Annotated in this window: 52 protein-coding genes and 1 pseudogene (1 of these 53 running past the window's edge); 29 read left to right on the top strand and 24 right to left on the bottom strand. The window is 72.9% G+C overall.

Annotated features, from left to right (window positions below):
* Nucleotides 1-1,274: the 3' portion of a vanadium-dependent haloperoxidase gene (locus ACFY32_RS26690; protein WP_390675444.1), read on the top strand. Its footprint begins 4 nt before the window's first position; only the last 1,274 of its 1,278 coding nucleotides appear in the window; the start codon falls outside the window, past its left edge; the stop codon is at nucleotides 1,272-1,274.
* 129 nt (nucleotides 1,275-1,403) lie between these two features.
* Here ACFY32_RS26690 and ACFY32_RS26685 read toward each other — a convergent pair whose 3' ends face one another.
* The 3 genes from ACFY32_RS26685 to ilvA form a co-directional block, all read right to left on the bottom strand.
* A complete protein-coding gene (locus tag ACFY32_RS26685) occupies nucleotides 1,404-2,210 on the bottom strand; it encodes an ABC transporter permease (RefSeq protein WP_359199923.1) in 807 nt (268 codons plus the stop codon).
* Nucleotides 2,207-3,250 carry an ATP-binding cassette domain-containing protein gene (locus ACFY32_RS26680; protein ID WP_390675443.1) on the bottom strand — a complete coding sequence of 348 codons (1,044 nt, stop codon included), beginning with the start codon at nucleotides 3,248-3,250 and terminating at the stop codon, nucleotides 2,207-2,209. Before ACFY32_RS26680 ends, ACFY32_RS26685 begins: the two co-directional genes overlap by 4 nt.
* Nucleotides 3,251-3,481: 231 nt before the next feature.
* A complete protein-coding gene (gene ilvA / locus ACFY32_RS26675; RefSeq protein ID WP_359199917.1) occupies nucleotides 3,482-4,711 on the bottom strand; it encodes a threonine ammonia-lyase in 1,230 nt (409 codons plus the stop codon).
* Nucleotides 4,712-4,873: 162 nt separating this feature from the next.
* Here ilvA and ACFY32_RS26670 point away from each other — a divergent pair, with 162 nt between their 5' ends.
* The 3 genes from ACFY32_RS26670 to ACFY32_RS26660 all read left to right on the top strand — a co-directional run bounded on the left by ACFY32_RS26670 (nucleotide 4,874) and on the right by ACFY32_RS26660 (nucleotide 6,340).
* Nucleotides 4,874-5,377 carry a MarR family transcriptional regulator gene (locus ACFY32_RS26670; protein ID WP_359200065.1) on the top strand — a complete coding sequence of 168 codons (504 nt, stop codon included), beginning with the start codon at nucleotides 4,874-4,876 and terminating at the stop codon, nucleotides 5,375-5,377.
* Between the two features lie 180 nt (nucleotides 5,378-5,557).
* Complete coding sequence (locus ACFY32_RS26665) at nucleotides 5,558-6,067, top strand: RNA polymerase subunit sigma-70 (RefSeq protein ID WP_359199914.1); 510 nt, start codon at nucleotides 5,558-5,560, stop codon at nucleotides 6,065-6,067.
* 24 nt (nucleotides 6,068-6,091) lie between these two features.
* On the top strand, nucleotides 6,092-6,340 hold the full coding sequence (locus ACFY32_RS26660) for a hypothetical protein (RefSeq protein WP_359199911.1): 249 nt from the start codon (nucleotides 6,092-6,094) through the stop codon (nucleotides 6,338-6,340).
* 163 nt (nucleotides 6,341-6,503) lie between these two features.
* Here the strand turns inward: ACFY32_RS26660 and ACFY32_RS26655 are convergent, their stop codons facing one another.
* On the bottom strand, nucleotides 6,504-7,658 hold the full coding sequence (locus ACFY32_RS26655; protein WP_359199909.1) for a cystathionine gamma-synthase: 1,155 nt from the start codon (nucleotides 7,656-7,658) through the stop codon (nucleotides 6,504-6,506).
* Nucleotides 7,659-7,808: 150 nt separating this feature from the next.
* Here ACFY32_RS26655 and ACFY32_RS26650 point away from each other — a divergent pair, with 150 nt between their 5' ends.
* Nucleotides 7,809-8,927: a hypothetical protein gene (locus tag ACFY32_RS26650; RefSeq protein WP_390675442.1), complete on the top strand. Its 1,119-nt coding sequence runs from the start codon at nucleotides 7,809-7,811 to the stop codon at nucleotides 8,925-8,927.
* A 64-nt stretch (nucleotides 8,928-8,991) separates the two neighbouring features.
* On the top strand, nucleotides 8,992-9,672 hold the full coding sequence (gene msrA, locus ACFY32_RS26645; protein ID WP_359199904.1) for a peptide-methionine (S)-S-oxide reductase MsrA: 681 nt from the start codon (nucleotides 8,992-8,994) through the stop codon (nucleotides 9,670-9,672).
* A gap of 185 nt (nucleotides 9,673-9,857) precedes the next feature.
* Here msrA and ACFY32_RS26640 read toward each other — a convergent pair whose 3' ends face one another.
* Nucleotides 9,858-10,721: an alpha/beta hydrolase gene (locus tag ACFY32_RS26640; protein ID WP_390675441.1), complete on the bottom strand. Its 864-nt coding sequence runs from the start codon at nucleotides 10,719-10,721 to the stop codon at nucleotides 9,858-9,860.
* Nucleotides 10,722-10,872: 151 nt separating this feature from the next.
* Here ACFY32_RS26640 and ACFY32_RS26635 point away from each other — a divergent pair, with 151 nt between their 5' ends.
* A complete protein-coding gene (locus tag ACFY32_RS26635) occupies nucleotides 10,873-11,772 on the top strand; it encodes a LysR family transcriptional regulator (protein ID WP_390675440.1) in 900 nt (299 codons plus the stop codon).
* A gap of 227 nt (nucleotides 11,773-11,999) precedes the next feature.
* On the opposite strand, the gene ACFY32_RS26630 is transcribed toward ACFY32_RS26635, so the two are convergent.
* A complete protein-coding gene (locus ACFY32_RS26630; protein WP_390675439.1) occupies nucleotides 12,000-13,043 on the bottom strand; it encodes an NAD(P)-dependent alcohol dehydrogenase in 1,044 nt (347 codons plus the stop codon).
* A gap of 117 nt (nucleotides 13,044-13,160) precedes the next feature.
* Here ACFY32_RS26630 and ACFY32_RS26625 point away from each other — a divergent pair, with 117 nt between their 5' ends.
* Together ACFY32_RS26625 and ACFY32_RS26620 are read left to right on the top strand one after the other, a co-directional pair.
* Nucleotides 13,161-14,132 carry a helix-turn-helix domain-containing protein gene (locus tag ACFY32_RS26625; RefSeq protein WP_390675438.1) on the top strand — a complete coding sequence of 324 codons (972 nt, stop codon included), beginning with the start codon at nucleotides 13,161-13,163 and terminating at the stop codon, nucleotides 14,130-14,132.
* Nucleotides 14,133-14,292: 160 nt separating this feature from the next.
* Nucleotides 14,293-15,165, top strand: coding sequence for an alpha/beta hydrolase (locus ACFY32_RS26620; RefSeq protein WP_359199889.1), 873 nt, complete (start codon nucleotides 14,293-14,295; stop codon nucleotides 15,163-15,165).
* 75 nt (nucleotides 15,166-15,240) lie between these two features.
* Here the strand turns inward: ACFY32_RS26620 and ACFY32_RS26615 are convergent, their stop codons facing one another.
* The 5 genes from ACFY32_RS26615 to ACFY32_RS26595 all read right to left on the bottom strand — a co-directional run bounded on the left by ACFY32_RS26615 (nucleotide 15,241) and on the right by ACFY32_RS26595 (nucleotide 22,857).
* Entirely contained in the window at nucleotides 15,241-18,528 is a 3,288-nt protein-coding gene (locus tag ACFY32_RS26615; RefSeq protein ID WP_359199886.1) for a S8 family peptidase, read from the bottom strand.
* A gap of 229 nt (nucleotides 18,529-18,757) precedes the next feature.
* Complete coding sequence (locus ACFY32_RS26610) at nucleotides 18,758-19,441, bottom strand: ABC transporter ATP-binding protein (RefSeq protein WP_359199883.1); 684 nt, start codon at nucleotides 19,439-19,441, stop codon at nucleotides 18,758-18,760.
* Between the two features lie 53 nt (nucleotides 19,442-19,494).
* Nucleotides 19,495-20,943: an ABC transporter permease gene (locus ACFY32_RS26605; RefSeq protein WP_390675437.1), complete on the bottom strand. Its 1,449-nt coding sequence runs from the start codon at nucleotides 20,941-20,943 to the stop codon at nucleotides 19,495-19,497.
* Nucleotides 20,944-21,082: 139 nt separating this feature from the next.
* Nucleotides 21,083-22,330: an Ig-like domain-containing protein gene (locus tag ACFY32_RS26600; RefSeq protein ID WP_359199877.1), complete on the bottom strand. Its 1,248-nt coding sequence runs from the start codon at nucleotides 22,328-22,330 to the stop codon at nucleotides 21,083-21,085.
* 221 nt (nucleotides 22,331-22,551) lie between these two features.
* Nucleotides 22,552-22,857, bottom strand: coding sequence for a hypothetical protein (locus ACFY32_RS26595; protein WP_390675436.1), 306 nt, complete (start codon nucleotides 22,855-22,857; stop codon nucleotides 22,552-22,554).
* 157 nt (nucleotides 22,858-23,014) lie between these two features.
* On the opposite strand from ACFY32_RS26595, the gene ACFY32_RS26590 reads away from it, so the two are divergent.
* On the top strand, nucleotides 23,015-23,329 hold the full coding sequence (locus tag ACFY32_RS26590) for an LPXTG cell wall anchor domain-containing protein (RefSeq protein ID WP_359199871.1): 315 nt from the start codon (nucleotides 23,015-23,017) through the stop codon (nucleotides 23,327-23,329).
* Between the two features lie 93 nt (nucleotides 23,330-23,422).
* Here ACFY32_RS26590 and ACFY32_RS26585 read toward each other — a convergent pair whose 3' ends face one another.
* The 4 genes from ACFY32_RS26585 to ACFY32_RS26570 all read right to left on the bottom strand — a co-directional run bounded on the left by ACFY32_RS26585 (nucleotide 23,423) and on the right by ACFY32_RS26570 (nucleotide 27,702).
* Nucleotides 23,423-24,571: a sensor domain-containing diguanylate cyclase gene (locus tag ACFY32_RS26585; RefSeq protein WP_359199868.1), complete on the bottom strand. Its 1,149-nt coding sequence runs from the start codon at nucleotides 24,569-24,571 to the stop codon at nucleotides 23,423-23,425.
* A 102-nt stretch (nucleotides 24,572-24,673) separates the two neighbouring features.
* Nucleotides 24,674-25,474 (bottom strand): enoyl-CoA hydratase/isomerase family protein, encoded by an 801-nt coding sequence (locus ACFY32_RS26580; RefSeq protein WP_390675435.1) that lies wholly within the window; start codon nucleotides 25,472-25,474, stop codon nucleotides 24,674-24,676.
* An 85-nt stretch (nucleotides 25,475-25,559) separates the two neighbouring features.
* Entirely contained in the window at nucleotides 25,560-26,681 is a 1,122-nt protein-coding gene (locus ACFY32_RS26575; RefSeq protein WP_390675434.1) for an adenylate/guanylate cyclase domain-containing protein, read from the bottom strand.
* A gap of 154 nt (nucleotides 26,682-26,835) precedes the next feature.
* Entirely contained in the window at nucleotides 26,836-27,702 is an 867-nt protein-coding gene (locus ACFY32_RS26570) for a biotin--[acetyl-CoA-carboxylase] ligase (protein WP_390675433.1), read from the bottom strand.
* Between the two features lie 110 nt (nucleotides 27,703-27,812).
* Here ACFY32_RS26570 and ACFY32_RS26565 point away from each other — a divergent pair, with 110 nt between their 5' ends.
* The 4 genes from ACFY32_RS26565 (at nucleotide 27,813) to ACFY32_RS26550 (ending at nucleotide 30,546) form a co-directional block, all read left to right on the top strand.
* The gene (locus ACFY32_RS26565; RefSeq protein ID WP_359199857.1) at nucleotides 27,813-29,402 is read left to right on the top strand and encodes an acyl-CoA carboxylase subunit beta; all 1,590 of its coding nucleotides are present in this window, start codon (nucleotides 27,813-27,815) and stop codon (nucleotides 29,400-29,402) included.
* A 9-nt stretch (nucleotides 29,403-29,411) separates the two neighbouring features.
* Nucleotides 29,412-29,621: an acyl-CoA carboxylase epsilon subunit gene (locus tag ACFY32_RS26560; protein WP_359199854.1), complete on the top strand. Its 210-nt coding sequence runs from the start codon at nucleotides 29,412-29,414 to the stop codon at nucleotides 29,619-29,621.
* A 130-nt stretch (nucleotides 29,622-29,751) separates the two neighbouring features.
* Nucleotides 29,752-29,880 carry a morphogenic membrane protein MmpB gene (mmpB, locus tag ACFY32_RS26555; RefSeq protein WP_359199852.1) on the top strand — a complete coding sequence of 43 codons (129 nt, stop codon included), beginning with the start codon at nucleotides 29,752-29,754 and terminating at the stop codon, nucleotides 29,878-29,880.
* 45 nt (nucleotides 29,881-29,925) lie between these two features.
* A complete protein-coding gene (locus ACFY32_RS26550; protein WP_359199849.1) occupies nucleotides 29,926-30,546 on the top strand; it encodes a nucleoside triphosphate pyrophosphatase in 621 nt (206 codons plus the stop codon).
* Here ACFY32_RS26550 and ACFY32_RS26545 read toward each other — a convergent pair.
* A pseudogene (locus ACFY32_RS26545) lies at nucleotides 30,515-30,978 on the bottom strand (hypothetical protein). The gene ACFY32_RS26550 and the pseudogene ACFY32_RS26545 sit on opposite strands and share 32 nt — an antisense overlap.
* A gap of 363 nt (nucleotides 30,979-31,341) precedes the next feature.
* On the opposite strand from ACFY32_RS26545, the gene ACFY32_RS26540 reads away from it, so the two are divergent.
* Complete coding sequence (locus tag ACFY32_RS26540; RefSeq protein WP_359199843.1) at nucleotides 31,342-33,114, top strand: biotin carboxylase N-terminal domain-containing protein; 1,773 nt, start codon at nucleotides 31,342-31,344, stop codon at nucleotides 33,112-33,114.
* Nucleotides 33,115-33,185: 71 nt separating this feature from the next.
* Here ACFY32_RS26540 and ACFY32_RS26535 read toward each other — a convergent pair whose 3' ends face one another.
* Nucleotides 33,186-34,163, bottom strand: coding sequence for a DeoR/GlpR family DNA-binding transcription regulator (locus ACFY32_RS26535; RefSeq protein ID WP_359199840.1), 978 nt, complete (start codon nucleotides 34,161-34,163; stop codon nucleotides 33,186-33,188).
* A 166-nt stretch (nucleotides 34,164-34,329) separates the two neighbouring features.
* Entirely contained in the window at nucleotides 34,330-35,778 is a 1,449-nt protein-coding gene (locus ACFY32_RS26530) for an NAD(P)H-quinone dehydrogenase (protein WP_359199837.1), read from the bottom strand.
* Nucleotides 35,779-35,874: 96 nt separating this feature from the next.
* Between ACFY32_RS26530 and ACFY32_RS26525 the strand changes: the two genes are divergently transcribed.
* From ACFY32_RS26525 to ACFY32_RS26515, 3 genes are all read left to right on the top strand, one after another.
* Complete coding sequence (locus ACFY32_RS26525) at nucleotides 35,875-36,312, top strand: gamma-glutamylcyclotransferase (protein WP_359199834.1); 438 nt, start codon at nucleotides 35,875-35,877, stop codon at nucleotides 36,310-36,312.
* Between the two features lie 112 nt (nucleotides 36,313-36,424).
* Entirely contained in the window at nucleotides 36,425-37,249 is an 825-nt protein-coding gene (locus ACFY32_RS26520) for a purine-nucleoside phosphorylase (protein ID WP_359199831.1), read from the top strand.
* Between the two features lie 117 nt (nucleotides 37,250-37,366).
* Entirely contained in the window at nucleotides 37,367-38,998 is a 1,632-nt protein-coding gene (locus ACFY32_RS26515; RefSeq protein ID WP_359199828.1) for a phospho-sugar mutase, read from the top strand.
* 95 nt (nucleotides 38,999-39,093) lie between these two features.
* On the opposite strand, the gene ACFY32_RS26510 is transcribed toward ACFY32_RS26515, so the two are convergent.
* Nucleotides 39,094-39,789, bottom strand: coding sequence for a PH domain-containing protein (locus ACFY32_RS26510; RefSeq protein ID WP_359199825.1), 696 nt, complete (start codon nucleotides 39,787-39,789; stop codon nucleotides 39,094-39,096).
* Between the two features lie 91 nt (nucleotides 39,790-39,880).
* Here ACFY32_RS26510 and deoC point away from each other — a divergent pair, with 91 nt between their 5' ends.
* The 3 genes from deoC to ACFY32_RS26495 are packed head-to-tail and all read left to right on the top strand — an operon-like array spanning nucleotide 39,881 to nucleotide 43,189.
* Nucleotides 39,881-40,840, top strand: coding sequence for a deoxyribose-phosphate aldolase (gene deoC / locus ACFY32_RS26505; RefSeq protein WP_390675535.1), 960 nt, complete (start codon nucleotides 39,881-39,883; stop codon nucleotides 40,838-40,840).
* 5 nt (nucleotides 40,841-40,845) lie between these two features.
* Nucleotides 40,846-42,309 (top strand): aldehyde dehydrogenase family protein, encoded by a 1,464-nt coding sequence (locus ACFY32_RS26500; RefSeq protein WP_390675432.1) that lies wholly within the window; start codon nucleotides 40,846-40,848, stop codon nucleotides 42,307-42,309.
* Nucleotides 42,302-43,189: an aldehyde dehydrogenase family protein gene (locus ACFY32_RS26495; RefSeq protein ID WP_359199819.1), complete on the top strand. Its 888-nt coding sequence runs from the start codon at nucleotides 42,302-42,304 to the stop codon at nucleotides 43,187-43,189. Before ACFY32_RS26500 ends, ACFY32_RS26495 begins: the two co-directional genes overlap by 8 nt.
* Before the next feature lie 50 nt (nucleotides 43,190-43,239).
* On the opposite strand, the gene ACFY32_RS26490 is transcribed toward ACFY32_RS26495, so the two are convergent.
* Nucleotides 43,240-43,692 carry a hypothetical protein gene (locus tag ACFY32_RS26490; RefSeq protein WP_390675431.1) on the bottom strand — a complete coding sequence of 151 codons (453 nt, stop codon included), beginning with the start codon at nucleotides 43,690-43,692 and terminating at the stop codon, nucleotides 43,240-43,242.
* Between the two features lie 83 nt (nucleotides 43,693-43,775).
* On the opposite strand from ACFY32_RS26490, the gene ACFY32_RS26485 reads away from it, so the two are divergent.
* On the top strand, nucleotides 43,776-44,480 hold the full coding sequence (locus ACFY32_RS26485) for a uridine kinase (protein ID WP_390675430.1): 705 nt from the start codon (nucleotides 43,776-43,778) through the stop codon (nucleotides 44,478-44,480).
* A gap of 299 nt (nucleotides 44,481-44,779) precedes the next feature.
* Here the strand turns inward: ACFY32_RS26485 and ACFY32_RS26480 are convergent, their stop codons facing one another.
* Nucleotides 44,780-45,556, bottom strand: coding sequence for a SigE family RNA polymerase sigma factor (locus ACFY32_RS26480; protein ID WP_359200061.1), 777 nt, complete (start codon nucleotides 45,554-45,556; stop codon nucleotides 44,780-44,782).
* Nucleotides 45,557-45,788: 232 nt separating this feature from the next.
* Between ACFY32_RS26480 and afsQ1 the strand changes: the two genes are divergently transcribed.
* The 5 genes from afsQ1 (at nucleotide 45,789) to ACFY32_RS26455 (ending at nucleotide 49,631) form a co-directional block, all read left to right on the top strand.
* Nucleotides 45,789-46,466 carry a two-component system response regulator AfsQ1 gene (gene afsQ1, locus ACFY32_RS26475; protein ID WP_359199810.1) on the top strand — a complete coding sequence of 226 codons (678 nt, stop codon included), beginning with the start codon at nucleotides 45,789-45,791 and terminating at the stop codon, nucleotides 46,464-46,466.
* Nucleotides 46,463-48,091, top strand: a complete 1,629-nt coding sequence (locus tag ACFY32_RS26470) for an ATP-binding protein (RefSeq protein ID WP_390675429.1) — start codon at nucleotides 46,463-46,465, stop codon at nucleotides 48,089-48,091. The genes afsQ1 and ACFY32_RS26470 overlap by 4 nt, the downstream gene beginning before the upstream one ends.
* Nucleotides 48,091-48,693, top strand: coding sequence for a hypothetical protein (locus ACFY32_RS26465; protein WP_359199804.1), 603 nt, complete (start codon nucleotides 48,091-48,093; stop codon nucleotides 48,691-48,693). Before ACFY32_RS26470 ends, ACFY32_RS26465 begins: the two co-directional genes overlap by 1 nt.
* Nucleotides 48,694-48,783: 90 nt before the next feature.
* On the top strand, nucleotides 48,784-49,335 hold the full coding sequence (locus ACFY32_RS26460; protein ID WP_359199801.1) for a VanZ family protein: 552 nt from the start codon (nucleotides 48,784-48,786) through the stop codon (nucleotides 49,333-49,335).
* Between the two features lie 92 nt (nucleotides 49,336-49,427).
* Nucleotides 49,428-49,631 carry a PspC domain-containing protein gene (locus tag ACFY32_RS26455; RefSeq protein ID WP_359199797.1) on the top strand — a complete coding sequence of 68 codons (204 nt, stop codon included), beginning with the start codon at nucleotides 49,428-49,430 and terminating at the stop codon, nucleotides 49,629-49,631.
* Between the two features lie 86 nt (nucleotides 49,632-49,717).
* On the opposite strand, the gene ACFY32_RS26450 is transcribed toward ACFY32_RS26455, so the two are convergent.
* Nucleotides 49,718-50,026 carry an ATP-binding protein gene (locus tag ACFY32_RS26450; protein WP_359199794.1) on the bottom strand — a complete coding sequence of 103 codons (309 nt, stop codon included), beginning with the start codon at nucleotides 50,024-50,026 and terminating at the stop codon, nucleotides 49,718-49,720.
* 176 nt (nucleotides 50,027-50,202) lie between these two features.
* Nucleotides 50,203-51,321: an adenosine deaminase gene (locus tag ACFY32_RS26445; protein ID WP_359199791.1), complete on the bottom strand. Its 1,119-nt coding sequence runs from the start codon at nucleotides 51,319-51,321 to the stop codon at nucleotides 50,203-50,205.
* 102 nt (nucleotides 51,322-51,423) lie between these two features.
* Between ACFY32_RS26445 and ACFY32_RS26440 the strand changes: the two genes are divergently transcribed.
* Nucleotides 51,424-52,185 carry an alpha/beta hydrolase gene (locus ACFY32_RS26440; RefSeq protein ID WP_359199788.1) on the top strand — a complete coding sequence of 254 codons (762 nt, stop codon included), beginning with the start codon at nucleotides 51,424-51,426 and terminating at the stop codon, nucleotides 52,183-52,185.
* 62 nt (nucleotides 52,186-52,247) lie between these two features.
* Here the strand turns inward: ACFY32_RS26440 and ACFY32_RS26435 are convergent, their stop codons facing one another.
* Entirely contained in the window at nucleotides 52,248-53,198 is a 951-nt protein-coding gene (locus ACFY32_RS26435) for a LysR family transcriptional regulator (protein WP_359199786.1), read from the bottom strand.
* Between the two features lie 63 nt (nucleotides 53,199-53,261).
* On the opposite strand from ACFY32_RS26435, the gene ACFY32_RS26430 reads away from it, so the two are divergent.
* On the top strand, nucleotides 53,262-54,566 hold the full coding sequence (locus ACFY32_RS26430; protein ID WP_390675428.1) for an MFS transporter: 1,305 nt from the start codon (nucleotides 53,262-53,264) through the stop codon (nucleotides 54,564-54,566).
* The last annotated feature ends 138 nt before the right edge of the window (nucleotides 54,567-54,704 follow it).

The raw sequence follows: 54,704 nt of genomic DNA, 5'->3' as shown, positions 1-54,704 counted from the left end.
ACAGACGGGAAGCGGCGGGCAGACGTGGAGCGGCGGTCCTGGTGGCGTTGCTGCTGGCGGGGGCTGTGAGCGGACAGCCCGCCGGAGCGCAGACCGCGGCCCCGCGGCCGAAGGACGATCCCTCGGTGATCCGGGAGTGGGTGCAGAAGGTGTCCGCGACCGTTGATCCGGAGGACGAGCTGACCGCTCCGGAGGAGGCGGTGTGGCATGCGTATGTGACCGTGGCCATGTACAACGCGGTGGTGGGCATCGAGGGCCGTTACGCCCCCTACCGGTGGCGGGCGCGTGCTCCGCACGGGGCGTCGGCTCAGGCGGCGGCCGCGACGGCCGCGTACCAGGTACTGCTGACCGGGTTCCCGAAGGCCGGGCCCGCTCTGGAGAAGGCGTGGAAGGCGTCGCTGGCGAACGTCCCCGACGGTCCCGCCGAACGGTCGGGAGTGGCGTTCGGGAAGCGGGCGGCGAAGCACATCATGACGCTGCGCGCGAACGACGGACGAGATGCCTCCGTGCCGTTCACACCCCGGCCGGCGCCCGGGGTGTGGCGGCCGACGCCGCCCGATCACGAAAGCTTCACGACGGCGTGGATCGGCCGGCTGCGCCCGTTCCTCATGGATACACCCAGCCGGTTCCGCCCCGGACCGCCGCCAGGACTGACCTCGGCGCGGTACGCACGCGACCTGGCGGAGGTCAAAGCGTACGGCGCGAGGACCGGTTCGCGCCGCAGCGCCCGGCAGACGGAGACGGCGGTGTTCGTGGCACGGGTGGAGATCCAGCAGGCGCTGGGCGACCACGCCGCACGGCACTCTTTCGACATCACCGACACGGCCCGTCTGTACGCCGCCACGAACACCGTCATGACGGACGCGCTGATCGCCGCCTGGGACGCCAAGCTCCACTACGCCAGATGGCGGCCCATCACCGCCATCCGCGAGGCGGACACCGACGGCAATCCGGCGACCAGAGCGGACCCGACGTGGGAGCCCTTGCTGCCCACGCCCGCACACCCCGACTACCTCAGTGGGCACGCCACGTGGTCGGGAGCGCTGATGCGGACCCTGGAAGGGCTGTTCGGCACCTCCCGGGTCGACCTCAACATCTCGTCCGTCGGCACCGCCGCCACGCGGCACTACGAGTACGCCGAGGACTACAACCGCGACGTCATCGACGCCCGCGTATGGGCCGGAATCCACACGAGGACCGCGGACGTCGTCGGCAACGCCGTGGGAGAACGGGTGGCGGCGTGGTCACTGAGACGGTACTTCCTGCACGCGTGAGCGAGCCTCGCCCCACCAGGACCGTTCTCGGTCTCGAACTGTCATATGGAGCTGCGCACTTCGCTGTACGGCCCGGAGCTGAATCAGGGGCAGCTCCGGGCCATACGCAAACGAACAGCAGGCCGGCGTCTACCGGTCGACCGCTCGGTACTTGCGCACCGCAAGCGTCCGGAAAACGACGATGATCACGACGGACCAGATCAGCGAGGCCCAAGCGGGATGCTGCATGGGCCAAGCGTCGGACTGTATGACGCCCGGGTTTCCGAACAGCTCGCGCGCCGCCTGCACGGTCGCGCTGAACGGATTCCACTCGGCGATGTGCCGCAGCCAGGGAGTCATCTGACTGGAGTCGACGAACGCGTTCGAGATGAACGTCACCGGGAACAGCCAGATGATGCCGCCCGAAGTGGCCGCCTCGGGCGTACGCACAGACAGGCCGATCAGAGCACCGATCCAGGTGAAGGCGTACCCGAGCAGGAGCAGCAGGCCGAAGGCGCCGAGGATTCTTGCTGCGTTGGTCGGCTCAGCCGACCCGGTGCGCCAGCCCACGATCAACGCCACGATCGCGAGGACGAGCATCGTGATGCACGTCTGCACGAGGTCCGCCACGGTCCGGCCGGTCAGTACGGCACCGCGTGCCATCGGCAGGGACCTGAAGCGGTCGACGAGGCCCTTCTGCATGTCGTCCGCGATGCCGGCGGCCGATCCGGCGGTGGCGAAGGTGACGGTCTGCGCGAAGATGCCCGCCATCAGGAAGTTTTTGTAGACGTCCGGGTCGGTGTTCCCGCCGACGCTCATCGAGCCACCGAAAACGTACGTGAAGAGGACGACGAACATAACAGGCTGGATGACCCCGAAAAGGAGCATCTCAGGAATCCTGGTCATCCGTATCAGGTTCCTGCGGGCGATGACCAGGGAGTCGGTGGTGGCGCTCACTTCGTCGTCTCCTTCCCGGCGTCGCCGGTCTTGCCGGTTTCTCCGGCGGTGGGCTCGGTGCCGGGTTCCGTCGCGGTCCCCGTCCCGGTCCCGGTCTCCGTCTCGGCCAGGTGGCCGGTGAGGGAGATGAAGACGTCGTCGAGGGTGGGGCGGCGCAGGCCGATGTCGTCGATCTCGATGCCCCGGCCGTCCAGTTCGCGGATGACCTCGGCGAGCAGCTTGGCGCCGCCGGTCACGGGGACGGTGAGCTTGCGCATGTGCCCCTCGACCGTGGTCTCGCCCTTGCCGAAGCCGCGCAGCACCTCGGCGGCGGTGGCCAGGTGCTCGCGTTCGTGCACCACGACCTCGACGCGCTCGCCGCCGGTGCGGGCCTTGAGCTGGTCGGAGGTGCCCCGGGCGATGAGCCGGCCGTGGTCGACGACCGCTATGTCGTGCGCGAGGTGGTCGGCCTCCTCCAGATACTGCGTGGTGAGCAGGAGGGTGGTGCCGCCGGAGACCAGGTCCTTGATGACCTCCCACAACTGCTGGCGGTTGCGCGGGTCGAGGCCGGTGGTCGGCTCGTCCATGAACATCACGGGCGGCGAGACGACGAGCGCCGCGGCCAGGTCCAGCCGGCGGCGCATGCCCCCGGAGTACGTCTTGGCGGGGCGGTCGGCGGCGTCGGCGAGATGGAACTGCTCCAGCAGCTCGGCCGCCCGCCGCTTGGCCGCCTTGGCCCGCATCTGGTAGAGCCGGCCGACCATCTGGAGGTTCTCCCGGCCGGTCAGGTATTCGTCGACCGCCGCGAACTGGCCGGACAGGCCGATGGAGCGGCGGACGGCGTCCGGCTCCTTGAGCACGTCCAGGCCCGCGACGACCGCCTTGCCGCGGTCGGGGCGCAGCAGGGTGGTCAGACAGCGGACGGCGGTGGTCTTTCCCGCGCCGTTCGGCCCGAGCAGACCGAGGACGGTGCCCTCGGGGACATCGAGGTCGACGCCGTCCAGAGCCCTTACGTCGCCGAAGGTCTTCACCAGACCTTCGGCGTAGATGGCGCCTGGCATATGAGTCTCCACGTCTTCGGGGATTCTTCGAAAAGCCTAGGTACGCGGTGCCCGTCCCGCTTGCTCCGTCGGACGGCCCGCCGTGCGGTGACGCTCGACACACCATATCGCGATGTATCGTGTGTCACAACGAACTTCCTCGAACGAGTGACGTCGCGGCCCCCGGCCCACGGCACGGCACCGGGCCCGCGCCCGCGCCCCGCGAGCGCTTGGCGCCTGGTACTCAGCGCCCTAGCGCATGACCGTGTAGCCCGCGTCCCGCAGGGCCCGGCCGACCTCGACGCAGTGCTCGGGGCCCTTCGTCTCCAGATGCAGTTCGACCTCCGCCTCCGTGAGCCCGAGCCGTGGGTCGGTCCGGACGTGGCTCACATCCAGGACGTTAGCGTCGACCACTGACAACACCCCGAGAAGCGTGGCGAGGGCGCCCGGCCGGTCCGTGAGCCGCAGCCGTACGGCCAGGTAGCGGCCCTGCGCGGCCATACCGTGCCGCAGCACGCCCTGCATCAGCACCGGGTCCACGTTGCCCCCGGACAGCACCGCCACCACCGGCCCCGCGAAGGCGCCGGGCTCGGCCAGCAGCGCCGCGACGGGGCTGGCCCCGGCCGGCTCCACCACCAGCTTGGCCCGCTCCAGGCAGAGCAGCAGCGCCGCGGACAAATGGTCCTCGCTGACCGTGCGGACCTCGTCGACCAGGGCGCCGACGATCCCGAACGGCACGTCGCCGGGCCGCCCCACCCGGATGCCGTCGGCCATCGTCGCGGGCCGCTCCACCGAGACCGGCCGCCCGGCCGCCAGCGACGGCGGGTACGCCGCGGCGCCCTCCGCCTGCACGCCCACCACCCGCACGTCCGGCCGCAGCGCCTTCACCGCGACGGCGATCCCGGCCGCCAGTCCCCCGCCGCCGACGCCCACCACGATCGTGCGGACCTCGGGGCACTGCTCCAAGATCTCCAGACCCACGGTGCCCTGCCCCGCGATGACGTCCGCGTGGTCGAAGGGGTGGATGAACACCGCGCCCGTCCGCCGCGCGTACTCCTGCGCGGCGGCCAGCGTCTCGTCCACCACCTGGCCGTGCAGGCGCACCTCGGCCCCGTACTCCCGGGTCGCGCTGATCTTGGGCAGCGGGGCGCCCTTCGGCATGAACACCGTCGCCCGCACGCCCAGCAGCGACGACGCCAGGGCCACGCCCTGCGCGTGGTTGCCCGCGCTGGCCGCGACCACACCGGCGGCCCGCTCCTCCGGCAGCAGCCCGGCGATCCGCACGTAGGCGCCGCGCAGCTTGAACGAGCCCGTCCGCTGGAGGTTCTCGCACTTGAGCAGCACCGGGGCGCCGACCAGCGCGGACAGGTGCCTGCTGCCCTCCATGGCGGTCACCCGCGCCACGCCCGAGAGCATCTTCTGGGCTCCCCGCACGTCGTCGAGGGTGACGGACCGCAAGGAGTCAGCCGTGCCGTAGCTCATGACACCAGCATCGCAGTTCACGGCGGGCGGCGACGGTGGCGACCAACGTCCGAGACCGGCTTTGCGCAGCGCCGGTACGCCCCGCCGCCGGGCCGCGTACCCTGTCCCCCAACCAGCAGCCCTCCACGAAGTGAGCCTCCGGCCATGCCCACAACACCTGAAATGTCGATGGACATGACGACCGCCGGTGAACCCGGTCTCCTCGACACGCTCCAGCACGAGGTAGCGGTGTTCGCCCGCCGTGCCGAACAGACCCGGCTCGGCGGCGTCGGGCAGGTGCGCAACTCCATGGACCGCGCCGCGTATCTGCTGCTCAACCGCCTCGACAAGGAGGGCCCGATGGGCGTCAAGGCCCTCGCCTCCAGCATGGGCATCGACTCCTCGACGGTCACCCGGCAGGTCGCCCCGCTCGTCGACACCGGACTGGTCAAGCGGACCTCGCACCCCGAGGACGGGCGGGCCGTCGTCCTGCAACTGTCCCCGCGCGGGGTGTCGCGCCTTGAGGAGGTGCGCTCCTCCCGGCGTCAGTTGATGGCCGAGCTGACCCACGACTGGGCGCCGGAGGAGCGCGAGGCGTTCTGCGCGCTCCTCACGCGCTTCAACGGCGCCCTGTCCGCCCGTATGGCCCCGCAGGGGGCCGGCCCGGACGGGTCCTCCGCCTCCTGATCCCGCTCCACCCCCCCGCTCCACCCCCGCGCACGCACGCGTGCCTCCTGATCCTGCTTCTTTTCTCGCGCACGCGTACACGCGCGTGCGCGAGTACCGATGTCCTCCCGGCCCTTGACCGGTGGCGGGCCCCTGGCCTCATATGAGAGCGGGTGGGATCGCCTTCACGCGGGAGGCGCGGTGCGCGGACGGCAGGCGTCGCGGGAGGCCCGCCGGGCCCGGGAGTTCGAGGCGTTCGTCGCGGGCGCGGCAGGGCGGCTGCTGCATGCCGCCACCCTGCTCACGGCCGAGGCGCCGGACGACGATCCGCGTGCGCGGCGGCTGCTGACGCTCGCCCTGGCCCACACCTACGCCGGGTGGGACCGGCTGCGCGGCGAGGACCCGTACGACTGTGCCCGCCGGCACCTGGCCGCCCGCTTCGCGCGGGAGGTCTGGCAGCACCGGGGCGGCTTCGGCCGCCCCCGGCACCGGCCCGCCGGTCCGCTGGCCGCCCTCGCCCCGCAGGAGCGCCTGGTCGTGGTGCTGCGGCTGTACGAGGGGGTCGCCGAGGAGCAGGCGGCGGCCCTGCTGGGGCTCGCCCCGGAGCGCGTCAGGGCGGTCTGCGACCGTGCCGTCGCGATCCTCCTCCACCCGCCGCCGGTCCCGGTGCCGGCGCCCACGCGGGCGTGGGGCGCGGTGTCGGGAGGCTGACCGGACCGGGGCGGGGAGGCGGATGTGAACCGGACACAGCGGGAGGCGGCGGCGCGGCGGCTCATGGAGCAGTCGCCGCCGCGGGTGCCGCCCGACCTGTGCGCGCAGGCCGTCCGGCGCGGCGACCGCGTGCTGCGCCGCAGGGCCCTGGCCCGCCGTGTGCTGTGGCTGCTGCTGCTCGCGGCGGCCGTGGCGTTCACCGTGTGGGCGCTGACCGTCCAGCCGTGGGCACGCCCGCCCTCGGAGACGACCCCGCCTTCGACCGGCTGGTGAACACCGGCCGCTGTCCGGCCGGTGAACAGCGGCCGGCTGATCCGGCGCCGGCCGGCGCCCGACCGGCCCGGCGCCCACGGCCCGCCCGGCGGACAGCCCGCTCCGGCGCCGGTCCGGCCGCCGCCGTCGTACCGGTCGGCCGGCCGTCCGTCGTACCGGTCGGCTAGCCCAGGGCCTGCCGCAGGTCCTCCAGCAGGTCGTCGACGTTCTCGATGCCCACCGACAGGCGTACCAGGTCGGCCGGGACCTCCAGGGCCGAACCGGCCGCGGAGGCGTGGGTCATCCGGCCGGGGTGCTCGATCAGCGACTCGACACCGCCCAGGGACTCGCCGAGGGTGAACACCTTCGCGCGGTTGCACACCTCGACGGCGGCCTGCTCGCCGCCCTCGACCCGGAAGGAGATCATCCCGCCGAACGCCCGCATCTGCTTGGCGGCCGTCTCGTGCCCGGGGTGGTCCGGCAGCCCGGGGTACAGGACGCTCGTCACGCGCGTGTGCCGGGTGAGCATGTCGGCGACCTTGGTGGCGTTCTCGCTGTGCCGGTCCATGCGCACCGCGAGGGTCTTGGTGCCGCGCAGCACCAGCCAGGAGTCGAAGGGCCCGGCGATCGCGCCCATCGCGTTCTGGTGGAACGCCAGTTCCTCACCGAGGGCGGGGTCGGCGACGATCAGCGCACCGCCGACGACGTCCGAGTGGCCGCCCATGTACTTGGTGAGCGAGTGCACGACGACGTCCGCGCCGAGGGCCAGCGGCTGCTGGAGGTACGGCGTGGCGAAGGTGTTGTCGACGACGAGCCGGGCCCCGGCGTCGTGGGCGACCTGGGCGACGGCGGCGATGTCGGTGATGCCGAGCAGCGGGTTGGAGGGGGTCTCCACCCAGACGGCCTTGGTCTTCGGGGTGAGCGCGGCCCGGACGGCGGCGGGGTCGGCGCTGTCGGCCACCGACCACTCCACGCCCCAGCGGGCGGCGACCTTGGCGAAGAGGCGGAACGTGCCGCCGTAGGCGTCGTTGGGGATGACCACGTGGTCGCCGGGGCTGAGCAGCGTGCGCAACAGGCAGTCCTCGGCCGCCAGTCCGGACGCGAAGGCGAGGCCGCGGCGCCCGCCCTCCAGCGCGGCGAGGTTCTCCTCCAGCGCGGTACGGGTCGGGTTGGCGCTGCGGCTGTACTCGTAGCCGCCGCGCAGGCCGCCGACGCCGTCCTGCTTGTAGGTCGACACCTGGTAGATGGGCGGGACGACCGCGCCCGTCCGCGGGTCGGCGGTGTTGCCCGCGTGGATCGCGAGCGTCTCGAAATGCTGACTGATGTGCCTGTCGCTCATGGACCCCGAGCGTAGTGCGCCGGGGCCGGTTCGCGCCGGGCACCGGCCCCGCCGGGCACCGGCCCCGGCGGGCACCGGCCCCGGCGGGGTTGTCCACAGGCACGGGCCGCAGGTTGGCCAATTGTCGGCGCGGTCTGGTTCGCTTGAGACATGGAAATTCTCTGGGTCCTGATGGCACTGGTCATGCTGGGCTTCGTGCTGCTCCCCCTCCTCAGGCGCAGGCGCGGCATGATCGAGCAGGTGCCGCCCGGACATCCGGACGCCGCGGACCCCGCGAACTACGGCTTCGCGCCCACCGAGGAGCTGGACATCCGGATGCCCGGCCCCGACCACGACCTGCTGGACGTCCTGGACCTGGTGCAGCGCACCCAGGACTACCGGGCGGCCCAGCAACTCCTGGCCGGCACGGAGGCGGCGGGCGAGCTGCGCTGGCAGCGGGTGCAGGCCTTCGCGGGCGCCGCGTCGCTGGAGCTGCGGCAGCGGCCGGGCGGGGTCGGCCAGCCGCCGGGCGGCCAGTGGCTGCGGGTGTGGCGGGCCGAGGCGCCGAAGGACGCGGGGGGCGCGGCGGTGCACGCCGAGTTCCTGGTGCAGCAGGCGTGGCGGACGGCGACGCCCGGTACGGACGAGTTCCGGATCATCATGGAGGAGGCGAGGTCGGCGTGCGGCGACGCGGCGCTGCTCGCCCCCGGGGACCCGGTGCCGTACATCGTGGAGCTGTCGGTGGCCCGCGGGCTGGGCTACCAGCGGGCGGAGTTCGAGCAGCTCTGGCTGAAGATCCTGGACCGCGCTCCGGCGCACATGGGGGCGCACCTGGCGGCGCTGCACTACTGGTGCGAGAAGTGGCACGGCTCGCGGGAGCTGGCGTACTCGTTCGCGGAGGCCGCGGCGGCCCGCGCGCCCCGGGGGTCGCTGCTGGCCGCGATGCCGCTGTTCGCGGTCTTCGAGCACCTTCCCGAGGTCAATCTGGTCAGCAGCTTCTACCAGAGCGAGGTGGTGACCAGGGCGATCCACGGCGCGCTGCACGCGGTGCACTCCGCCCGCCCCGACGACCCGATGCTGGCGCACGTCCGCCATCTGCTGGTCTTCTTCCTGGTCCGCGCCGAGCGCTGGTCGGAGGCGATGAACCAGCTCATACACATCGACGGGCACGTCGGCGCGCTGCCCTGGACCCTCTCCCCCGACCCGGCGGCGGAGTTCGCGGTGTACCGGGCCCTGGCGGTGGCGGGTTACGAGGCGAACGGCGGCAGCCCGGCGTCCCTGCCGCACTGAGCCGGGGCGGAATTCCGGCCGCCCCCCATACGTTGACCAGGGCGTCCCCCCGATTGGAGAGCGCATGTTCCTGCACAGCCGTACGCCTCAGATGCCGACCCCGGAGCAGGCGCTGCGCGGTCGCCCGGAGCCGGCGTACTCCGTCCCCGAGCGCCACACGGTCCTCGGCACCCCGCTGCTCGGCCCGTACCCGGAGGGCCTGGAGGTCGCCGACTTCGGCCTGGGCTGTTTCTGGGGGGCCGAGCGCAAGTTCTGGCAGCTTCCCGCGGGCGTCTTCACGACCCTGGTCGGCTACCAGGGCGGCTACACCGAGCACCCCACCTATGAGGAGGTCTGCTCGGGCCTGACCGGTCACACCGAGGCCGTCCGCGTGGTCTACGACCCGAAGGTGGTCTCCTACGACCACCTGCTGAAGACCTTCTGGGAGTCCCACGACCCGACCCAGGGCTTCCGGCAGGGCAATGACGTGGGCACCCAGTACCGCTCGGCGATCTACACCCACACCCCCGAGCAGGACGCCGCCGCCCGCGCCTCCCGCGAGGCGTACCAGCGGGTGCTGACCGCGTCCGGCCACGGCTCGATCAGCACGGAGATCCTCCCCTGCGAGGACCGCCCGTTCTACCCGGCCGAGGGGTACCACCAGCAGTACCTCGACAAGAACCCGGCGGGTTACTGCGGCATAGGCGGCACGGGCGTCTCCTGCCCCATCGGCGTGGCCCCGGCGCCGGAGACGGCGGGCGAGTAGCCCGCGCGCCGGGCCGCGTGCGGCGGCCCGGCGGGCTCGGCTGTCCGGCGGGCTCGGCTGTCCGGCGGTCCCGGGGCGTTCGAGCGCTCCGGGGCGGCGACAAATGCCGTGCGGGGGTGCGGGGCCGGTGGAGTTGACCCTCACCGCCCCGGCCCCCCGACCGCCCCGGCCCCCCGCCCGGCCCGTCAGCCGGCGTCCGCGAGGAGGGCGGTGGCGAGTTCGTCGGGCCGGGCGGCGAACGGGGAGTGGCTGCCGGGCAGTTCACGTACGGTGAACGGGTTGTCGGGCGTCACCGCGTCCGCCTCCGTGATCATCAGGTCCTGGAGCGCCGGCGTCACGGCCCGGTCCTCCGCCAGGCGGAGGAAGGTACGCGGAACGCGGCCCCACCGGTCGGCGGTCAGCTTCACGGGCGTGGTCGGGACCGCGAGGGGCAGGTCGGGGCTGAGGGCCAGGCGCCAGCGGGGGAACTCCTCGGCCGGGACGTCGTGGTAGTACGTCAGCCGCAGTTCCTCGACGTACGCGGGGTCCGGCGACAGGGGGTTGATCCGGAAGGCGCCCAGGGCCTCCACGTCACCGACGTGGAGGCCCTGGCGTCCGTCGGCAAAGGCCGCTTCCGGGGCGCCCAGGTAGTCGGCGAAGGACGGCCGGCCGGCCGGGACGGCGGCGGAGAGGTAGACGATCCGGTCGACGAGTTCCGGGGCGGTCTGCGCCGCGAGGGAGGCCGGCCCGCCGCCCGCGCTGTGGGCGACGAGGACGACCCTCCGGTAGTGGCGGCGGACCTCGGTCAGCGTGGTCAGGACCGTGGCCGCGCACTCCTCCGGGGTCACCCCCGCGAGCGCGGACTTCTCCGTGGCCAGCCCCGGCTGCCCGGGGAGCAGATAGCCGGCGGGCAGCGGCGCGTCGAAGCCGTGCCCCGGCAGGTCCAGCGCGACGCTCGCCGCGCCCCGGTGGGCCAGCGAGCGCTGGGTGGGGGCCCAGTGCCAGGAGGAGTGCCAGGCGCCGTGGACCAGGACGAACACGGTGCCGGGGGCGGAGGACGGGGAGTTCATGGGCGGACTTCACCTCGGCCGAAGAAGAAGCGGGAGGACAGGCGGCCCCAGTCCACCCGGCCGGTGCGCCCCGGGACAACGCCGATGCCCGAACGGGACGACGCGTGATAGCTCACGGCTATGGCCCTGGACCCCGGATTACGCTGAGGGTATGGAGGCACGTCATCTGCGGTACGCCCTCGCCGTCGCCGAGCACCAGCACTTCGGGCGGGCCGCGGCCTCGCTCGGCATCGCCCAGCCGTCGCTCTCCCGGCAGATCGCGGATCTAGAACGGGAGGTGGGCGAGCGCCTCTTCGACCGCACCCCGTCGGGTGTGTTCCCGACGGCGGCGGGGTCGGCGTTCCTGGTCCCGGCGCGGCGGGCGCTGTGCGAGATGTCCTCCGCGGTGGCCGAGGCGGGCCGGGCGGCGCGGGGCGAGGCGGGCAGGCTGCGGCTGGGGTTCATCGGCTCGGCGCTGCTGCGGTTCCTGCCGTCGGTGCTGACGCCGTTCCGGCGGGACCGTCCGGACGTACGGCTGGAGCTGCGCGAGATGTCGACGGCGCGCGGTTCCGCATGCCTGCTCGGCGGCGAGCTGGACCTGGTGATCGGCCGGGGCGCCCCGCGCGGGCCGGGCGCCGAGGGCCTGGTCTCCGTCACCGTCGGCCGGGACGACCTGGTCGCGGTGGTGGGCAGGGGCCACCCGTACGCCGGGATGCGCACGGTGACCGTGGAGCAGTTGGCCCGGCAGCATCTGATCGTGGCCTCAGCCGACGACGAACCGGCCGTCCGCGCGGGACTGCGGGCCCTGCTGGGCGCGGACGCCGCGGTCCTGGACACGGCCACCGAGGCGCGGGACCTGCGCACGATCATCGGTCTGGCCGGGTGCGGCGTCGGCATCGGTCTCGGCCCGTCCGGGATGCGCGCGGCCGGCCGGTCCGACACCTGGTTCTGCGAGGTCGCCCCGCGCACACCGCTGCCGGACCTGGTCATGTCCTACCGGGCGGACGACCGCTCACCGGTCCTCGCGGCGTTCCTCGACGAGGCGCGGCGCCGGGGGGACCTGCCGCGGTGACCGGCCGCCGGGGCGGCCACCGCCGACGGACGGCGGTGACCGGTCGCCCTGGTCGGCCACCGCGACGTCGGCGATGACCGGCTGCCCTGGTCGGCACCGCGGCCGACGGCGGTCACGGGCGCCGATGACCGGCCCGGTGCGTCCGTGACCGACGGCGAGCGGCGGGCGGCGACCGGCGGGCGACGCCCGGCCGCCCGCGCCAGCCCGCCCGCGCCAGCCCGTCCGCGTCAGATCGTCGCCGTGTCGATCACGAAGCGGTAGCGGACGTCGCTGTTCAGCACCCGCTCGTACGCCTCGTTGATCTCGGCGGCGGCGATCAGCTCGATCTCGGCGCCGATGCCGTGCTCGGCGCAGAAGTCCAGCATCTCCTGGGTCTCGGCGATGCCGCCGATCATCGAACCGGCGAGGGTCTTGCCGCCGCCGATCAGGGAGAAGAGGTTCAGCGAGACCGGCTCCTCGGGGGCGCCGACGTTGACCAGCGCGCCGCCGGTCTTCAGCAGGCCGAGGTAGGCGCCGAAGTCGAGGGGCGCGGAGACGGTGGAGACGATGAGGTCGAAGCCGCCGGCCAGCTCGGTGAAGGTGGCCTCGTCGCTGGTGGCGTAGTAGTGGTCGGCGCCCAGCTTCAGGCCGTCGTCCTTCTTGCGCAGCGACTGGGAGAGGACCGTCACCTCGGCGCCCAGGGCGTGCGCGATCTTGACGGCCATGTGGCCGAGGCCGCCCAGGCCGACGACGGCGACCTTCTTGCCGGGGCCGGCGCCCCAGCGCTTGAGCGGGGAGTACGTGGTGATGCCGGCGCAGAGCAGCGGGGCGGCGACGTCCAGGGAGAGCCCGTCGGGGATGCGGAGGGTGAACGCCTCGTCGACGACGACCTTCTCGGAGTAACCGCCGTAGGTGGGCTCACCGTCGTAGCCGACGGCGTTGTACGTGCCGATGTTCCCGCGCACGCAGTACTGCTCCTGGCCGGCCTCGCAGTTCTCGCACTCGCGGCAGGAGTCGACCATGCAGCCGACGCCGACGCGGTCGCCGACCTTGAACTTGGTCACGCCGGGGCCGACCTCGGAGACGACGCCCGCGATCTCGTGACCGGGGACCATCGGGAAGATGGCCTCGCCCCAGCCCTCGCGGGCCTGGTGGATGTCGGAGTGGCAGATGCCGGCGAACTTGATGTCGATCAGCACATCGTGCTCGCGGAGCGTGCGGCGCTCGATGGTGGTGCGCTCCAGGGGAGCCTTGGCGCTGGGGGCGGCGTAAGCGGCAACAGTCGTAGTCATGACCTTCAGTCTGCCTCTCACCAGCGGGTTTACCCAGGTCACCGCTTTGCGTACGTTCACTGGTCCTACTACTGAGGGGGACAGGCTCCTGGTGGTAGGAACGGGAATACTGGACACATGGACCACAGCCCCCTGTCCGAACCGCCACCCGGACCGCCGCCCGGACCGCCGCCCGGACCGCCCGCCGGCTCCCCGCCCGGCCCCCCGGACGACGAGCAGGCCGCCGGCCTCGACCGGCGTGCCGAGCTGAGCGAGTTCCTGCGCACCCGGCGGGCCAGGCTGAAGCCGGAGGACGTGGGGCTGCCGGCGCACGGCCGGCGCCGCCGGGTGCCGGGGCTGCGGCGCGAGGAGCTGGCGCAGTTGGCCGGGGTGTCGGTGGCGTACTACACGAAGCTGGAGCAGGGCAACGGGCGCAATGTGTCGGCGGAGGTGCTGGACTCGATCGGGCGCGCGCTGCGGCTGACCGACGCCGAGCAGGCCCACCTCACCCATCTGGCCGATCCGCGCCCGCAGCGCCGCAAGCACCGGATGCCCAAGCGGCAGCAGGTGCGGGGGTCGCTGAGACATCTGCTCGACTCGCTGGAGGGCGTGCCCGCCTACGTCGCCGGGGCGCGGTCGGACATCCTCGCCTGGAACCGGATGGCGGCGGCCCTGTTCGGCGACTGGGGCAGCCTGCCGGCCGGCGAGCGCAACTGGGCGCGGCTGACCTTCCTGCACCCCGGCTACCGGGAACTGTTCCTCGACTGGGACACCAAGGCGAGCGACATGGTCAGCTATCTCCGGCTGTACGCCGGTCAGCACGCGGAGGACCCCGACCTGTCGGCGCTGGTCGGTGAACTCTCCGTCAAGAGCGAGACGTTCCGCAGGCTGTGGGCCACGCACGACGTGAAGGAGAAGGGCCACGGCGTCAAGCGGATGCGGCACCCGCTGGTCGGCGACCTGACCCTGGCGTACGAGACGCTGCACCTGCCGGACGACGCGGAACAGTACCTCTGCGTCTACCACGCGGAACCGGGCTCGCCCTCCGCGGACGCCCTGCGCCTGCTGGCCAACTGGGGCACCGACGCGACGGCCGTACGGACAGCGTGACGACGACCGCGCGGACAAGCGTGACGACCTCGGTGCGGACGGCCTGACGACGACGGCACGGACGGCCTGCCGACCGTACCGGCGGCACCAGGGCCGGCCCCCGTGTGATCCCGCCGCGCAGGGGCACGCGTCCCGTGACGTCCGAGGCGCGGGAGGCCAGGTGTTCGAGGGGTTCGAGCTGACGCGGTGCGCGGGAGACGGCGCCCGACTGCGGGTACGGCACGGCGGCGGCGGCCCGCCGGTGCTGCTGCTGCACGGCCATCCGCGCACCCACACCACCTGGCACCGGGTCGCCCCGCTGCTCGTCGCGGCCGGTCACACCGTGGTCTGCCCGGACCTGCGGGGCTACGGCGCGTCCGAGAAGCCCCCGACCGACGCGCGGCACAGCCCGTACGCCAAGCGCGCCATGGCCGCCGACTGCCTCGCGGTCATGCGCCGCCTCGGGCACGACCGGTTCGCCGTCGTCGGACACGACCGGGGCGCGTACGTCGCCACCCGCCTCGCCCTGGACCACCCGGAGGCCGTGACCGCGGTCAGCGTGCTGGACGCGGTCCCCATCGGGGAGGCGCTGCGGCGCTGCGACGCGACGTTCGCCGCCAGTTGGTGGCACTGGTTCTTCCTGGGGCAGACCGACAAGCCCGCCGAACGGTTCATCAACGCCGACCCCGACGCCTGGTACCGGGCCACCCCCGAGCAGATGGGCGCCGAGTCGTACGAGGACTACCGGCGGGCCGTCCACGACCCCGCGACCGTGCACGCCATGTGCGAGGACTACCGGGCCGGCCTCGGGATCGACCGGGAGCACGACGAGGCCGACCGCCGGGCCGGCCGGCGCATCGGCGCCCCGCTCCAGGTGCTGTGGGCCACCCGCGACGACATGGCCGACCTGTACGGCGACGTGCTCGGGGTGTGGCGGGACTGGGCGGGCGGGCATCTGGAGGGCGGCCCGGTCGACTCGGGGCACCACCTGGCCGAGGACGCGCCCGAGGCGCTCGCCGCCGCCCTGCTCGGCTTCTGGCGGGACCGGACCTGACATGCCGACGGCCTGCCCGGAACCGGAGTCCCGGGCAGGCCGTCGGCCTGGGTCGGTCTGCGAGGAACCCGCGGTCTACTTGCCGTAGTAGGCGTTGTAGATCGAGATCGTCGACGTGTTCGCCTTCTTGTCGGTGATCTTGGCGCGGAAGGAGATGCCCTTGCCCTTCGCCGGGTTCTTCACGCTGATCTTGCCCTTGGTGACCGTGGTCTTCTTCCAGGTCTTGCCGGCGTCGTAGGAGACGTACACCGCCAGGGACTTGAGGTTCTTGCCCGCGGCGGCGCCCTCGACGGTGACCGGGATGGACGCCTTCTGACCGGCGGTCTTCTTGCCGTCCAGGGTGGTGGTCGCCGAGAAGCGGGCCGAGGAGACCGGCAGCTTGACCGGGTTGCTGACCTTCTTGGAGCGGAAGGTCCAGGAGGCGTCGACCCGGCTGGAGGCCGCGGCGACCTTCGCGGAGCGCTTGACCGAGGTGGTCAGCTTGTATTCCGCGTCACCGGACGGGACGGTGAACGCCTCGTCGCCGAACATCGGGTCGGTGTTGGAGCCGACCTTCTTGCCGTTGCGGTACAGGCTGGTGCTGGCCGAGCTGAACTCCGAGGAACCGGCGTGGCCCTTGCCGTCGGCGAACAGCGGCAGGTAGCCGGCGATCTCGTTGCCGTCCCGGAAGACGCCGTAGTCGGAGGTCAGACGCGGTCCGAAGACGGCCGAGTTGAAGGTCGTCGAGTAGGACTTGCCGGCCTGGTAGCGCTGGAGGTCCTCCAGCGTGTAGTACGCCTCGGAGATCGGGAAGTTGTCCTCGTCGACCCGCCCGCTGTACTGCTGGAAGGAGACGTCCCACAGGGCGCCGCTCCCGGTGGACAGGTGCAGGGTGCGGGTGCCGGGCAGGGACTGCGGGGCGGCGAAGTAGGAGCCGCCGAAGCTGTCCGGCAGGTAGGCGGACACGGAGACCGCGCCCTTCTTGCTGCCGCTCGCGGTGCTGCCCATGCCGACCTTCAGCGTGGCCAGTTCGCTCGCCTTGTAGGCGCGGGTGTAGCCGGTGGCGAGCTGCTTGACCGTGCCGCCGCTGGCGACGGCGTACTCCTCCTTGCCGCCCTTGGTCCAGTGGCCGTCCCACTGCTGGGCGACGGAGCCGTCGGTGACCTGCCCGCCGAGGTGCTTGGTGCGGAAGTTGTCGAAGGAGGCCAGCGCCCAGCCGAAGCCGTAGGCGCCGTCGCGGGTGGTCACCGAGAAGTCCGCCGAGGCGGAGACGGCCTTGGCGGCCTTGTCGGGCACGGTGACGGCCACCGGCTTCGCGGTCCGCCCGTCCAGGGTGACGGTGGTGTTCTTGGTGACGCTCAGCCGGGGCTGGGCCAGCCAGTCGGCGCCCTGGTACTTCTCCGGGTCCGGGGAGACGAAGATCGCGGAGTTGAGGACGTAGGAGCCCTTGGGGACGCGGACCGTGACGGTGCCGTCGGCGTCGAACGCGGGGAAGTACCGGTCGGCCGCGAGCCCGGTGATGCCGGTCAGGTCGGCGTCGTAGTTGGCGGCCGGCTTGCCGTCCCGGCCGATCACCTTGAGGGTGACGTCGTAGGACTCGACCTCGCGCTGCACGGTGGCGGCGGTGCGGACGTTCTGCCCGCCACCGGTCGCCGTCACGTACGCCGCGTACGCGCCGTCCTGCGTGCCCAGCCTGGTGTCGGCGCTGAGGTCCACGGAGGCCGTGCCGCCCGCCGGGACGGTGAGCTGGGAGGCGCCCAGCGAGAAGAAGCCGGCCGGGGCCGCGCCGCCCTTCGGGTCGGTGCCGGCGACGGACAGCTTCAGGGTGACGTCCTCGGTGCCGACGTTGCGGTACGTCAGGCCCTTGGACGCCGGGGTGTCGTCGGTGTGCGGCCACTGCTGCGTGCCGAGGTCGAGCGAGACCGGCTCGGCGAAGACGGTCTGGGCGATCGCCTTGTCGACCTGGATGCGGCCCGTGCCCTGCTGGAACGGCGTGTACTTGCCGCCCTTGGCGGAGCCGGTGAGGACGGCCTTCAGCTCGGCGCCGGACCAGTCCGGGTGCTGCTGCTTGAGCAGCGCCGCCGCGCCCGCGACGTGCGGGGTCGCCATCGACGTACCGGAGATGGTGACGTAGCCGGCCGGCTTCTCGCCGACCTCCTTGGCGATGACGCTGTTCTTCGCGGAGGCGGCGGTGATGTCGACGCCGGGCGCGGTGACGTCCGGCTTGATCTGGCCGTCCAGGCCGGGGCCGGTGCTGGAGAAGTCGGCGAGGACGTCCTTGTCGTCGACCGCGCCGACGGTGAGGGCCGAGGCCGCGCTGCCCGGGGAGCCGATGGTCCGGTCGCCCCACTCGCCCTCGTTGCCCGCGGCGATGGCGAACAGGATGCCCTTCTCGGCCGAGAGCTTGTTGACCTCGGCCTCCAGCGGGTCGATCTCCGGGGTGTCGCCGCCGCCGAGGCTGAGGTTGACGATGTCGGCGCCCTGCTCGGCCGCCCACTCCATGCCGGCCAGGATGCCGGAGTCGTCGCCGTAGCCGTCGTCGCTGAGCACCTTGCCGTTGAGCAGCTCGGCGCCCGGGGCCACGCCCTTGTACTTGGCGCCGGTGCCGGCCGCGATGGAGGCGACGTGCGTGCCGTGGCCGTACTTGTCGGTGGCGTCCGGCGAGACGGAGAAGTTCTTCGACGCCACGACCTGCTTCTTCAGGTCGGGGTGGGTGGTGTCGACGCCGGTGTCCAGGACGGCGATCTTCACGCCCTTGCCGTCGTAGCCGGCCGCCCACGCCTTGGGGGCGCCGATCTGCGGCACGGACTTGTCGAGGCTGGCCTTGCGGACGCCGTCGAGCCAGACGTGCGCGATGCCGGAGGCGGTCTTCTCCCCGTCGGTGACCGCGTCCCACAGCTCGGGCGTGTCCTGCTTCGGGGTCTGCACGGCGTCGGCGTTCAGCGACTTCAGGCTGCGGCGCAGGGTGCCGGCGTCGCGGACGTCGGCCTTGGCCGCCGCGGCACTGCCCCGGTAACCGACGATGACCTTCAGGCCGTTCTTCTGGGCCTTGCGGGTGCTGGCGCGGTTGAGTTCGGTGACGTCGAACAGGCGCCGGTCGAGCTTGCCCTCGGTGACCAGGCGGGCCGCGTCGGCCGGGATCACGAGGGTGTGGCCGTCGATGCGGCGGACCTCGGCGGGTATGTGCTCGCGTCCCTTCGCCCGCTCCAGGCCGGTGACCCGGCCCGAGGCGTCGACGACGACCCGGTCACCGGTGATCAGGGTGACCCGGTGCCCGGCCTTGAGCTGCTGGGACCGCGAGCTGTCGGCCGCCCGCTCCCCGGTGGCCGCGGCGGGCGCGGTCAGCCCGGCGGCGAGGGCCACGGCGGTCGCCGTGACCACCATGGCCGTACGGGCTCTCTTCACTTGTTTGCGCAAGGTTCCCCCCTAGCGGGTGCTCGGGCGCCGTTCGGCTCACCCGACCGGGGGTGGTCTCGTACGCGCGTGCGCGAACCCCCCGGAACACGCAGTATGCCGGGGGGTGATCGCGCGTCTCAATCGGATGAGAGCCTGGTGAGAGAACTGTCGGCCGGTTGTTACGTCGTCGCACGCACGCCGTTACGGGACCGACGGATTACGCCTGGGTGTTCTCCTTCACCGTGATCCGGCCCTTGCGGATCGTCGCCAGGCGCGGCGCCTTCCGCGCGATCGACGAGTCGTGGGTGACCATGATGAAGGTCAACCCCAGCTCCGCCCACATGCGTTCGAGTACGTCCATGATCTCGTCGCGCGTCGACTCGTCGAGGTTTCCGGTGGGTTCGTCGGCGAGCAGCACCTTGGGCTGCTTCACCAGCGCGCGGGCGATGGCGACGCGCTGCTGCTGGCCGCCGGACATCTCGCTCGGCAGATGCCCCAGCCGTTCGCCGAGCCCCACGGAGGCGAGCGCCTCGGCGGCCCGCTCGCGCCGCTCCTTGTTCTTCACCCCGAGCGGTACGAGGGCGGTCTCGACGTTCTCCTGGGCGGTGAGGGTCGGGATCAGGTTGAAGGACTGGAAGACGAAGCCGATGTTCTCGCTGCGGACCCGGGTGAGCCGGGCCTCGGGCAGCCTGGCCAGGTCGGTGCCGTCGAGGCTGATCTCGCCGGAGGTCGGCCGGTCCAGCGCGCCCAGCATCTGCAGCAGCGTGGACTTGCCGCCGCCGGTGGGGCCCTGGATGACGAGCCGGTCGCCGTCGGGGATGGTGAGGTCGATGCCGTCGAGGGCGTCGACGGTGTCCTTGCCGCGGGTGTAGCGCTTGGTGACGCCGCTGAGTTCGTACATGGTCCGGCTCCTGGGGGAACGTTCAAGGATGGTGCTGGGGGGGCGGCGGGGTGCTACTCGACCCGGCGCAGGGCGTCCGCCGGGCGCAGCCGGGAGGCACGCCAGCCGCCGAAGCCGCCCGCGACCAGCCCGCCGGCCACGGCGAGGAGGACGGCGAGGGCGATGGTGGTGAGGCTGACCGGCGCGGTCAGGGAGACCTCCAGGGTCTTGGCGGCCGTCTGCCGGCCGGGGCCGCCCATGCCGCCGGGCCCGCCGGTGCCGCCGCCCGAGCCGCCGCCGAGCTGGGCCTGGAGGCCGGGGCTGACCGCGGTGACGACGTACGCGCCCGCGAGGCCCAGCGCGATGCCGAGGACGCCGCCGACCAGGCCGTTGACCACGGCCTCGCCGACCACCTGCCGGGTCACCCGGCCGGACTTCCAGCCGAGCGCCTTCAGGGTGCCGAACTCGCGCACCCGGCGGGAGACGGCGGCGGAGGTGAGCAGCCCGGCGACCAGGAACGCGGCGACCAGGACCACGACGGAGAGCCACTTGCCGACGCTGGTGGCCAGCGAGGAGGCGGTGGACAGGGAGCCGGAGACGGTGTCGGCGAGGTCGGCGGAGGTGGTGACCGTGGTCCCCGTGATGTGCCGCTGTATCTCCGACTTGACGCTGTCGATCCGCTGCGAGTCGGTGGCCTGGACGTAGATCGTGGTGACCTTGTCCTCGACGTCGCCGAGGGTCTGGGCCTGCTCCAGCGGGATGTAGAGGTTGGCGGCGGCGTCCCCGCTGTCGGCGGTGGCGATGCCGATGACCTTGTACTCGCTGCCCTTCACGGTGACCGTGGAGCCGGTCTTGAGCTTCTTCTCCTTGGCGTACGCCGAGTCGGCGACGGCGACCTTCGCGTCGGTCTCGGACGCCTTGAAGGTGCGGCCACTGGTGATCTTGGAGGAGGTCAGCGGGCCGAGGTCGGGTTCGGTGACGTCGGTGCCGTAGACGGAGTAGCTGTTGACGTCGAAGTCCGCACCGCCGCCCTTGACCTCGCCCTGCGGGGCGGACTGGCCGCCGGGGCCGCCCTGGCCGCCGTCCGCGCCGCCCTGCTGGAACCGGCCGCGCGTGAACTCGCCGCTGACCTTCATGACTTGCAGGCTGAGACCGCCGACCGCGTCGGCCACGCCGTCCTGGTCGGAGACCTTGCCGACGGTGGAGGCGGCCAGCGTCTGGAAGCCCTGGACCATGACGCGGTCGCTGGACTGCTCCTCGTCGGAGTCGCCGTCCTTGGCGTCGAACTGGAACCGCGGCCGCTCGCCCTGCCCGGTGCCGCCGGCCGGCGCGGCCTTGGTGACGGTCATGTCGGTGCCGAGGCCGTACAGCGACTGCAGGACCTTGTCCTGGGCCCTGCCCATCCCGGCGGACACCGAGTCGACCACGATGACCAGCGCGATGCCCAGCGCGAGGCCGGCGGCGACGACGAGCGCCGCCTTTCTGCGGCGGCGCAGCTCGCGCCTCAGGTAGGTGAAGAACATGGCCGAAAACTAGGGTCGCCTCGTGATGGCGGCATAAGCCCTGGATAAGAGGCGGATGAGAAGATCGAAAACCGGAAAGCCGCCGCCCGCCCCGAGGGGCGGACGACGGCTTTCGGACAGCGAGCGGGCCGGACCGGCGTCAGGCGGCCGAGCCCGCCTTCCACTGGGCCCAGTCCATGTTCCAGCCGTTGAGGCCGTTGTCCGGGGCGATGGTCTTGTCGCCGGTGTTCTTCACGACCACGACGTCACCGATGAGCGAGTGGTCGTAGAACCAGGCGGCCGGCGTGTTCGGGTCGTTGGCGCCCTTGGTGTCCGACAGGCCGACGCAGCCGTGGCTGGTGTTGACGCTGCCGAAGATGGACTTGGCGCCCCAGTAGTTGCCGTGGACGAAGGTGCCGGAGGTGCTCAGGCGCATGGCGTGCGGTACGTCCTTGATGTCGTACTCGCCTTCGCCGTCGTCGTCGGTGAAGCCGACCGTCGCGCCGTTCATCCGGGTCTCCTTGAACTTCTCGGAGATCACCATCTGGCCTTCGTAGGTCTTGTTCTCGGGGGAGCCGGCGGAGATCGGGATGGTCTTGACGGTCTTGCCGTCCTGCGTGACCTTCATCTGCTTGGTCTGCGCGTCGACGTAGGTGACCTGGTTGCGGCCGATCTTGAAGGTGACCGTCTTCTGCTGGACGCCGTAGACGCCCTCGGCTCCCTCGACACCGTCGAGCGCGAGCTTGAGGGTGACGGTCGAGCCTTCCTTCCAGTAGTCCTCCGGGCGGCAGTCCATGCGGTTGGCGTTGAACCAGTGGCAGACGACCTCCTGGCCGCTGCTGGAGCTGACGGTGACGCCCTTCTGGACGGCGGCCTTGTCGGTGATCGCCTTGTCGAAGTTGATCGAGACCGGCATGCCGACGCCGACGGTGGCACCGTCGTCCGGAGTGAAGGTGCCGATGAAGCTGTTGTCCGGGGAGACGGTGGTGAACGACGCGTTCTCGTGGGCGACGCGGCCCTCGGAGTCCTTCGCGGACGCCGCCAGCTTGTAGGTGGTGGCCCGCTCCAGTTGGACGCTGGGCTGCCAGCTCGTCCGGTCGGCGGATATCTCGCCCTTGACCTCGGTGCCGTCCGAGGTGGTCATCTTCACCTCGGAGAGCGTGCCCTTGGTCACCTTGACGGTGGCGGAGTTGTTGATGGAGGCGTTGGACGAGCCGTCCTTGGGAGTGATCTTGATCTGGGCCTCGGAGGTCTTCTCGGCCGCCGCCTTGTCGACCTGGGCCTGGGAGGACTCGCCACCGCCCCCGGCGCCGCCGTCGTCGCCGCCCGAACAGGCCGAGAGCACCAGCACCCCGCCGAGCAGTGCGGACGCGGCCACCAGGCCCTTGCGCCGCTTACTGTTCGTCATCACACGCTTCTCCATCGCTACTGATTCCCGAACCCGAGATTCCCCGACAAGACGTTCAACGCTACGACCGGTTCGTCCCGTTCCACATGGCCATCAGGTGTGGGGCACACCACGTCGGCCCCGGCTGATCCGGTGGCACGGGTGTCGGTCAGTGCGCAGGGTGAGACGACGAAACCCCGGGTGGCGGTTGCCGCCCGGGGTCACGTTTTCCCCAAAGCGCGTCAACCCACCGTCGTTTCCTCGCCGTCTTCCTCGGCTACCGCGTCATCATCCTCGTCCAGGTCCCAGTCCGGCGAATCGGGGTCGCGGCCGACGCGCTCGGCGCTCCACGACGCCTGGCGCAGTTCCACCCCCGGCACCTCGCTGACCAGGTCGAACGGGTCGACGAGATGGGCGAGGGCCTCCGCGGTGTCCGCCGTCACGGTGCCCTCGGCACGGGCCCGCTCGGCGTCCGGCAGGCCCTCCTCGCCGGCGATCCGCTCCAGGGCGGCGGCGGTGACCGCCTCCTCGTTCCCGACTTCCAGCACGAGTTCCACACGAACCCGTACAAAGCGTGATGTCTCCGGAGTACTCATGCCCGGAGCGTACGGCGGTCCGCTCCCGTGACTTTCCCGTGACCCGCGCCTTTCACTAACATCCCCCCACACGGCCAATTCGCCAGCGCCACAAGGGGATCGATATTCCGTGTCATCCGCTCGCCGTCCGTTGCTGACCGCCGCCGCAGCGGGCTCTCTGCTGTGTGCCCTGTGGTTCGTCCCGTCCGCCAACGCGACCCCGGAGACCTCGGCGGGAGACACCCCCTCCGCGGCCCCGTCTCCCCAGGTCACCGAGCAGGCCAGGCCCGCCGTCGGGGACCCGGCGGCGGTCGGCGGGGGTACCCGGCTGGCCGACACCGGCAGCTTCGACAGCACGCCGTACGTGATCGGGGGCACGGCCTTCCTCTCCCTGGGGGCCGGGTTCGTCGCGTATTCGGTCCGCCGCGAACGGCTGGGTTTCTGACGGTTTTTCGAGGTCTTTGCTTTTCTTGACGGACTTTTGACTCGGGGTGGCCGGGCGCGACCGGTGCCGCCCCCGACTCCGGGCGGCGCCCCCCTACGGCGCGTGCCGTCCCCGGAAGCGCCGGCGCTCCCCGTCGCCCTCCCCCGACGGCTGGTCCGCGAGGCGTACGACGGGGTCCTCGGGGCCCTCGCGGCCGGCGACGACCGGGCGGTCGGTGCCCTCGGCCTTGGCGCGGTACTGGGCGGCGTCCGCGAGCCGGAACAGCCGGCGCGCGCAGTGCACCGGCCCGATCGGGTCGGCGGTGGACGCCACCCCGCAGGCCACCCCGTCGCCCAGCTCCAGCTCGCCGGCCCGGCGGCACAGCTCCCGGGCCGCCCGGACCACGGCGTCGGCGGGCGGGCCCACCGCGAGCAGGCAGAACTCGTCGCCGCCGAGCCGCGCCGCGAGCGCGCCCGGCAGCATCGCGCCGCACAGCGACAGCACCGACCCGAACCGTTCCAGCAGCCGGTCGCCGACGGCGTGCCCGTGGGTGTCGTTGACCCGCTTGAGGCCGTTGAGGTCGCAGACGACGAGGCTGACGGTCACCCCGTCGCGGCGGTGCCGCTCGACGGCCTCGTCCAGGCGGGCGTCGACGGCACGGCGGTTGGCCAGGCCGGTCAGCGCGTCGGTGAACGCCAGTTGCCTGACCTCCTCCAGCCGCTCGGTCTGGGCGATGCCGGCGGCGACCACCGAGGCCAGGACGGTGGCGAAGTCGGCGTCGCCCCGGCCGAAGACGGGCTCGCCGACCGGCCGGGCCACGTACAGCTCGCCCCAGGCGCGGCCGTGCAGCACGATCGGGGCGACCACACAGCAGCCGCGCCCCCGGCGGCGCAGCGCGGCGACGCGCTGATGGACGTAACCGGGCCGCCCGGCCGCGGGGCCCTCGGCCGTCTCGACCCAGGCGTCGGGCTCGCCGCCGCCGGCCCAGCGTTCGTGCAGGAACTCGGTGATCTCGGCGAACTGGTGCACCGGGTAGGACTCGTCGTCCGGGAACTCCTCCTCGCCCGCGGCCAGCTCCCCGACGTTGACCAGGACCCGCAGCCGGCCCAGCTCCCGCTCCCACACCGACAGGGCCGCGAAGCCGCCGCCCAGCGCGCGGCACGCGCCGAGGGCCGCCGCGCGCCACGCCCCACGCGAGCTGTGCGCCGCCGCCATGCCCTGCGCCAGCGCGACGACGGCCGCGAGGCGTGCATCCTCACCCATCACTCCAGGCTAGGGAGATTCGGGACGAACGCGGACATTAAGCGGGCGAACGGGGTCGAAGCCCGCAGGCGACCGGGCTTCGACCGGAAGGGCGGGAGGGCGTCACTCCCCCGGCCACTGCGGCGGGCGCTTGTCGTTGAAGGCCGCGACGCCCTCCGCCCGGTCCCCGGAGAACGCCACCGCGCGCCAGGCCGCGTCCTCGACCTCCAGGCCGGCCCGCAGGTCCAGCCCCTGTCCGAGCCGCAGCGCCCGCTTGGCGGCGCGCAGGCCGACCGGGGAGTTCGCGGCGATCCGGTCGGCCAGCGCCAGCGCCTCCTCCCGGTCCCGGCCCTCGTCCACCAGGTGGTCGACGAGGCCCAGCTCACGCGCCTCCTCGGCGGCCACCCGCCGGGCCGTGAAGACCAGCTCGGCGGCGCGGGCGGCCCCCACCCGGCGGGGCAGCAACTGGGTGCCGCCGCCCCCGGGGATCACCCCCACGGACACCTCGGGCAGCCCCACCACCGCCGTGCGGTCGGCCACGATCAGGTCGCAGGACAGGGCCAGCTCGAAGCCGCCGCCGAGGGCGAAGCCGTGCACGGCCGCGACCGCCGGCACCGGCAGCTCCAGTACGCCGGTGTACGCGGCCCGGGTCACCGGCCGCTGCCGCAGCAGGTCGGCGTCGCTGAAGGAGTTCCGCTCCTTGAGGTCCGCGCCGACGCAGAAGGCCCGCTCATGGGTCGAGGTCAGCACCACCACCCGGACGGACGGATCGATGCCGAGCGCCGCGCAGGCCGCGGTGACGGACCGGGCCATCGCGGTCGAGACGGCGTTCATGGCCTTGGGCCGGTCCAGGACGAGTTCCGCCACGTGTCCCGCCCCGTGCCGCCGCACCAGCACGAACTCCCCGTACCGCTCCTCGCTCATGACACCCTCCCGGTTAACGCGGGTTAACAGCCTGTCCGCCCCGATCATCGCAGCCGGGAGCGGCCCGGGAAAGGCCGGGCAGGCCCTAGAGGCCGGTGCCGCGCCGGGTGAGCAGCCAGGGTTCGACCACGCCGAGGCCGCGCACCGGGCGCTGCCACATCGGCTGGAGCGCGAAGCGGTACGCGGGCGGCGCCTCGCCCTCCTTCTCCGCGGCGGCGGCCTCCTCGGCGGCCGCCGCCTCGGAGGCGGGGGCGTCACCGGTGCGGATCAGCTCCTCGGCGAAGGCGGTGTCCACGAGCACGGCGTCCCGGGGAGCTATCGAGGTGAGCCGGGAGGCCAGGTTGACGGTGGTGCCGAAGACATCGCCCATTCGGGTGGTGACCGTGCCGAAGGCCATGCCGACCCGCAGTTCCGGCATGGTCTCGTCGCCCGCCATGGTCTCGATCAGCCGCAGGGCGATCTCGGCGGCCGTGCCCGCGTCGTCGGCGGCGTACAGCACCTCGTCGCCGAGGGTCTTGACCAGGCGCCCGCCGCGGGCGGCGATCAGGTCGGCGGCGGTGGTCTCGAAGGCTTCGACCAGCTCGCCCAGCTCCTCCTCCTCCATGCGGCGGGTCAGCCGGGTGAAGCCGACCAGGTCCGCGAAGCCGACCGCGAGCCGCCGGTCGACCATCTCCTCGTCGTCGGTGGCCTGCACGACCCGCCCGGCCGAGGCGGCGAGCTGGCGCCGCCAGACGTAGACGAGGAACTCCTCCAGCTCCGGCAGGAGCAGCTCGACGATCGGGTACGTGACCTCGGTGCGGGTCATGCCGGGCTCGGGGGGCTCGGTCAGGCCCTCCAGGAAGGAGTCCATCTGCCACTCGGCCAGCCGGGCGGTGGTCTGCCCGGTGGACCGGGCCACCTGCACCGCCATGGCCTCGCTGAGCAGCCCCGCCTCCACCAGACCGGCCAGCCGCCGCAGCGCCAGGACGTCGGCCTCGGTGAGCGCCTTGGCCTGCCCGATGTCGGCGAAGCCCATGGCCCGCCAGAAGCGGGAGGCCAGTTCCATGGAGACACCCGCGCTGCGGGCCGCCTGGAAGGGGGTGTAGCGGCGCTCGGCCCCGAGGATCAGCCCTTCGAGGCGCAGCGCGAGCGGGTCGTCGGCGGGGTCGGCGGGCTCGTCCACCCGGCCGTCCCCGTCCGCGCCGGAGCCCGTGTCGTCGACGGTCACGCCTGCTGCCCTTCCGATCTGCCGCGGTCAGGTATCGACCGGCCCCAACTTTACGTTAGCTGTGGGCCAGCTCACTTCCCCGAGCCCCGTGCCGACCCCCGGACCGGACGCGACGGACGATGCGCTGCCGCCCCCTACCGCCCCCTGCCGCCCCCTAGGCCGGCCGCAGGTGGACGATGTCACCGGCGCCGACCGGCCGCTGCACGCCCTCGGCCGTGGCCAGGACCAGGCGGCCGTCGCCGTCGACGGCCACCGCCTCGCCGGTCAGGGAGCGGTCGCCCGGCAGCTCCGCCCGTACCGTCCGGCCGAGCGTCGCGCAGCCCGCGGCGTACGCCTCCTGCAGGCCCGACGGGCCCGGGTCGCCGTCCGCCGCGCGCCAGCGGCCGTACCACTCCTCCAGCGAGCGCAGCACCCCGCGCAGCAGCGTGTCCCGGTCGGTGCTGACCGCGCCGGCCAGGGCGAGGGAGCCGGCCGTGGGGACGGGCAGCTCGGCGGCGCGCAGGGTGACGTTGATGCCGACGCCGACGACCACGCCCGCGTCGCCGGCCCGCTCGGCGAGGATGCCGCCGGCCTTGCGCTCCTCGCCGCCGACGGTGACGAGGAGGTCGTTGGGCCACTTCAGGGCGGTGTCGACGCCGGCCGCGCGGGACAGTCCGGTGGCCACCGCGACCCCGGTGAGCAGCGGCAGCCAGCCCCAGCGGGCCACCGGGACCGCGCCGGGCGCGAGCAGCACCGAGAAGAACAGGCCCGAGCGGGCCGGCGCGGTCCACCGCCGGTCCAGGCGGCCCCGGGCGGCGGTCTGCTCCTCGGCGACCAGGACGGCGCCCTCCCCGGCCCGGCCCTCGGCGGCCCGCGCCACCAGGTCGGAGTTGGTGGAGCCGGTCCGCCGCACCACCTCCACGTCCGTCCACAGCCCGCCCGCCCGGACCAGGCCGCGCCTCAGGGCGGCGCCGTTGAGGGGCGGACGGTCCAGGTCGGACCACATGCTGCGGTCGCTGGCTGCGTCATCTCGGTCAGTCATGCAAGCCACCCTAGGTGTGGCAAACGCCGCACTGCCGATCGGTAGGCACCCCACTACGCTGCGGATGAGTATCCGTCCCCCCTTTTGAGCAGGCAGGGAGCCGCATCCCGATGTCCGAACCGGAACAGCAGCAGCCTGACATCCACACGACCGCGGGCAAACTCGCGGACCTGCGGCGCCGTATCGAGGAAGCGACGCACGCCGGTTCGGAACGCGCCGTGGAGAAGCAGCACGCCAAGGGCAAGCTGACGGCCCGTGAACGGATCGACCTCCTTCTGGACGAGGGGTCGTTCGTCGAGCTGGACGAGTTCGCCCGGCACCGCTCCACCCACTTCGGCCTGGACGCCAACCGCCCGTACGGCGACGGTGTCGTCACCGGCTACGGCACCGTCGACGGCCGCCCGGTCGCCGTCTTCTCCCAGGACTTCACCGTCTTCGGCGGCGCCCTCGGCGAGGTCTACGGCCAGAAGATCGTCAAGGTGATGGACTTCGCGCTGAAGACCGGCTGCCCGGTCATCGGCATCAACGACTCCGGCGGCGCCCGCATCCAGGAGGGCGTCGCCTCGCTCGGCGCGTACGGCGAGATCTTCCGCCGCAACACCCACGCCTCCGGTGTGATCCCCCAGATCAGCCTGGTGGTCGGCCCCTGCGCGGGCGGCGCGGTCTACTCCCCCGCGATCACCGACTTCACGGTGATGGTCGACCAGACCTCGCACATGTTCATCACCGGTCCCGACGTGATCAAGACCGTCACCGGCGAGGACGTCGGCTTCGAGGAGCTGGGCGGCGCCCGCACCCACAACGCCGTCTCCGGCGTCGCCCACCACATGGCCGGCGACGAGAAGGACGCCATCGAGTACGTCAAGCAGTTGCTGTCGTACCTGCCGTCCAACAACCTCTCCGAGCCGCCCGCCTTCCCCGAGGAGACCGACCTCGCGGTCACCGACGAGGACCGCGAGCTGGACACGGTCGTCCCGGACTCGGCGAACCAGCCCTACGACATGCACACGGTCGTCGAACACGTCCTGGACGACGCCGAGTTCTTCGAGACCCAGCCGCTGTACGCGCCGAACATCCTCACCGGCTTCGGCCGGGTGGAGGGCCGCCCGGTCGGTGTCGTCGCCAACCAGCCGATGCAGTTCGCCGGCTGCCTGGACATCACCGCCTCCGAGAAGGCCGCCCGCTTCGTCCGCACCTGCGACGCCTTCAACGTCCCCGTGCTCACCTTCGTGGACGTCCCCGGCTTCCTGCCCGGCGTCGGCCAGGAGCACGACGGCATCATCCGGCGCGGCGCCAAGCTGATCTACGCCTACGCCGAGGCGACCGTCCCCCTGATCACGGTCATCACCCGCAAGGCGTTCGGCGGCGCGTACGACGTGATGGGCTCCAAGCACCTGGGCGCCGACCTCAACCTGGCCTGGCCCACCGCCCAGATCGCCGTGATGGGCGCCCAGGGCGCGGTCAACATCCTGCACCGCCGCACCATCGCCGAGGCCGAGGACCCCGAGGCGACCCGCGCCCGGCTGATCCAGGAGTACGAGGACACCCTCCTCAACCCGTACGTCGCCGCCGAACGCGGTTACGTCGACGCGGTGATCCTGCCGTCCGACACCCGGGCCCACATCGTGCGCGGGCTGCGTCAGTTGCGGACCAAGCGGGAATCCCTCCCTCCGAAGAAGCACGGCAACATCCCCCTGTAAGGAGCCGCTGTGACCATCAAGGTCGTCCGGGGCAACCCCACCCCCGAGGAGCTGGCCGCCGCCCTGGCGGTGGTCCGCGCCCGCGCCGCGGCGGCAGCGGCCGACCCGCCCGGCGCCGAGGAACCGAGGCCGGCCTGGTCCGACCCGTCCCGCATAGCGCGCACCCGCGTGCCCCACCCGGGCCCGACGGCGTGGACCCGCACGTACTGGCCGGCCTGACCCCTCGGGGGCGCGGGGCCGGATCGGCACGCGGCTCCGCCGCGCGGGCGCGCGGAAATGAAGTCAGGGGCCACCGATCTGAGTACCCCTACTCAGGCGCGGACGCCCCAGCAGGCCGCACGCTGGTGGAATGCTGTGGTCCGATCCCGAGAACGAGCCGCCGGAAGAACTGCGCGACACGCAGGACATGCTCCGGCGGCTCGGTCTCCTCATGGCCCTCGCCATGACCCTCGCCATGATCGTCATCGGTCTCAGGTGAGCGCCCCCCACCCCCACCCCCACCCCCACGACTACCCTGATCCGCATGACTGCTCAGCCCCCCAGGCGACTCGTCCTCGCCTCCCAGTCCCCCGCCCGGCTCGGGCTGCTGCGCCAGGCCGGCTTCGCCCCCGAGGTGATCGTCAGCGGTGTCGACGAGGACGCCGTCACCGCCCCCACCCCGGCCGAGCTGGCCCTCGCGCTGGCCGAGGCCAAGGCGTCCGTGGTGGCCGCGAGGCCCGAGGTGCGGGGCGCGCTGGTGATCGGCTGCGACTCGGTCCTCGACCTGGACGGACAGGCCCTCGGCAAGCCCGCCGACGCCGAGGAGGCCACCGCCCGCTGGAAGGCGATGCGCGGCCGTTCCGGCACCCTCCAGACCGGTCACTGCGTCTGGGACACGGCCTCCGGCCGGCACGCCTCGGCCACCGCCTCCACCGTCGTCCGCTTCGGCGAGCCCACCGACGAGGAGATCGCGGCGTACGTCGCCACCGGCGAACCCCTGTACGTCGCGGGGGCGTTCACGCTGGACGGCCGCTCGGCGCCGTTCATCGACGGCATCGACGGCGACCACGGCAATGTGATCGGCCTCAGCCTGCCGCTGCTGCGGCGGCTCCTGGCCGAACTGGGCGTGGGCATCACCGCGTTGTGGGCGCCGGCGGCGGACTGACCGGCGGGCCGTCGGCCTGCGCCGGCCGGTCCCGGGGCTCCTCGGGCCCGTCGTAGGCCGTCAGCAGCAGCACGACGAGCCCGAGGACGAGGACCATGAACAGGGTGGCCGGCCAGCCCGCCAGGCCCCAGGCGAAGGCGCCCAGCAGTCCGTGCACCACGGCGGCGCTGACCAGCAGGATCTTCCCCAGGCCGGCGGGCGGGCGGTCGCGACCGCCACCAGCAGGGCGACCAGCCCGCACAGGGCGAAGTAGAGCCCGAAGACCACCCCGCCGGCCTTCGAGGACAGGGACATCGTGTCCGGGTCGAGGCCGGCCAGCGACATCCGCTGCCGCTCCACGACGATGCCGAGGAACCAGTTCAGCGCCGCGACGCCGAGCGCCTCGGCGAACAGCACGACCGACACCGTCCATGCCACCGGTCTGCGCGTCACCGGCCCCCACCCACTTTCGAGCACGACTGTGGTTACCCCGAGTACCTTCGAGCGTCGTGAACGCTACTCACGGGTAAACCGGCGGACAAGACTCCTGCGGAGGGCAAAGAATCGTTGGGCCATTCGTAGGGACTCCACAAAGAAACGGAGTGGGGCGCAGCACGCTCTCACAGAGACCTTGACCACACCCGAGGGCTAGGGTTTCCCGGAGGAGTCCTGCGTACCGCGGTGCGACTAGGGCTTTCACGGGTCGAGCGGGCCTCGAATCACGCTCCGTGTGGGCAAGCTCACCATTGGGGACGGGTCGAAGTGCCGTGTCGGCAGTCCCTAAACTCGGCTTGTTTCAAGGAGGGAGCCTCAATCGTGCGCAAGGTGCTCATCGCCAATCGTGGCGAAATCGCTGTCCGCGTGGCCCGGGCGTGCCGGGACGCCGGGATCGCGAGCGTGGCCGTCTACGCCGACCCGGACCGGGACGCGCTCCATGTCCGCGCCGCGGATGAGGCGTTCGCCCTGGGCGGTGACACCCCGGGTACCAGTTACCTGGACATCGGCAAGGTGCTGAACGCGGCGCGCGAGTCCGGCGCGGACGCGGTCCACCCCGGCTACGGCTTCCTCTCGGAGAACGCCGAGTTCGCCCAGGCCGTCCTCGACGCCGGGCTGATCTGGATCGGCCCGCCGCCGCAGGCCATCCGCGACCTCGGCGACAAGGTCGCCGCCCGGCACATCGCCCAGCGGGCCGGCGCGCCCCTGGTGGCCGGCACCCCCGACCCGGTCTCGGGCGCGGACGAGGTCGTCGCGTTCGCCGAGGAGCACGGTCTGCCGATCGCCATCAAGGCGGCGTTCGGCGGCGGCGGCCGGGGTCTGAAGGTGGCCCGGAGCCTGGAGGAGGTCCCGGAGCTGTACGACTCCGCGGTGCGCGAGGCGGTGGCCGCGTTCGGCCGCGGCGAGTGCTTCGTGGAGCGCTACCTCGACAAGCCCCGGCACGTGGAGACCCAGTGCCTGGCCGACACCCACGGCAACGTGGTCGTCGTCTCCACCCGCGACTGCTCCCTCCAGCGCCGCCATCAGAAGCTGGTCGAGGAGGCGCCCGCGCCCTTCCTCTCCGAGGCCCAGGTCGAGGAGTTGTACCGCGCCTCCAAGGCGATCCTGAAGGAGGCCGGCTACGTCGGCGCCGGCACGGTGGAGTTCCTGGTCGGCGTGGACGGCACGATCTCCTTCCTGGAGGTCAACACCCGGCTCCAGGTCGAGCACCCGGTCACCGAGGAGGTCGCCGGCATCGACCTGGTCCGCGAGATGTTCCGGATCGCCGACGGCGAGGAACTCGGCTACGGCGACCCGGTGCTGCGCGGTCACTCCTTCGAGTTCCGCATCAACGGCGAGGACCCGGGCCGCAACTTCCTGCCCGCCCCCGGCACCGTCACCGCCTTCGACCCGCCGTCCGGTCCCGGCGTCCGCCTGGACGCGGGGGTGGAGTCGGGCTCGGTCATCGGCCCGGCCTGGGACTCGCTGCTGGCCAAGCTGATCGTCTCCGGCCGCACCCGCAAGGAGGCGCTGGAGCGTGCCTCCCGTGCCCTGGAGGAGTTCACCGTCGAGGGCATGGCCACCGCCCTCCCGTTCCACCGCGCGGTCGTCAAGGACCCGGCGTTCGCCCCCGAACTGACCGGCTCCACCGACCCGTTCACGGTCCACACCCGCTGGATCGAGACGGAGTTCGTCAACGAGATCAAGCCGTTCACCGCCCCGGCGGATGCCGACACCGACGAGGAGACCGGCCGCGAGACGGTCGTCGTCGAGGTCGGCGGCAAGCGCCTGGAGGTCTCACTGCCCTCCTCGCTGGGCATGTCGCTGGCCCGCACCGGCCTGGCCGCCGGGGCCAAGCCCAAGCGCCGCGCGGCCAAGAAGTCCGGCCCCGCCGCCTCCGGTGACACCCTCGCCTCCCCGATGCAGGGCACGATCGTCAAGATCGCCGTGGAGGAGGGCCAGGAGGTCAAGGAGGGCGACCTGATCGTCGTCCTGGAGGCGATGAAGATGGAGCAGCCCCTCAACGCCCACCGGACGGGCACCGTCAAGGGCCTGTCCGCGGAGGTCGGCGCCTCCATCACCTCGGGCGCCGTGATCTGCGAGATCAAGGACTGACGCGGCGTACGACGCTCCCGAGGCGCCCGGCGGACCAGGAACTCCAGGTCCGTACGGGCGCTTCGTCGTCGTCAGCGGCGGCGCAGGTCCGCCACCCGGGCCCGCTGCTCCGCCGCGGCGCCGCCCTGCTCACCGAGGGCCGCGGCGGTCCGGAACCCCGCCGCCGCGCCGGGGCCCTGGCGGCGCGGTCCGGGGAGCGCCACGTCCCGGCGCTGCCGCGCCGGGCCGGTCTCACCTCCCGCGCTCCCCGGGCCCGGTGCTCCCCCCGACGTGCCGGCCACCGCGATCTGCACGCCCTGGTCGGCGAGGGCCTGCAACTCGGTGCCCGCCCGGTCGTCGTGGGCGGGCGGTTCGTCGGTGACCAGCCGGGTGATGACGTCCGTCGGGACGGTCTGGAACATGGTGTCGGTGCCGAGCTTGGTGTGGTCGGCGAGGACCACCACCTCGGCGGCGGCCTGCACCAGCGCCCGGTCGACGGAGGCCGAGAGCATGTTGGAGGTGGACAGGCCCCGCTCCGCGGTCAGGCCGCTGCCCGACAGGAACGCCTTGGACACCCGCAGCCCTTGCAGGGACTGCTCGGCCCCGCTGCCGACGAGGGCGTAGTTGGAACCGCGGAGGGTGCCGCCGGTCATCACGACCTCGACCCGGTTGGCGTGGGCCAGGGCCTGCGCCACCAGCAGCGAGTTGGTGACGACGGTCAGGCCGGGCACCCGCGCGAGCCGGCGGGCCAGCTCCTGCGTGGTGGTGCCCGCCCCGACCACGATGGCCTCGCCCTCGGCGACGAGACCCGCGGCGAGATCGGCGATGGCCGTCTTCTCGGCGGTCGCGAGATGGGATTTCTGCGGAAAGCCGGACTCCCGCGTGAAGCCGCCCGGCAGTACCGCACCGCCGTGCCGGCGGTCGAGGAGTCCTTCTGCCTCCAGTGCCCGCACGTCCCGCCGTACGGTCACTTCGGAGGTCTGGACGACGCGGGCGAGTTCACGGAGCGACACGGCCCCGTTGGCTCGCACCATTTCGAGGATCAATTGGCGACGTTCTGCAGCGAACACGAAACTGACAGTAACGCGGGTGACCGTCTGCTTTCAGCAGTATGCGCCGAATAACAGAAGTTGTTCGCAACACCCCTGGCGAAGTGGTATAGGGACCGGACCGCCCGATTATGCCGTCCGCACGCCAGGCGACTCCCCGTCACCGGCGGGGAGCCGGTTTCGGCCGTCAGCCCCCGGCACCGGCCTTGCGGGTGTGCAGTTGCCGCGCCACCTCGGCGATCGACCCCGACAGGGAGGGGTAGACGGTGAAGGCGTTCGCGATCTGCTCGACCGTCAGATTGTTGTCGACCGCGATCGAGATGGGGTGGATGAGTTCCGAGGCGCGCGGCGCGACGACGACGCCGCCGACCACGATCCCGGTGCCCGGCCGGCAGAAGATCTTGACGAAGCCGTCGCGGATGCCCTGCATCTTGGCGCGCGGGTTGCGCAGCAGCGGCAGCTTGACCACGCGGGCGTCGATCTTCCCGGCGTCGACGTCGGACTGCGAGTACCCCACCGTGGCGATCTCGGGGTCGGTGAAGACGTTGGACGAGACGGTCTTGAGGTCCAGCGGGGTGACCGCGTCGCCCAGGAAGTGGTACATGGCGATCCGGCCCTGCATGGCGGCGACGGAGGCCAGCGCGAAGACGCCGGTCACGTCACCGGCGGCGTACACGCCCGGCGCCGAGGTGCGGGAGACCTTGTCGGTCATGATGTGCCCGGAGTCCTTGAGCTTGACCCCGGCCTCCTCCAGGCCCATCCCCTCGGTGTTGGGGATGGCGCCGACGGCCATCAGGCAGTGCGACCCGGTGATGACCCGTCCGTCGGCGAGGGTGACCTCGACCCGGTCGCCGACCCGCTTGGCGGACTGGGCGCGGGAGCGGGCCATCACGTTCATCCCGCGGCGCCGGAAGACGTCCTCCAGCACGGCGGCGGCGTCCGGGTCCTCGCCGGGCAGCACCCGGTCCCGGGACGACACCAGGGTGACCCGCGAGCCCAGCGCCTGGTAGGCGCCGGCGAACTCGGCGCCGGTGACGCCGGAACCGACGACGATCAGTTCCTCGGGCAGCTCGTCGAGGTCGTAGACCTGGGTCCAGTTCAGGATGCGCTCGCCGTCGGGACGGGCGTCGGGCAGCTCGCGGGGGTGCCCGCCGGTCGCGATCAGCACGGCGTCGGCGGTGAGCGTCTCCTCGGTGCCGTCGGCGGCCCGGACCACGACCTTGCGGGAGCCGTCGAGGGACTGCATGCCCTCCAGCCGGCCGCGTCCGCGCATGACCCGGGCGCCGGCCCGCGTGACGGAGGCGGTGATGTCGTGCGACTGGGCGAGCGCGAGGCGCTTCACCCGGCGGTTGACCTTGCCGAGGTCCACGCCGACGACCCGGGCGGCCTGCTCGATGTGCGGGGTGTCGTCGGCGACGATGATGCCCAGTTCCTCGTAGGAGGAGTCGAAGGTGGTCATCACCTCGGCCGTGGCGATGAGGGTCTTCGACGGCACGCAGTCGGTGAGCACCGACGCCCCGCCCAGACCGTCGCAGTCGACGACGGTCACCTCCGCGCCGAGCTGCGCGGCCACCAGCGCCGCTTCGTATCCGCCGGGTCCGCCACCGATGATCACGATCCGAGTCACGTACTCCATTGTCCCGTACGCGTCGGCGGTGCACCGCCCGGGGGCCCGCGCCGATGCGTCCCCGTTACCGGATGGCGGCCGGCGCCGCTGCCGTACCCTTCCCCCATGTCGCTCTACGCCGCGTACGCCGCCAACCTCGACGCGCGGCTGATGTCCCGCCGCGCCCCCCACTCGCCGCTGCGCGCCACCGGCTGGCTCAACGGGTGGCGGCTGACCTTCGGGGGCGAGCAGATGGGCTGGGAGGGCGCGCTGGCGACGCTGGTGGAGGACCCGCTGTCCCAGGTCTTCGTCGCGCTGTACGACATCGCCCCGCCGGACGAGGACGCGCTGGACCGCTGGGAGGGCGCGGGCCTGGACATCTACCGTCGCACGCGCGTACGGGCCCACACCCTCGACGGCGAGGAGGGCGCCTGGACCTACGTCCTCAACGCCTACGAGGGCGGCCTCCCCTCCGCCCGCTACCTCGGCGAGATCGCCGACGCGGCGGAGTCCGCGGGCGCCCCCCACGACTACGTCATGGAGCTGCGCAAACGGCCCTGCTGAGGCCCGCCTTCCCCGGCCCGGACCGTCCGGCCGGAAACGACGGGACAACAATCGGGACGCCGTTGCGTTCATCATCTACGCGCGTAGGCCGAGAGCGGTTACCCTCATCCGCGTGAACGCATCTCTTCTTCCGGACGACATCCAGGGCGACCCCTACGCCGCCGCCGACGCCGCCGCGGCCCGCCTGCGCGAACTGACCGGCGCCGACACCCACGACGTCGCCCTCGTGATGGGCTCCGGCTGGGCGCCGGCCGTGGACGCGCTCGGCACTCCCGAGGCCGAGCTGCAGGTCACCGACCTGCCCGGGTTCCCGAAGCCGGTGGTCGCGGGCCACGGCGGCACGATCCGCTCGTACCGGCTCGGCGACCGCCGCGCGCTGGTCTTCCTCGGCCGCACGCACTACTACGAGGGCCACGGCGTCGCCGCCGTCGCGCACGGCGTGCGCACGGCCGTCGCCGCCGGGGCGAAGACGGTCATCCTCACCAACGGGTGCGGGGGGCTGCGCGAGGGGATGCGTCCCGGTCAGCCGGTCCTCATCAGCGACCACATCAACCTCACCGCGGCCTCGCCGATCGTCGGCGCCAACTTCGTGGACCTGACCGACCTGTACTCGCCCCGGCTGCGGGCGCTGTGCAAGGAGGTCGACCCGTCGCTGGAGGAGGGCGTCTACGCCCAGTTCCCCGGCCCGCACTACGAGACGCCGGCGGAGATCCGGATGGCCCGGGTCATCGGGGCGGACCTGGTGGGCATGTCCACGGTGCTGGAGGCCATCGCGGCGCGGGAGGCGGGCGCGGAGGTGCTGGGCATCTCCCTGGTGACCAACCTCGCGGCCGGGATGACCGGGGAGCCGCTGAACCACGAGGAGGTCCTCCAGGCCGGCCGGGACTCGGCGGCCCGGATGGGCACGCTGCTGACGCGGGTGCTGGGACGGCTGTAGGCGCCGGGTTCACCTCTGATCCGACAGCAGACGGGTGGCGGGCGGGCACCGGCCGGGGACCCGGGGGCGGGACCCCCGGCGAGGCGCACCCCCACCCGCCGGAACGAAAGGACTCCCGTGCACGCCGATGTCATCGCCACCGCCAGGACCTGGCTGGCCGAGGACCCCGACCCGGAGACCCGCGCCGAGCTGGCCGGGCTCATCGACGCCCGTGACGTCACCGGACTCACCGCCCGCTTCGCCGGCACCCTCCAGTTCGGCACCGCCGGCCTGCGCGGCGAACTCGGCGCCGGCCCGATGCGGATGAACCGCGCGGTCGTCATCCGCGCCGCCGCCGGACTCGCCGCCTACCTGAAGGAGCAGGGCCACGAGCGGGGCCTCGTGGTCATCGGCTACGACGCCCGGCACAAGTCGGCCGACTTCGCCCGGGACACCGCCGCCGTGATCACCGGCGCCGGTCTGCGGGCCGCCGTGCTGCCCCGGCCCCTGCCGACCCCCGTCCTCGCCTTCGCCGTCCGGCACCTCGGCGCCGTCGCGGGGGTCGAGGTGACCGCCAGTCACAACCCGCCGCGCGACAACGGCTACAAGGTGTACCTCGGCGACGGCTCCCAGATCGTGCCCCCGGCGGACACCGGCATCGCCGCCGGGATCGACGCCGTGCGGTCCCTGAAGGACGTACCCCGTCCGGAGAGCGGCTGGGAGGTCCTCGGCGACGACGTCCTCGGCGCCTACCTCGCCCGCACGGACGCGGTCCTCGCGCCGGGCTCGGCGCGCACCGCGCGGACCGTCTACACGGCGATGCACGGCGTCGGCAAGGACGTCCTGCTCGCCGCCTTCGACCGGGCCGGCTTCCCCGCGCCCGTCCTGGTCGCCGCGCAGGCCGAGCCCGACCCGGACTTCCCCACGGTCGCCTTCCCCAACCCGGAGGAGCCGGGGGCGATGGACCTCGCCTTCGCCACCGCCCGGGAGGCCGGCCCCGACCTGGTGATCGCCAACGACCCCGACGCCGACCGCCTCGCGGTGGCCGTGCGCGACGGCGGCGACTGGCGGATGCTCCGCGGCGACGAGGTCGGCGCCCTCCTCGCCGCGCACCTGGTCCGGCGCGGCGCCCGCGGCACCTTCGCGGAGTCGATCGTCTCCTCCTCGCTGCTCGGCCGGATCGCCGAGAAGGCCGGGCTGCGGCACACCGAGACCCTCACCGGGTTCAAGTGGATCGCCCGCGCGCAGGGCCTGCGCTACGGCTACGAGGAGGCCCTCGGCTACTGCGTCGACCCCGACGGCGTACGGGACAAGGACGGCATCACCGCCGCGCTCCTCGTCACCGAGCTGGCCTCGGAGCTGAAGGAGGAGGGCCGTACGCTGCTCGACCTGCTGGACGACCTCGCGGTGGAGCACGGGCTGCACGCCACCGACCAGTTGGCGGTGCGGGTCGCGGACCTGGCCGTGATCACGGAGGCGATGCGCGGGCTGCGCGAGCGGCCGCCGGGGGCGCTGGCGGGCCTGCCGGTGACCGGCGCCGAGGACCTCACCCACGGCAGCGCGGACCTGCCGCCGACGGACGGGCTGCGCTACACGCTCGACGGCGCCCGGGTCGTGGTCCGCCCCAGCGGCACGGAACCCAAGCTGAAGTGCTACCTGGAGGTCGTCGTCCCCGTCGCCTCCCGGGCCGCTCTGCCCACGGCACGGGCCGACGCGGCGGACCGCCTGGCCCGCATCAAGCGGGACCTCTCGGCGGCCCTCGGCCTCTGAGCCGGACCCGGGTCACCGGTGGGCCGGGCAGCCTCCTCGGCGGGGGCCGCCCGGCCGACCGGAGACCGGAGCCCGGCCGCTGCGGCGATCCCGGCTCACCCCAGCGCCAGCAGCACCGCCAGCAGGACCGCTCCGGTCACCGCCGGGGCGATGACCTCGTACGCCCAGCGCACGGTCACCTCGCCCTGGGCGGTCGGCTCGCCCTCCCGGGCCTCCCGCAGCGCGCGCAGCTCGTCCATGATCCGGTCGGTCTCCGCCCGTACCGGCCCGTCGTCGGCCACCGGGGCCACCGCCGGGCCGCCGACCGCGCCCGGCACGCCGCCGCCTCGCCCGCCGAACAGGCCCCCGCGCGGGGTCGCGCCCGCCGCCCGCCGGTTCTCCCGCCGGGCCGCCTTCTTGCGGGCGCGCAGCGACACGGGCACCGCCCACAACTGGTACTTGGTGCCGGAGTCGGCGACCACCTCGTTGGAGTAACCGGAGCGCAGCGAGGCCACCCGGCCCCAGGGCAGCACGATCACCCGCAGCGGGTTGCGCACCCGCAGCCGGTCCTCGCCGGCGAACACGGCCGGCCGCACGGTGTAGGCGACCACCAGGGGCACCACGAGCAGCAGGGTGGCCAGCGCCAGCCACGGCGTGCGGCCCTCGCCGGCGACGACCGCGTCGATGCCGAGCCAGCCGACGATGGCGAGCAGCAGGACACCGCCGGCGATGCCCGCGGGCGAACGGTAGGCGCGGTCCCTGGTCTGCGGGACCGAGGGCGGCGGTGGTGGCGGGTGCTCCGGCGTGGTCATGCTGCCGATTGTGCCCGACGGCTCGGACAGTGCCCCGGGGAGCCGGGGGGTGTACAGCCGCTACGCGCGTAGATATGCTCGTCTGGTGACCATGCCCACTCATACTCCCGCCGCGAGCCCGGTGCCGGACGTCACCGCGTCCGAGAGCACGCTGCGCCGCTTCCTGCACGGGCTGCCCGGTGTCGACGCGGTCGGCCTGGAGGCCCGCGCCGCCTCGCTCGGCACCCGGTCCATCAAGACCACCGCGAAGGCGTACGCCCTCGACCTGGCCATCTCCATGGTCGACCTGACCACCCTGGAGGGCGCGGACACCCCGGGCAAGGTCCGGGCGCTCGGCGCCAAGGCGGTCCGCCCCGACCCGGCCGACCGCACCGCGCCGGCCGCGGCCGCGGTCTGCGTCTACCCGGACATGGTGGAGACCGCCAAGGAGGCCGTCGCCGGCTCCGGCGTGAAGGTCGCCTCGGTGGCCACCGCCTTCCCGGCGGGCCGCGCCTCCCTCGCCGTGAAGCTCGCCGACGTGCGCGAGGCGGTCGCGGCGGGCGCCGACGAGGTCGACATGGTCATCGACCGGGGGGCTTTCCTCGCGGGGAAGTACCTCAAGGTGTACGAGGAGATCGCCGCGGTGAAGGAGGCGTGCGGCACGAGCGCGCGCCTGAAGGTCATCTTCGAGACCGGCGAGCTGTCGACGTACGACAACATCCGCCGCGCCAGTTGGCTCGGCATGCTGGCGGGCGCCGACTTCATCAAGACGTCCACCGGCAAGGTCGCGGTCAACGCCACGCCCGCCAACACCCTCCTCATGCTGGAGGCGGTCCGCGACTTCCGCGCCCAGACCGGCGTCCAGGTCGGCGTGAAGCCGGCCGGCGGCATCCGCACGGCCAAGGACGCGCTGAAGTTCCTGGTGCTGGTCAACGAGACGGCCGGGGCGGACTGGCTGGACAACCACTGGTTCCGCTTCGGCGCCTCCTCGCTGCTGAACGACCTGCTGATGCAGCGTCAGAAGCTGGCCACCGGCCGCTACTCCGGCCCCGACTACGTGACGGTGGACTGATCCCCATGGCATCCGCATTCGAGTACGCACCGGCGCCCGAGTCCCGCGCGGTCGTCGACATCGCCCCGTCCTACGGCCTGTTCATCGACGGCGAGTTCACCGAGGCGGCCGACGGCAAGGTCTTCAAGACCGTCTCCCCCTCGACCGAGGAGGTCCTCTCCGAGGTCGCCGAGGCCGGCGAGGCGGACGTCGACCGCGCCGTCGCCGCCGCCCGCAAGGCGTTCGCGGCCTGGTCGGCGCTGCCCGGCGCCGAGCGCGCCAAGTACCTGTTCCGCATCGCCCGCATCGTCCAGGAGCGCAGCCGGGAACTGGCGGTGCTGGAGACCCTGGACAACGGCAAGCCGATCAAGGAGACCCGGGACGCCGACCTCCCCCTGGTCGCCGCGCACTTCTTCTACTACGCGGGCTGGGCCGACAAGCTGGAGCACGCCGGGTTCGGCCGGAGGACGACAAATGGGCACAGCGGCGCGGACCCCCGCCCGCTGGGCGTGGCCGGCCAGGTCATCCCGTGGAACTTCCCGCTGCTGATGCTGGCGTGGAAGATCGCCCCGGCGCTGGCGGCCGGCAACACGGTGGTGCTCAAGCCCGCCGAGACGACCCCGCTGTCCGCCCTGTTCTTCGCGGACGTCTGCCGCCAGGCCGGGCTGCCGAGGGGCGTCGTCAACATCGTCACGGGCGCCGGCCGCACCGGCGCCGCCCTGGTCGCCCACCCCGGCGTGGACAAGGTCGCCTTCACCGGCTCCACGGCCGTCGGCAAGGAGATCGCCCGCACCCTCGCCGGGACCCGGAAGAAGCTCACGCTGGAGCTGGGCGGCAAGGGCGCCAACATCGTCTTCGACGACGCCCCGATCGACCAGGCCGTCGAGGGCATCGTCAGCGGCATCTTCTTCAACCAGGGCCAGGTCTGCTGCGCGGGCTCCCGCCTGCTGGTCCAGGAGTCGATCCACGACGAGCTGCTCGACCGGCTCAAGCGGCGCCTGACCACCCTGCGTCTGGGCGATCCGCTGGACAAGAACACGGACATCGGCGCGATCAACTCCGCCGAGCAGCTCGCCCGGATCACCGCGCTGGCCGACCAGGGCGAGGCGGAGGGCGCCGAGCGCTGGTCGGCGCCCTGCGAACTGCCGTCGGCCGGCTACTGGTTCGCCCCGACGCTGTTCACCGGCGTCACCCAGGCGCACACCATCGCCCGCGACGAGATCTTCGGCCCGGTCCTGTCGGTGCTGACCTTCCGTACGCCGGACGAGGCGGTCGCCAAGGCCAACAACACGCCCTACGGGCTGTCCGCGGGCATCTGGACGGAGAAGGGCTCGCGCATCCTGGCGGTCGCGAGCAAGCTCCGGGCGGGCGTGATCTGGTCCAACACGTTCAACAAGTTCGACCCGACGTCGCCGTTCGGCGGTTACAAGGAGTCGGGCTTCGGCCGCGAGGGCGGCCGCCACGGCCTGGAGGCGTACCTCGATGTCTGATCGGCTCAACGTCCTGAAGACCTACAAGCTGTACGTCGGCGGGAAGTTCCCGCGTTCCGAGAGCGGCCGGGTGTACGAGGTGACCGACGCAAAGGGCAACTGGCTGGCCAACGCGCCCCTGGCCTCCCGCAAGGACGCCCGGGACGCGGTGGTCGCCGCCCGCAAGGCGTTCGGCGGCTGGTCCGGCGCCACGGCGTACAACCGCGGGCAGGTCCTGTACCGGGTCGCGGAGATGCTGGAGGGCCGCCGGGCACAGTTCGTCCACGAAGTGGCCGACGCCGAGGGCCTGTCCAAGTCCAAGGCGGCCGAGCGGGTCGACGCGACGATCGACCGCTGGGTCTGGTACGCGGGCTGGACCGACAAGATCGCCCAGGTGGTGGGCGGCGCCAACCCGGTGGCGGGCCCCTACTTCAACCTCTCCTCCCCCGAGCCGACGGGCGTGGTCGCGGTCCTGGCCCCCCAGGAGTCCTCGTTCCTGGGCCTGGTCTCGGTGCTCGCCCCGGTCGTCGCCACGGGCAACACGGCGGTCGTGGTGGCCTCGGAGAGGTCCCCGCTGCCCGCTCTCTCCCTCGCCGAGGTGCTCGCCACCTCCGACGTCCCCGGCGGGGTGGTCAACATCCTCTCCGGCCGTACGGCGGAGATCGCCGCGCCGCTGGCCGCGCACCAGGACGTCAACGCGATCGACCTGGCGGGCGCGGAGGAGGCGCTGGCGAAGGAGCTGGAGATCGCCGCGGCCGACAACCTCAAGCGGGTCCTGCGTCCACAGCCTGTGGACGACTGGTCGGCGACCCCGGGCACGGAGCGCCTGACGGCGTTCCTGGAGACCAAGACGGTCTGGCATCCGACGGGGGCGCTGGGCGCCTCCGGTTCGTCGTACTGACCCTGCGCCGGCACCGGGCGGCGCCGCGAGGGCAGTGCCCCCGGCGCCGGTCAGTCCCGGGTGGCCGTGGTCAGCAGGCCCGCCGCCCGGCCCAGCACCGGCACCGCCGCGACCGACTCGGCCTGGGCGACCGGCCCGGTCAGGGCCGTGGACGTCAGCGGCGGGAAGTCGGCCACCTCCGTGCCGACGCCGTTGTCGAGCGGATCGACGCCGGTGCCGGCCAGCGGGTTGGGCTTGAGCCCGGCGACCGGGCCGGCCGCGTGGCCGAGCGAGCCGGCCGCCGCCCGCAGACCGGCCCCCACATCGGTGTCCCCGAGCCGGGCCGGCCGCGCCTCCCGCGAAGCCGCGGACGGGGAGTCGGACGAAGCAGACGAAGCAGATGAAGCGGAAGGGGGCAGTGCGGGCGCGGGCGCCGCGCCCGCGCCGAGGGCCGCCCCGGTGGTCGCGAGGACGGCCAGGGCGCGTCGGACGGTCGGGGGGCGGGGGGTCGCGTGTCGGGCCATCGCTGCTGCTGCCGCCTCGTGCCGGGAAGTACCATCAGGTCACTTCGGAGGGTAATCGGATTGGCGCACAGCGTAGTGGAGGTGTGACGCGTGCGGCAAAGCCGGACCGGGGGGTCGTACCCCCCACGAGGGATGCCGCACACTGGTGTCCCGTGACCACCCCTGCGCCCGTACCCGCGCGAGTCGTGCTGCTCTGCGGCCCCTCCGGCTCCGGCAAGTCCCTCCTCGCCGCCCGCTCCGGTCTGCCGGTGCTGCGGCTCGACGACTTCTACAAGGAGGGCACCGACCCGACGCTGCCGCTGGTCGCCGGGAGCACGGACATCGACTGGGACCACCCGGACTCGTGGGACGCGGAGACGGCCGTGGCCGCGATCGTGGAGCTGTGCCGCACGGGCCGTACCCGGGTGCCCGTCTACGACCTCGCGCTGAGCGCCCGCACCGGGCAGGAGGCGGTCGACATCGGGCGGACCCCGCTGTTCATCGCGGAGGGCGTCTTCGCCGCCGAGATCGTCACCCGCTGCCGGGAACTGGGCGTGCTCGCCGACGCGCTCTGCCTGAGCCGCGGCCCGCTGACGACGTTCCGCCGCCGGTTCGTACGGGATCTGCGGGAGGGCCGCAAGTCGGTGCCGTTCCTGCTGCGCCGGGGCTGGCGGCTGATGCGGCAGGAACGGTCGATCGTCGCCCGCCAGACGGCCCTGGGCGCCCACGCCTGCGACCGGGACGAGGCGCTGGGCCGGCTGGCCGCCGCCGCGGCGGGCCGCCGCGCACCGAGCCGTACCGCGGTCTGAGCCGTACCGCGGTCCGAGCGGTACCACGGTCCGAGGACACAGCGGAAGAGGACACAGCAGAAGCGGGACTGGACGGACCCCCCGGCCCTCCAGTCCCGCTCCCTTCGTGCTCCCCCGTGCTTCCCCCGATCTCCCCCCGTTTCCCCCGATCTCCCCCCCGTTTTCCTTGCGTTCCCCCGTGTTCCCCCGTACCCCCCGTGTCCCCCGTGGGGCTTCCCTCGTGAGTAAGAGCCCGGGACCGTCCCCCTGATACACCCGGGCCCGTACTTTCTTTCTTCTTTTTTTCTTCCCCCCGGCCTTCAGGCGACCAGCTCGCCGAAGGCGTCCTCCCGGTCACGGCCGAAGCTGAGGACCTCGTCCTCGCGCAGCCGGCGCAGCGACCGCCAGATGCTGGACTTCACCGTGCCGACGCTGATGCCGAGGACGTCCGCGATCTCCGGGTCCGTGCGGCCCTCGTAGTAGCGCAGGACCAGCATGGTGCGCTGGAGTTCGGGCAGCTTGGCCAGCGCCTGCCACAGGACCGCGCGCAGCTCGGTGCCGCGCATCGCGTCCGTGTCGCCGGCCGTCTCCGGCAGTTCCTCGGTCGGGTACTCGTTGAGCTTGCGGCGCCGCCAGGCGCTGATGTGCAGGTTGGTCATGGTCCGGCGGAGATAACCGCCGACCGCCGCCTTGTCGCTGATCCGGTCCCACGCCCGGTACGTCGAGAACAGCGCGCTCTGCAGCAGGTCCTCGGCCTCGAAGCGGTCCCCGGTGAGGTGGTAGGCGGTGGCGTACAGGGAGGCGCGGCGCTCCTGGACGTAGGCGGTGAACTCCGCCTCGGACAGCGAGCGCCGCTCCCCCTCGGCCTCCCCGTACGCGGCTCCCCCGGGCGTCTCCCCCCCACGGGCGTCGATCACCGTCATGTACGCGGTGTGCTGACGCCCGGTGCCGCGAGCGCACCCCCGTCCTCCCCCACGCTCGAACGCGCTCGCACGGGAGGTGCCCCCCTCGGCACCGGACCGCTCCGGCCCCCGGCCCTGCACGTCGTGCAGACGCGTGACCACTGCGCTGGTGCTGTTGCCGTGCAGCTTGTTCATCTCGCGCCCCCCGTCGTGGAGTTCCGGTGTCCGGCTCATGTGCCGCCTGTGCCGGAAATCCTGCCGGGGCCACTTCATCGCCGTGTCCGTCGTCTGTCACAGAGCTGTCACAACGGCCTGTCACAGGAGCAACACCGTTTCTCCGCATGGTCCGGCGGCGAACAGGGCCCCGGACCGGCCCGCCTGGACCCACCGGTCGAACCGTGCCCCCTCCATGGGCCAGAATGAGCCCGTGCCTTCCCTGTTGCTGATCGAGGACGACGACGCCATCCGTACGGCCCTGGAGCTGTCCCTGACGCGCCAGGGACACCGGGTGGCCACCGCTGCCAGCGGTGAGGACGGTCTGAAGCTGCTGCGCGAACAGCGGCCTGATCTGATCGTGCTGGACGTGATGCTGCCCGGCATCGACGGTTTCGAGGTGTGCCGGCGCATCCGGCGCACCGACCAGTTGCCGATCATCCTGCTGACCGCGCGGAGCGACGACATCGACGTGGTCGTCGGCCTGGAGTCCGGCGCCGACGACTACGTGGTGAAACCGGTGCAGGGACGGGTCCTCGACGCCCGCATCCGGGCCGTACTGCGGCGCGGGGAGCGGGAGTCCAGCGACTCGGCGAGCTTCGGCAGCCTGGTCATCGACCGCTCCGCGATGACCGTCACCAAGAACGGCGAGGACCTCCAGCTCACCCCGACCGAGTTGCGGCTGCTGCTGGAGCTGAGCCGGCGGCCCGGTCAGGCGCTGTCCCGGCAGCAGTTGCTGCGGCTGGTGTGGGAGCACGACTACCTGGGCGACTCGCGGCTGGTGGACGCCTGTGTGCAGCGGCTGCGCGCCAAGGTCGAGGACGTGCCGTCGTCCCCGACGCTGATCCGTACCGTGCGGGGCGTGGGCTACCGGCTGGACCCGCCTCAGTGACCGAGGAACGTCCCGGGGGTCCGCGCACCTGGTCCGCGGCGCGCAAGGGAGTCCGGTCGCGGCTGCGCCTCACCAGCCTGCGGCTCAGGCTGGTCGTCGTCTTCGGGCTGGTGGCGCTCACCGCCGCCGTGTCCGCGTCCGGCATCGCGTACTGGCTCAACCGCGAGGCCGTGCTCACCCGCGCCCAGGACGCCGTGCTGCGGGACTTCGCGCAGGAGATGCAGAACCGGGCGGGCGCGCTGCCCGAGCACCCCACGCAGGACGAGTTGCAGCACACGGCCGGGCAGATGGCCAACAGCAGCCAGCGCTTCGGCGTGCTGCTGGTGGCCCGGGACGCGGACGGGCGGACGGTGTACGGCAGTTCCGGCGGGCTGGCCGGCTTCGAGCTGGCGGACGTGCCGCGGTCGCTGCGCACGGCCGTGAACAAGGAGCAGAAGGTCACCTCGGCCAACAAGTCGCCGTACCACCTGTACTGGCAGCGGATCGTCGAGGACGGCACCCCGTACCTGGTGGCCGGGACCCGGGTGATCGGCGGCGGGCCGACCGGGTACCTGCTGAAGTCGCTGGAGCCGGAGGCCAAGGACCTGGGTTCGCTGGCCTGGTCGCTGGGGATCGCCTCGGGCCTGGCGCTGATCGGCTCCGCGCTGCTCGCGCAGGCCCTGGCGACGACCGTGCTGAAGCCGGTGCACCGGCTGGGGACCGCCGCCCGCCGGCTCGGCGAGGGCAGGCTGGACACCCGGCTGCGCGTCTCCGGCACCGACGAACTGGCCGATCTGTCCCGGACGTTCAACGCCGCCGCCGAGGCGCTGGAGAAACGGGTCGCGGACATGGCGGCCAGGGAGCAGGCGTCCCGGCGGTTCGTGGCCGACATGAGCCATGAGCTGCGCACGCCGCTGACGGCGATCACGGCCGTCACGGAGGTGCTGGAGGAGGAGCTGGACACCGAGGGCGGCACCATCGACCCGATGATCGAGCCCGCCGTGCGGCTGGTGGTCAGCGAGACCCGGCGGCTGAACGACCTGGTGGAGAACCTGATGGAGGTCACCCGCTTCGACGCGGGCACCGCCCGTCTCGTCGTCGACGAGGTGGACGTCGCCGACCAGATCACCGCCTGCGTCGACGCCCGCGCCTGGCTGGACGCGGTCGAACTGGACGCCGAGCGCGGCATCCACGTCGGCCTGGACCCGCGCCGCCTGGACGTCATCCTCGCCAACCTGATCGGCAACGCCCTCAAGCACGGCGGATCGCCGGTGCGGGTGTCGGTGCGGGAGACCGAGGACGCGGTCCTGATCGCCGTGCGCGACCACGGGTCCGGCATCCCCGAGGACGTCCTGCCGCACGTCTTCGACCGCTTCTACAAGGCCAGCGCCTCCCGGCCGCGCTCCGAGGGCAGCGGCCTGGGCCTCTCCATCGCCCTGGAGAACGCGCACATCCACGGCGGCGACATCACCGCGGCCAACTCGCCCGACGGCGGCGCGGTGTTCACGCTGTGCCTGCCGCGGGACGCCTCGGCCCTGGCGGAGAAGCCGGAGTCCCGCGGCCCCGACGGCCCCGACGGCTCCGGCGGCTCCGGCGGCCCGGCGGGCGACGGGAGCCGGGGCAAGGACGCGAAGGGACGGGCCTGATGACCGTACGCCGCCTGCTGGCGCTCCCCGTGCTCGGCCTGCTGCTCGCCGGGTGCGGCATCCGGGCCACCGAGGTGCCGACGGACTACGGGCCGGCGCCGTCCCGGGTGCGCTGCTCGCTGGGCGAGCCGGACGGGGCGAGCCGGCCCGCGCCGGGCATGGCGGTCCAGGTGTTCCTGCTCTGCGGCTCCTCCCTGGTGTCGGTGGACCGGACGGTCCGGGTGCCGGACGGCACCGCCGACTCCGCGCGGCGGGTGCTGGTCGCGCAGGGGCTGCTGGACGAGTTGGCGGCGCCGCCGTCGCCCGCCGAGAAGCAGGCCGGGTACACCACCGACGTCCGCGCGGGCACCGCCGTGTCCGGGGCGCACCCCGGCGACCCCGAGGACACCCTGCGGCTCAGCACCGCCCCGGACGGGCTGACCTCGTACGCCCTGGCCCAGATCGTCTGTACGTTCTCGGACTCGGCGGCGGCCGATGGCGACGGCTCGGTCGTGCTCGGCGGGCCGGGCGGGACGGAGCCGCGCCGGTACACCTGCACCGACGAGGTCCGCGCCCGGCCGGGCAGCAACGAGCCGCCGTCGGCCGCGGTCACCGGGGACTGACCGGCCGCCCGGCGGGTCCTGTGGCGCAGGACTCACCCGTGCGGGGAGGGGGGCGGAACCGCGCGCACCGGACACCGCGTCTTGGGGGGCGTGCAGCGTCTAGGCTCCATCGGCGGCAGCGCCGCGATCCGCATCCGGGTGACGGGAGGTGTCCTCCTGGTCGCGCATCTCGCGTTCGTCGCCTGGCTCACGCTGCGTCCCCTGGACGTCCCCTGGGTGATGCCCGCCAATCTGCGTCCCCTCGACGGCATCCGGGCCGACCTCGCGCTGGGCTGGCCGCAGGCGGCCCGCTGCATCGGCGAGAAGCTCGCGCTGCTGGCCCCGCTGGGCGTGCTGCTGCCGACGGTGAACGGGCGGACGGCGGTCTCGCCGCTGGCGTCGCTGCTGCGCGTCACGGCCGCGGGCGCCCTGCTGTCGCTGGGCATCGAACTGTTCCAGACCGGCGTGCCCGGACAGGTCGTGGATGTCGACTCACTGCTGCTGAACACCGCCGGGGTGGCCCTGGCGCACCTGGCCGTGGTGCCCGCCGGGCGGGCCTGGCTCCGCCGCAAGGGCGAGCGGGGGCGGCCCGGTGACCTCCGCCAGGAGGAGCCGGCTCAGGGTCGGACCCCGACGATTCCCAGGGTCGGGATCGCCCCGTAGAGCGACGCTTCGCCCCGTTCGTCCGCCTAGCGTGGAGGGCAGATGAGGCGACCGACGGGGACGCCTCGGACCACGCTCGCGAAGGAGCCGCCATGTCCCGCCTTGCCCGCCCCACCGACGGCCGCATGATCGGCGGAGTGTGCGCCGCGCTGGCCCGGCGCTTCGGCACCTCCGCGACGACGATGCGGGTGGCCTTCGTGGTCTCGTGCCTGCTGCCCGGCCCGCAGTTCCTGCTCTATCTGGCGCTGTGGGTCCTCTTCCCCTCCGAGGAGAAGGCGGCCCGCACCGCCTGGTGAGCCCCTGCTTCACCCCTCCGGCACACCGCTGGGGCGCACCCGGTACGGACCGGGCGCGCCCCAGCGGCACGTCTGACGGGCGGGGCTCAGCCGAGCGGCAGGGTGTTCAGCGGCAGTCCGCCGAGCAGGCCGGTGATCGGCTTGAGCGCTCCGGTGGCGGGCGGCTTGGCGGCCTTGCCCTTGCCCTTGCTCTTGCCCGTGGCGGCGCCCTGCCCGCCGTCGACGGCGGGCAGCGTGCGGGCGCTGTGCTCGGCGGGGACCGCCTTGGCGACTCCGCCCAGCGTCCGGGCGACGCCCGGGAGGTCCGGCGCCGCGTGGGCCGCACCCGCACCGGCGGCGGCGAAGGCGGCACCGAGAGCGGCGACACCGAGGGTCTTGGCAACAGACTGCTTCATGAAATGCGTCCTCGAAGGGGATGTCGGGAAATGGAGCGGCTCCCGACCGTAAACACGCGAGGCCCGCCACCGCAAACACCGAAATGCGTACGAATGGTGAACGGCCGCCCGCCGGGCCGCCGCTCCCCCGGCATATGCCAACCCTCGCCCGCCGAAGAACCCCTGGTCGAAACGGCCTACTGGAACAGCCATTCGGACTTCAGCTCGGCATATCCGGGCTTTATCACGTCATTGATCATGGCCAGTCGTTCATCGAAAGGAATGAACGCTGATTTCATCGCATTGACGGAGAACCACTGCATGTCGTCGAGCGTGTAACCGAATGCGTCGACAAGGTGCTCGAATTCCCGGCTCATACTGGTGTGGGACATGAGCCGGTTGTCGGTGTTCACGGTGGCCCGGAAGTGCAGCCTGCGCAGCAGCCCGATGGGGTGCTCGGCGTAGGAGTCGGCCGCCCCGGTCTGGAGGTTGGAGCTGGGGCACAGCTCCAGCGGGATGCGCTTGTCCCGCACGTAGGAGGCGAGCCGCCCCAGCGCGACGGTGCCGTCCTCCCGTACCTGGATGTCGTCGATGATCCGCACCCCGTGCCCGAGCCGGTCGGCGCCGCACCACTGGAGGGCCTGCCAGATCGACGGCAGCCCGAACGCCTCGCCCGCGTGGATGGTGAAGTGGTTGTTCTCCCGCTTCAGGTACTCGAAGGCGTCCAGGTGCCGGGTGGGCGGGTAACCGGCCTCGGCGCCCGCGATGTCGAAGCCGACCACGCCGCGGTCCCGGTAGCGGTTGGCCAGCTCGGCGATCTCCAGGGCGCGGGCGGCGTGCCGCATGGCGGTGAGCAGGGCGCCGATCCGGACCCGGTGGCCGTTCTCCCGCGCCCGCCGCTCCCCTTCCCGGAACCCCTCGTCGACCGCCTCGACGACCTCCTCCAGGGTCAGCCCCCCGTCGAGGTGCTGCTCGGGGGCGTACCGCACCTCGGCGTAGACCACGCCGTCCGCGGCGAGGTCCTCGGCGCACTCGGCGGCGACCCGGACCAGCGCGCTCCTGGTCTGCAGCACCCCGACGGTGTGGGAGAAGGTCTCCAGGTACCGCTCCAGGGAACCGGAGTCGGCGGCCTCCCGGAACCAAATGCCGAGCTTCTCCGGATCGGTCTCGGGCAGTCCCGAGTAGCCCGCCTCCCTGGCGAGTTCGACGACGGTGGCGGGCCGCAGCCCCCCGTCGAGATGGTCGTGCAGCAGAACCTTGGGCGCCCGGCGGATCTGGTCCGGCGTCGGGGACTTCGCGGTGGTCTGGCTCGTCATCTCCGCACTCTAACTCCTACGCGCGTAGATCACTTCAGCCGAAATGTAACGGTGACCGCGGGGAAGGGTGGCGTACACCCGCGCTTCTGACACTGTTCTGTCATGGCACAGCAAGCGACGCCGGTGCGTACGGCACAACTGGGGCGGGCGTTCGGGGTGGAGCCGTCCGCGGTGGGCGGGGTGGTCCTGCTGCTCCCGGGCGGCGACGAGGTGTCCGAGCGGCGGCCGTCTCCGCTGCTGGCGACCGCGTCCATGTTCTCGCTCGGGCGGAAGCTGGCGCGGGCCGGGCGGGACGAGGGGCTCGCGGCCCATGTCGTGCACTACCGCTGCCGCGGCTGGAACGGCAGCGAGGCGCAGCTCGCGCGGGACGCCGCCTGGGCCGCCGACGAGGTGCTGCGGCGCTACGGCGACGTCTGCGTCTGCCTCGCCGGGGTCGGCATGGGCGGGCGGGCGGCGCTGCGGGCGGCCGGGCACGAGGCGGTCAACTCGGTGCTGGCGATCGCCCCCTGGCTGCCCGCCGAGGACATGGCCGCCCCGCCCGAACCGGTGAAGCAGCTCGCCGGGCGGCGGGTGCTGATCGTGCACGGCACGAACGACCGGCGCAGTGACCCGGAGCTGTCCTTCCGGCTGGCGGCGCGGGCGAAGAAGGCGAACCGGGACGTGTGCCGGTTCGAGGTGCACTCGGACGGGCACGGGCTGCGGCACTACCGGGACGAGGTCGCGGCGCTGGCGGAGGACTTCGTGCTGGGCACGCTGTTCGGGCGGGCGTTCTCCCGGCCGGTGGTGGACGCGCTGGCGGCGCCGCCGCCGCTGGGGCTGCGGATGCCGCTGGCGGCGGGGTTCGGGGGGACGCTGCGGCGGTGACGCCCTCCGGGACCTCCCCCGGGCCCCCTTCAGTACCTCATCAGGGGTCCTTCAGGGGTTCTTCAAGGCAGCAGGTTGCCCCTGCGCGACAGCAGGAACTTCTTGAAGGCGGCGACCGGGGGTGTGTCCGCGCGCCCGGCCAGCCAGGCCACGCCGATCTCCCTGGCCGCCTTCGGGGAGGTCACCGTCAGTTCCACCACCCCGGGGCGGGGGACCGTGGGCGGCGGGAGCAGGGCGACGCCCAGCCCCGCCGCGACCAGGCCGCGCAGGGTCTCCGCCTCCTCGCCCTCGAAGGCCACCCGGGGGCGGAAACCGGCCTCCTTGCAGAGGTCGTCCGTGATGCGGCGCAGTCCGTAACCGGGCTCCAGGGTCACGAAGTTCTCGTCGGCGGCCTCGGCGAGGCGGATGCGCCGGCGGCCGGCCAGGCGGTGGTCGGCGGGGACGACCAGGCGCAGCTTCTGCTCGTCCAGGCGCCGGGCGACGAGGTCGGGGGCGTCGGGGACGGGTGAGGTGAGGCAGAGGTCGAGTTCTCCGGCACGCAGGCGTTCGAGCATGGCCTCGCCGTAGTTCTGGACGAGGCTGAAGCGGACCCGGGGGTGGTCGGCGCGGAAGGCGTGCAGCAGACCGGGGACGGTCTCGGCGCCCATGGTGTGCAGGAACCCGAAGGCGACCTTGCCGGTGGTGCGGTCGGCGTCGGCGCGGACCTCGTCGGCGGCCCGCTCGATCTCGGCGAGGGCGCGTTCGACGGAAGCGAGGAAGGTCCGGCCCGCCGGGGTGAGGGAGACGGTGCGGCCGCGCCGGGCGAACAGGTCGACGCCCAGGTCCTGTTCGAGGCGGACCATGGCGCGGGAGAGGGTCGACTGGGGGACGTTCATCTCCTGCGCGGCGCGGGTGACGTGCTCGGTGCGGGCGACGCCGGCGAAGTGCGCGAGGCGCGGCGCGAGCAGCGCGACGATGTCTTCTGTGTCACTGGTTCGTGACAGCCGGGCCGGTGAGCTTTGCTGATGCGCCATGGGAACGATTATGACCGTTCCGTGCATTGGACGGATGAGTGAGGGGCTTCGTACGGTCCTGGCATGACTCCCGCCGATACCGGGGCGCCCACCACCGTGGGCGCCGCCGCCTCCGCCCCCGATGTCTCCGACACTTCCGGCGCTTCCGGCGCTTCCGGCGCGCGGGTGGCCCCGGGCGGTCCCGGTTACCGCCGGATGAGCTTCGCGCTGTTCCTCGCGGGCGTGGCCACCTTCGCGCTGCTGTACTCGACGCAGGCCCTGCTGCCGCTGATCTCCGGCGACCTGGGCGTCTCGGCGGGCGACGCCAGTTGGACGGTGGCCGCCGCCACCGGTGGCCTGGCGGTGTTCGTGCTGCCGATGAGCGCCCTGTCGGAGCGGTACGGGCGTCGTACGGTCATGACGGCGTCGCTGGCGGTGGCGGTGACCGTGGGGCTGCTGGTGCCGTTCGCGCCCTCGCTGCCCGCGCTGGTGGCGCTGCGCGCGGTGCAGGGCGCGGCGCTGGCCGGGCTGCCGGCCTCGGCGACGGCGTACCTCGCGGAGGAGGTCACGCCGAAGGCGCTGGTCACCGCGATCGGCCTGTTCGTGGCGGGCAACAGCGTCGGCGGGATGAGCGGCCGGGTCATCACCGGCTGGGTCGCGCAGGAGTGGGGCTGGCGGGTGGCCGTCGGGGTGATCGGCGTGGTCGCGGTGGTGTGCGCGGTGGCGTTCCGGCTGCTGCTGCCGAAGCCGCGGCACTTCACGCCGGGGTCGCTGCGCCCCCGCGTTCTGGCCCGGACCGTCCGCGACCACCTGGCCGACCCGCTGCTGCGGCGCCTGTACGCGATCGGCGCGCTGTTCATGACGGTGTTCGGCGGCGTCTACACGGTGATCGGCTACCGGCTGACCGAGGCCCCCTTCTCGCTGCCGCAGGGCATCGTCGGCTCGATCTTCCTGGTGTACCTGGTGGGCACGGTCTCGGCGTCCACGGCCGGGCGGCTGGTCGGGCGACTGGGGCGGCGCGGGGCGCTGTACCTGGCGGGCGGCACCACGGCGGCCGGGCTGCTGCTGTCGCTGGCGGACTCCGTGCCGCTGGTGCTGCTCGGCCTGGTGCTGATCACGGCGGGCTTCTTCGCGGGGCACGCGGTGGCCTCCTCGGCGGTCAGCCGGACCGCCACCCACGGCCGGGCGCAGGCGTCGGCGCTGTACCAGTCGGCGTACTACATCGGCTCCAGCGCCGGCAGCACGGTGGGCGCGACCGCCTTCCACGCCGGGGGCTGGGCGGGGACCGTCGGGGTCGGGCTGCTGGCGGTGCTGGGCGTGGTGTCGATCACGCTGCTCGGCACCCGGGCCGCGCGGCGGCGGACGGCGCCGGCCTCCGTCACGGCCTGACCGCCGCCGCTCCCCTCCGCCCGTGCTCGTCGGGGCGGTTCCCGGGCCGTTGATGCTCCTATTGCTGTCAAGCGGTTTGCAGCCAGTCGCGGTAGGCGTAGGTGAGGTCGTCGTCTCTGCTGAGACCTCGTTCGAGTC

Source organism: Streptomyces sp. NPDC000134, from assembly GCF_042899225.1.
In the GTDB taxonomy this organism is placed as follows: Bacteria; Actinomycetota; Actinomycetes; order Streptomycetales; family Streptomycetaceae; genus Streptomyces.
The sequence above is the reverse complement of the archived record's forward strand: the minus strand, read 5'-3'. Positions and strand labels throughout refer to the sequence as shown.

Coding starts and splice junctions, on each gene's coding strand:
- ACFY32_RS26650 (WP_390675442.1), top strand. CDS start 7,809: ATGGAAATTCTCTGGGTCCTGATGGCACTGGTCATGCTGGGCTTCGTG.
- ACFY32_RS26465 (WP_359199804.1), top strand. CDS start 48,091: ATGACCGTACGCCGCCTGCTGGCGCTCCCCGTGCTCGGCCTGCTGCTC.
- ACFY32_RS26455 (WP_359199797.1), top strand. CDS start 49,428: ATGTCCCGCCTTGCCCGCCCCACCGACGGCCGCATGATCGGCGGAGTG.
- ACFY32_RS26445 (WP_359199791.1), bottom strand. CDS start 51,321: ATGACGAGCCAGACCACCGCGAAGTCCCCGACGCCGGACCAGATCCGC.
- ACFY32_RS26550 (WP_359199849.1), top strand. CDS start 29,926: ATGACTGCTCAGCCCCCCAGGCGACTCGTCCTCGCCTCCCAGTCCCCC.
- ACFY32_RS26450 (WP_359199794.1), bottom strand. CDS start 50,026: ATGAAGCAGTCTGTTGCCAAGACCCTCGGTGTCGCCGCTCTCGGTGCC.
- ACFY32_RS26585 (WP_359199868.1), bottom strand. CDS start 24,571: ATGGGTGAGGATGCACGCCTCGCGGCCGTCGTCGCGCTGGCGCAGGGC.
- ACFY32_RS26630 (WP_390675439.1), bottom strand. CDS start 13,043: ATGACTACGACTGTTGCCGCTTACGCCGCCCCCAGCGCCAAGGCTCCC.
- ACFY32_RS26490 (WP_390675431.1), bottom strand. CDS start 43,692: ATGGCCCGACACGCGACCCCCCGCCCCCCGACCGTCCGACGCGCCCTG.
- ACFY32_RS26640 (WP_390675441.1), bottom strand. CDS start 10,721: ATGAACTCCCCGTCCTCCGCCCCCGGCACCGTGTTCGTCCTGGTCCAC.
- mmpB (WP_359199852.1), top strand. CDS start 29,752: ATGCTGTGGTCCGATCCCGAGAACGAGCCGCCGGAAGAACTGCGCGAC.
- msrA (WP_359199904.1), top strand. CDS start 8,992: ATGTTCCTGCACAGCCGTACGCCTCAGATGCCGACCCCGGAGCAGGCG.
- deoC (WP_390675535.1), top strand. CDS start 39,881: ATGCCCACTCATACTCCCGCCGCGAGCCCGGTGCCGGACGTCACCGCG.
- ACFY32_RS26600 (WP_359199877.1), bottom strand. CDS start 22,330: ATGACGAACAGTAAGCGGCGCAAGGGCCTGGTGGCCGCGTCCGCACTG.
- ACFY32_RS26610 (WP_359199883.1), bottom strand. CDS start 19,441: ATGTACGAACTCAGCGGCGTCACCAAGCGCTACACCCGCGGCAAGGAC.
- ACFY32_RS26670 (WP_359200065.1), top strand. CDS start 4,874: ATGTCGATGGACATGACGACCGCCGGTGAACCCGGTCTCCTCGACACG.
- ACFY32_RS26625 (WP_390675438.1), top strand. CDS start 13,161: ATGGACCACAGCCCCCTGTCCGAACCGCCACCCGGACCGCCGCCCGGA.
- ACFY32_RS26430 (WP_390675428.1), top strand. CDS start 53,262: ATGACTCCCGCCGATACCGGGGCGCCCACCACCGTGGGCGCCGCCGCC.
- ACFY32_RS26495 (WP_359199819.1), top strand. CDS start 42,302: ATGTCTGATCGGCTCAACGTCCTGAAGACCTACAAGCTGTACGTCGGC.
- ACFY32_RS26500 (WP_390675432.1), top strand. CDS start 40,846: ATGGCATCCGCATTCGAGTACGCACCGGCGCCCGAGTCCCGCGCGGTC.
- ACFY32_RS26615 (WP_359199886.1), bottom strand. CDS start 18,528: ATGGTGGTCACGGCGACCGCCGTGGCCCTCGCCGCCGGGCTGACCGCG.
- ACFY32_RS26530 (WP_359199837.1), bottom strand. CDS start 35,778: ATGGAGTACGTGACTCGGATCGTGATCATCGGTGGCGGACCCGGCGGA.
- ACFY32_RS26440 (WP_359199788.1), top strand. CDS start 51,424: ATGGCACAGCAAGCGACGCCGGTGCGTACGGCACAACTGGGGCGGGCG.
- ACFY32_RS26565 (WP_359199857.1), top strand. CDS start 27,813: ATGTCCGAACCGGAACAGCAGCAGCCTGACATCCACACGACCGCGGGC.
- ACFY32_RS26635 (WP_390675440.1), top strand. CDS start 10,873: ATGGAGGCACGTCATCTGCGGTACGCCCTCGCCGTCGCCGAGCACCAG.
- ACFY32_RS26680 (WP_390675443.1), bottom strand. CDS start 3,250: ATGCCAGGCGCCATCTACGCCGAAGGTCTGGTGAAGACCTTCGGCGAC.
- ilvA (WP_359199917.1), bottom strand. CDS start 4,711: ATGAGCTACGGCACGGCTGACTCCTTGCGGTCCGTCACCCTCGACGAC.
- ACFY32_RS26510 (WP_359199825.1), bottom strand. CDS start 39,789: ATGACCACGCCGGAGCACCCGCCACCACCGCCGCCCTCGGTCCCGCAG.
- ACFY32_RS26480 (WP_359200061.1), bottom strand. CDS start 45,556: ATGAACAAGCTGCACGGCAACAGCACCAGCGCAGTGGTCACGCGTCTG.
- ACFY32_RS26525 (WP_359199834.1), top strand. CDS start 35,875: ATGTCGCTCTACGCCGCGTACGCCGCCAACCTCGACGCGCGGCTGATG.
- ACFY32_RS26580 (WP_390675435.1), bottom strand. CDS start 25,474: ATGAGCGAGGAGCGGTACGGGGAGTTCGTGCTGGTGCGGCGGCACGGG.
- ACFY32_RS26655 (WP_359199909.1), bottom strand. CDS start 7,658: ATGAGCGACAGGCACATCAGTCAGCATTTCGAGACGCTCGCGATCCAC.
- ACFY32_RS26570 (WP_390675433.1), bottom strand. CDS start 27,702: ATGACTGACCGAGATGACGCAGCCAGCGACCGCAGCATGTGGTCCGAC.
- ACFY32_RS26605 (WP_390675437.1), bottom strand. CDS start 20,943: ATGTTCTTCACCTACCTGAGGCGCGAGCTGCGCCGCCGCAGAAAGGCG.
- ACFY32_RS26435 (WP_359199786.1), bottom strand. CDS start 53,198: ATGGCGCATCAGCAAAGCTCACCGGCCCGGCTGTCACGAACCAGTGAC.